Here is a 57,671-nt window from a genome sequence, read left to right as displayed (position 1 = left end):
AAGCGACAGACGAGGCCGGTGTGGCCGTCGCAGCGGTTCACGGGTCAACCGAGCGGGACCTGGCAGATTTCGACAATATTGCCTTCCGGGTCCATGAACTGTGCGAGCCGGCCGCGAGGCGGAACGCCCGGGTCCGAAACCGTTGGCCTGATGCCCGAGATGCATCGGGCGCCGCGGCTTTCGATCGCTGCAACCTCGGCCTCGATGTCATCGACATAAAACGAGATCAGCGTCTTGTTGCGATCCCAGCCGCGCTTGTCGTCCATCTGCGCAGCGTCGGGGCCGTTGTCGAGCTGACTCATCAGTTCCAGCGTGCAACTGCCGGTGTCGAAAATCGTCTTCAGGTGGCTTGATCGCTTCACGCGCAGTCCGAGGACGGTCTCATAGAAGTGCCGCGTCTTTGCGACGTCGGTCACATAGATCAGAACCCAGCCCAAAGGCCCCAACATGATTTCAACTCCTCTTGTTGCCGTGCGCGCCGCGACAAACCGGCGCGCGAAGGCGCGCGTTGGCGACCGTGGAACGATTTCAGTTGCGTATTGTAACAAAAACGATACGATTTCCAATATTAGGATGAAGCGAACGATGGGAGTAACGGCATAAGCCTTGCATATCGCGGAAATCGAACTCCGGACGTTCAAAGAGGGGTGTGCATCTTTTTGAACAGAAGGAGGCAAGACGGCCGGTTCAACTCCGTTTGGTTCGGCGGCGAGACGCGGGCGAGATGCCGATGGTTACGGAATTCGTCGATCAGCCGCACGCAACGATGATCGACCGTACTGCAGGTCCATATCGAACGATTCACGAGGGGTTTCATGCGTCGCAATCCAACGTTTAAGAGCCGCATCACGATGCGGTCATTTGTCTCGCTGGCCGGTGCGCTTGCTGTCGCGCTGTTATCGGGCAATGCGGCCGTCGCTCAGGAGAAGCTTTCGGTCCGGCTCGACTTCCTGCCCTACGGTGCGCATGCGCCGTTCTACCTTGCGCAGGAGAAGGGCTGGTTCAAGGAAAACGGCGTTGAACCGACGATCGAGGACGGCACCGGTACGACAACGACGGTGCAACTGGTTGGCGCCGGCAAGTACGACCTCGGCTATGCCGGTTTCGTGTCTGCCGTGGTGGCACGCGAGAAAGGCGTTCCGGTCAAGGCTGTCGCCGGCGTGTTGCGCAAGAGCGACCTTGGCATCGTGGTTGACGAGAAGGGTTCGATCTTCAAGCCCAAGGATCTCGAGGGCAAGAAGATCTATTTCTCGCCTGCTTCTGTCGAGACGCTGTTCATGGACAGCTACTTCAAGGCGGCTGGCGTGGACAAGTCGAAGGTCGATCTGACCAGCATCGATATCTCGGCCAAGGTGTCGACTTATCTTGGCGGCGGTGGCGACGGCATGTTCGTGCCGGTGCCGATCTATACGATCCGCAAGAATATTCCCCGTCTGTCGCGGGGACTGCTGTTCACCGATGTGGGTCTGCCCTTGCCGGGTGTCGGTCTGATCGCCAACGAGACAGTCATCAAGGAAAAGCCGAAGGCGATTGCCGGCTTCGTCGCTGCGCTGCAGAAGGCCTGGGCAGGTGTCCAGGACGGCTCGATGACCGAAGAGGCGGTCCAGGCGTTGTTGAAGAACCGTCCCAAGGCCAAGCTCGATCCTGAATATGTGCGACAGCAGCTTCAGGCGATGGTCCCCTATCTCGACACCGATGCGACCAAGGGCAAGCCGCTGTTCTGGCAGTCCCCGGAAGACTGGGCGGCGGCCATCAAGTTTTCGGAGCAGTCCGGCGTCATCAAGGCGGGAACCAAGGCCGACGATTACTTCACCAACGATTTCGTGCCCAAGGCGAAGTAATGGAGGCTGCGCTGTCGAACGCCGCCGCGAGCGCGCAACAGGGTGCTATCGGAACGGCGCATGTCACCCTTCGGGGTGTCTGCAAGTCGTTCAATTCCAAGCGTGGAAACATCCGCGCGCTCGCAAATGTCGATCTCGATATCCGGGCAGGCGAATTCCTGAGCCTGCTCGGACCGAGCGGATGCGGCAAGAGCACCTTGCTGAGGTGCCTCGCCGGGCTCGACCAGATCACGAGCGGCGAAGTGCGGATGCACGACAAGCCGCTCGATGGACCGCCCGACGATATGGGAATCGTGTTTCAACGCGACATGCTGCTCGACTGGCGTACGGTTCTCGACAACGTGTTTCTTCCGCTCGAATTTCGGCGAAAGCCGACAAAGCCGTATACCGAGGCCGCGCTCACCCTGCTCGAAACATTCGGCTTGCGGCGCTCAGCCAATCGCTATCCGTGGGAGTTGTCGGGCGGCATGCGGCAGCGCGCGGCGATCTGCCGCGCATTGCTGGACGATCCGGCTTTGCTGCTGATGGATGAGCCGTTCGGTGCGCTCGACGCTATCACCAGAGACCAGCTCAATATCGAGTTGCAGAGAATCTGGTCGCAGACCGGCAAGACGATCCTGTTCATTACGCACAGCATCAATGAAGCCATCCTGCTTTCGGACCGGGTGGCGATCATGGCCCGCGATCCGGGGCGTATCGAGGAGGTCATCGAGATCGATCTGCCTCGTCCGCGGACGCTGGCGACGCGGGAGACGACGGAATTCGTGCGCTACAGCGCGCATGTGCGCTCCGTATTCGAAAGAATGGGCGCATTCTCGGGTTAACCTGTACGGGCCGATTTGCATTGACGATGACGACTGCCTTGACTGAACCGACAACGCGGCGATCCGGCCGGCGTCCATTGTTGCGCGCAGCCGCAAAGGTGGCGCGGGTCATGGCGGCCGTACTGATATTGTGCGCAATCTGGGAGGCGATATGCCGTCTCACGGGTGTGCGTCCTTATATCTTCCCGTCACCTCTGAACGTGCTGCATGAGCTGGTGACGGAGCCGCTCTATCTTCTCGAGAATTCGGCGTACACGATCGGCGCCTCGCTTCTCGGCTTCGCGCTGTCGGTGGTGATCGGCCTCGCGATGGCGGTGGGCATTGTCTATTCGAAATTCCTCGACAAGACGTTGCTCACGACCCTCGTCGCCAGCAATGCCGTGCCGAAGGTTGCGATCGCGCCGCTTTTCATTCTTTGGGTCGGCACCGGGATCGAATCCAAGGTGCTGATGGCGTTCCTGGTTTCAATCTTCCCGATGGTGGTCGACAGCGTCGTCGGCCTGCGCTCCGTCGACCCCGGAATGCTGGAATTGGCCCGCACCTACAAGGGGTCGAAACTCCAGATGTTCTGGAAGATTCGTTTTCCTAATGCGCTGCCGAGCATATTTGCCGGAATGAAGGTTGCGATCTCGCTGGCGCTGATCGGGACGATCGTCGGCGAATTTGTCGGCGCCAATCGCGGGCTCGGCTATGTCATCCTGCAATCGCAAGGGACCTACAACACGCCTCGTGTGTTCGCAGCGATCCTGCTGCTGACGGTGATCGGCATCGTGTTCTATCAGATCGTCGATCTGATCGAGCGCAAGGCCATGCCCTGGCATGTGTCGCATCGTCATCTGGAGGACGAGGACTGATCGCCGGACGGGACGCGCAGGCGTGCGGCGCTGGCAAGCCGCACGACCGTCTTCAGCTCCGAACGTATCAGAAAAACCGATCGTAACGGATTCGATCCGAGCTTACGTTTCTTTCGCGCAAGGCGGCGGTGACGGCCTCGATCATTTTCGGCGGGCCGGCGCAGTAGAAGTCGAACGTCTGCAGGGCGTTGTGGAAGTGATCCAGCAGAAGCTCATGGATGAGCTTTTGCGGAATGCCTTCGGACAATTCGGGATCATGCGCCGACACCGCGCAATGGAAGGATATCCGTTCTCCAAAAGCGGATAGTTTCTGCAGCTGAGGCAGCCCGCAGATGTCGGCTGTCGTGCGGCCTCCGAACAGAAACTGCAGATGAGCACCCGCATAAGCCGGACTGGCGTCGAATGCGCGGGCAATCGACAGCATCGGTGCAAGACCAGAGCCTCCCGCGATACAGCATACGTTGCGATCTGATGTGTCACGCAGGAAGGCATGTCCGTATGGCGCGTCCAGTGAAACGCGATCTCCGGCCTGCGCCTTGAACAGGTGATCCGTTCCCGCACCGTCCGTGACCTTGCGGACGATAAAGTGCCAGTCGCCGTCCTCGTTCGGCAGGTTGGACATTGAATAGGCGCGGCTACCGGATACGCCCGGCATGTCCAGCAGAGCATATTGACCGGGGAGGAAGCGCGCCGGCCCGCTGGTGCGGAACCTGAACTCGCGCATGTCATGGGTCAGGTCGCGATGGGATATCAACTCGGCTTGGCTACGTCGGGGGGCGGTCACCGCGACACTGCTCTCCGGCCTGGATCCGAGGAACCGCACGCGACAATTCGATAAGGGGAGCGACTGGCAGGCCAGACGCCGGCCCCGTTCGGCGTCGCGCGGTGAGAGGACAGATGCGGCGGCTTGCAGCGACACAACGTCGCCCTCAATCATTTGAATCTTGCAGGAGCCGCACTGGCCGACATTGCACTCATAGGGGAGGTTGAGCCCGGCTCGCAGCCCGGCGCGCAGCAGGGTGTCATCGCCGTTGCAGGGGTAAGACTGCGACGTTCTGTCGATGGAAATCTCGAATGCGGTGAATTCCGGAGCGGCGAGCTTCTGCATGCCCAAGGCTCATATCAACTGGCGTACTAAAATCAACACAAAGCCCCCAATGCGCCTATTGATATCGGCCTTAACGTGTTGAAACACGATGATATTTCCGCGTAACATTTTTTGAACAAAGCAATTGACAACGCTTGCAAGGTGGCATGAAATTGGCCTGAATTTGGTGCGCCCCGAATGCTCTGCCGGAAGCAGTCGGGTTCAGGAGATCGTTCAGGATGGACAATCCGACCCGCTTTGACGTTCCGAAAGCTCTGTCGGCTGCTGACATGCCCGACCTGAAGTGGCCCGAGGACCGCGCTGAAATCCCGGACTGGGTTTACACGGATCGTCGCGTCTTCGACCTTGAAGTCCAGAAAGTCTTCATGGGCCGCAACTGGAATTACGTCGCGCTCGAGGCCGAGATCGCCGAGCCGGGCAGCTTCATGCGCTCCTATATCGGGAATATTCCGATTATCGTGGCGCGGGACGAAGCCGGCCAAGTCCGCGCGTTCGAGAACCGTTGCGCTCATCGCGGCGTCGAATTCTGCAAATCCTATCGCGGCACCACCAAGCAATTCGTCTGCCCCTACCATCAATGGACCTACAATCTCTCCGGCTCGCTCGTGTCCGTGCCGTTCCGTCGCGGCGTCAAGGGCAAGGGCGGGATGCCGGCGGACTTCAAGCTTGACGAGCATAATCTGCGCTCGCTGAACGTGGCAGTCCGGCACGGGGTGGTGTTCGCCTCGTTCGTGGAGGATATGGAATCGATCGAAGAGTTTCTCGGCGCTGACATGCTCGAGCAGTTCGATTCGATCTTCGACGGCCGTCCGCTGAAACTGCTGGGCGTCCACCGCAATACGCTTCCGGGCAACTGGAAGCTCTATCAGGAAAACCTGAAGGACCCGTACCACGCGACGCTGCTGCATACCTACCTGACAACGTTCGGACTGTTCGTCGCCGGCAACAAGACGATGATCCTGACCGATCCCAAGGGGCGTCACTCCACGCTCTGCAACGCGCGCCCGGTCGGCCGTCCCGAGAACGACGAGAGCAAGTCGGACATCAAGTCGTTTCATGCGGCGATGCAACTTGCCGATCCGCGGGTGATCGAGCTGATCCCGGAAAAGGAATCGGTCTGGACCAGCAACGCCATCACCATCTGGCCGAACCTGATCCTGTTGCGGCAAACCAATATTCTTGGCGCGCGCCAGATCGTCCCGCTGAGTCCGAACGAGTTCATGCTGATCTGGACGACGTTCGGATACGCCGACGATACCCGCGAAATGGAAGAGCACCGGCTCCGGCAGAACAACATCTTTGGTCCCGGCGGATTTCTCGGCATCGATGACCACGAGGCCCTGAAATTCGTTCAGGACGGCCTCGACAGGTCGGTGCCGCGTCATGGCGTTGCGCCGCTCGGCAAGGATGAAGAGTCCAGTGATACCGTGATCACCGATCGGGCGATCCGTGCGATGTATCATCACTACAAGGAAGAGATGGGCTTCTGATGGAAACGCTCGAATCTCCGCCGACGCAATCCGTCGATATCGGCCTGTTGAAGGAATTGCGTTGGCTCGTCGAAGAGTTCAACTACGAATATGCGGCGGTGCTAGATCGTTGCGAGATCGGCAAGTGGCCGTCGTTTTTCACGCAGGACGGCGTTTATCGTCTGGTCGCACGCGACAACGCGGAGTCCAATCTTCCGTTGTCGCTGATGTCCTGCGAGGGCATGGGAATGCTGAAGGATCGCGCCTATGCGATCGAGAATACCGAGATGTTCGCCCCGCGCTACATCCATCACCAGATCACCCAGATTCGTGTCACGGGAATTGACGCCGGCATCGTGAACGCGGAGGCGGCCTATACCGTTCTCGAAACGCTGATCGACGAGCCGACGCGCATCCTTCAATGCGGCCGTTACTACGACAAGTTCGTGCGGCACGGCGACGGTCTGCTGCTGAAGGAGCGGCGCTGCATCTATGACACGCTGATCGTTCCGACCTGCGTCGTCTATCCGGTATGAACCATGCACGCGCCGGCGGCGCGTGTCTGGACGTTCGCGAAATCCTGTCCGCAATCAACGGAGACAAGTAATGGCGTTGGAGCCGCTGTCGACGAAGGGCAATGTCCTTCACATCTACGAATTCCGGGTCAAGAAAGAGTCGGCCGACGAGTTCATGAAGTTGTTCGAGGAGTTCGACTATTCTCCCGAAAACCCCATGCATAAGTCCGAGTCGCAGGTGAAGGACGGTGTGCTTTGCCGCGATCCGCAGGATCCGGAGCGCTTCTTTCTGATCGGCGAGTGGAAGAGCATCGAGGCGCATCAGCGCGTACTCAAGGATGTGGCGGCGCTCCGCCCTAAATTCGTCAGCCTGATCGAAGGTGGCCCGGCGGCATTCAAGCCGCTCTATGTCGACGTCGTCATGAGCACGCCGCTGGAATATCTCCAGGGCTGATCGTCAGACTGTGTCTGCAAGCCGCGCACGGGCTGCGCGCGGCTTGCTATTTCTGCCGTGGCCTCTGCCAGTAGGCCGTTACGGTCCATTCAGGACACCATCCTCTGGCACCGTATCAAGAGCCATTGAGGCGCCGCCCGTCATGAATCTCGCGTCCGCGGCAAGCCCTGCACGCTATCCCGTCCTCGCTGACAACATCGTTGCAACGTCTCATCCGCTCGCGGCGCAGGCGGGCTTGCGCATGTTCGAACTGGGCGGAAATGCCGTCGATGCGGCGCTGGCTTCGGCGATCGCGCTTGTCGTGCTCGAACCGGTGTCGACCGGGCTTGGGAGCGACAGCTTTGCGATGCTGTGGGACGGTGAAAAGGTCCACGGCCTGAACGGATCCGGGGGGGCGCCACGCGCCTGGAGCGCAGATGTCCTGGATCGCTGGAAGGCTATTCCCGGCGCTGGTTGGAACAGCGTGACCGTGCCGGGCGCCGTCGCGAGCTGGAACGATCTGTCCCAGCGCTTCGGCGCGTTGCCATTCGCGCGATTGTTCGAGCCTGCGATCTCCTGGGCCGAATCCGGCTTTCCGGTATCGCCCGGCGTTGCCGAACGGTGGGCGGTTCAGGTCGGGCGGTTGAAAGACCAGCCCGGTTTTGCGGAAACATTCCTGCCGTCCGGGCGTGCGCCTCTGGCCGGCGAGCGATTCCGCAATCCTGCGCTTGCGCGGAGCTTGCAGGCGATCGCCGAAACACGCGGTGAGGCGTTCTATCGCGGCGCGCTGGCCGACGCCATGATCGCGCATTCGCAGGCGAATGACGGCATGATGTCGCATGAAGACCTGTCCGCGCATCGAAGCGAGTGGGTCGCGCCGCTGGAACACGATTGTTTTGGTTGCACGTGGCATCAGATGCCGCCCAATGCCAACGGCATCGTGCTGCTGATGGCGCTCGGCATCCTTGCCGAAACCGGCTTTGCTGGAGATTGCGCATCGCCCGAGCATGAGCACCTGCAGCTTGAGGCCTACAAGCTCGCGGCTGCGGAAACGGAGCGCCTTATTGCGGATGGAACGGCGCCGTCAGCGGCGCTGGCGCTGCTCGATCCGGATTATCTGCGATCGCGGGCGCGGATGATCGGAACGCAAGCACAGAATTTCGAGCCGGGCCTTCGTCAGCAGGGCGGGACGGTTTTCGTGACCGCCGGCGACAGTGCCGGGCGGCTGATCTCCTTTATTCAGTCGAACTATGTCGGTTTCGGCTCGGGTGTGGTCGTGCCAGGCACCGGAATAAGTCTGCACAACCGCGCGGCCGGCTTCACCCTGCAGAAGGGTCACCCCAACCATCCGGCGCCGGGCAAGCGTCCGGCGCACACCATTCTGCCGGCGCTGATCAGCCGAGACGGTGCGCCGCTCATGAGCCTTGGCGTCACCGGCGGCAACATGCAGCCGCAGGGGCAACTCCAGATCGCACTGCGCATCATTCTGGACGGCCACAATCCGCAATCCGCAATCGATGCGCCGCGTTTCCGGCACATGGCGGGACTGGATATCAATCTCGAGGATGCGATGCCGGAGAGAACGAAAGAGTTTTTGGCCGAGCGCGGGCATCGCGTCCTTCCGTTGCCGGAAGGATATATGGATTTCGGGTCGGCGCAGGCGTTGTGCCGCCACGGCGATTGCTGGGTTGCTGGAACGGATGGTCGCAAGGACGGCGCAGCGGTCGGTATCTGACCAGCGTTGGCGGTCCGCGAAAGAGTTGATGGAGACTGCAATGGCATGGCATGGCTCGATAAAGGCGAGTGAGGTTGCGGAGGGCGAAGTCTGCGGGATCACGATCGGTGACACCCAGATCGCTCTTTACCGGATCGGTGGGACGATCTTTGCGACGTCCAATATCTGCACGCACGAATACGCTCTTCTCTCCGATGGCTATGTCGATGGAGATTGCGTCGAATGCCCGCTCCACGCCGCGGTGTTCCACGTCCCGACCGGAGAGGTCCGCGGCGGGCCGACCGACTGCGCTCTCAAGACGTATCCCGTGAAGCTGGAGGATGATGTCGTGATGATTGACATCGCCTGAGAATGTGCCGGTTCGAGAGCGAGGAATGGACGATTTCTCGCCTTATCGAGCGCGTGAATCGCGGCCGCGCGCTGGCCAGCGTGCGCCTCAAAGTTCGATTGTGGCATAGGCGAAGCCGCAATCGTCGAATGCGTAACGGCGCTGGTTCGACACTCAGCGAAAGGCTTACTTGGGAGGGTTTCTCCAAGCGAGCAGCCGATATTCTGCACTGGAAAGCAGCATATTGCTCAGGTAGCCGATGAGTCCCAGAAGCACGACACCCGCATAGAGGTCAGCCGACTGGAAAGAGCGTGCGGCGAGCAGGATCGCTTGCCCGAGACCTGGCCGGCTGGCCAGCATCTCGCCGACCACAGCCAGGATCAGCGCGATGGTCAGCCCGATGCGCATGCCGGCCATGATATCGGGCAGGGCGCTGGGCAGAGCGATCTTCCAGATTACGGCGAGACGGGACATGCCAAGCGCGCGGCTGACTTGATAGAGCCGCGGCTCGACGGCGGCGAAGCCATGCACGGTCGCCAGCAACATCGGCCACAACGCCCCGAACGCGATGACGGCGAGCACCATTGAATCGGATAGGCCGAGCAACACGATCGCGACCGGCATCATCGCCGAAGCCGGGAGAGGGCGCAGGAATTCCAGGGTCGGCTCGAAATAGGCGCGGGCCGTCTCGGAAATACCGATCATGGCGCCGAGGAGAATCCCGATCAGGGATGCCAGCAGCCAGCCATAGATCATGCGCTCGACGGTGCGCAGGGTCTTGGCCGCGAGGTCGCCTTCGGTGAGGCCGTAGACCAAGGCGTCCCAGACCCGCTCCGGGCCCGGCAGAAACACCGGCGACACCAGCCGCGCCTGCGCCACGAAATGCCAGAGTAGCACGAACAAAAAACCGACGCCGATGCTCGCCAGCAGCCAGCCTATGCGCGAGGGGGAAGGCCACTGCATCATCGTTCGATCCGGATTGCTGCAGCGGGACCGAAAAACCGGAACTGGGACCACAGGAGGAGCCGGTTGAGCCCCCATCCCAGGATTCCGAGCCACACCAGCAATGCCAGCATGAGCTCGGGACGCAGTGTTTGTTGCGCGAGGATCATGTTGTAGCCGAGACCGAGCGGGTTGGCGGCGATCTCGACCGTGACCGCCACGATTAGCGCGATGCCGGCGGCGAGACGGAAAGCAACGAAGATCCGGGGCAGGGCCGCCGGCAGCACGATCTTCCAAATGCGCGACGCGACACCAAATCCGAGTGCGTGCGCCACCTGAAGGAGCCTCGGTTCAACGCCACCGACCGCGGCGCGAGTCAGAACCAGGATTGGCCAGAATGCGGCGAAGGCGACGATCGCGATCTCCATGCGATAGCCGAACCCGAACACCAGCAGCGCGATCGGAATCAGCGCGACTGCGGGAATTGGACGGAAGGCCTCGATGGAGAATTCCATGAGCCGCTCCGCGGTGGGAACAAGGCCGAGCAGGATACCGGCAACAAGGCCGAGCAGGGTGCCGAGCGCGAGGCCGGCAAGCGTCGTTGCGAGCGTGGCGAAGGTTGCTTGCAGGAGCGTGCCGTCCAGCAAAGCAGTCCAGAAGGCAGCGACGATCGCCGAAGGCGGGGCAAGCAGCGAGTCGTCAAAACGCGTGACGCGCGAGGCGATCTCCGCCGCGACGACGAAGCCCACCGGGATGACGAGCCCGCGCCAGTCAAACCCTCGTTTGGCCTCGCTCAATGTTCGACCTCCTTGATCACGTCGAACAATGCGCGGCGAAGCCGAAGAAATTCCGGCAGTTCGCGGGTGGTGAGCTGATCGCGCGGACGTGGCAGGTCGATCGTGAAGGAGACCTCGAAGGTCCCGGGATTGGGCCGCATGGCGATCACGCGGTCGCCGAGATAGATCGCTTCTTCCAGATCGTGGGTGATGAACAAAACGGTCGCGCCGGTGCGCGCGGCGATCGAGAGTACCTCGTCCTGCAGCGCCTGCCGCGTCATCGCGTCGAGCGCGCCGAACGGCTCGTCCATCAGCAACACTTTCGGATTTTGCGCGAGGCAGCGCGCGATCTGCAAGCGTTGCTGCATTCCGCCCGAGAGCTGGTTCGGGAATTTCGCGGCGTGCTCGGACAGTCCGATCAGGTCGAGCAATTCCGCGATGCGTGCTTCGCGTTCCGCCTTCGGCAGCCGAATGGCCTCGAGCGCCAGCGCGATATTTCCCGACGCCGTGCGCCAGGGAAGGAGTGCCTTGCCATAGTCCTGAAACACGATCGCGATTTCCTGGCGTGGACCCGCGACCGCCTTCCCGTCATAAGTGACGTGCCCTGCGGTCGGCATCAGCAGGCCGGCAGCAAGATTGAGCAAGGACGTCTTGCCGCAGCCGGAGGGGCCGACGATGGACAGGAACTCGCCCTTTCGCACGGCGACGTCGATCCCCGCCAGGATCGGACGTCCGCCGAGCGACAGGTCGACATTGTCGAAAGCGATCAGCACGTCGCCGCCGCTCGGATTTAGTATGCCCAAGGCGGCCTCAATTCGGGTTGCGGGACGCACCGGCATAGGTGTCGAGAATCGTATGCACCAGATCCGGCTTGCGGGCGCGTGCGATGCCGCACTCGGTCGCGATGCCGAATTTCGGCACGAAAGCGCGTGCGGTGTCGATGCGCTTGACCACGCCGTCGACGCCATCGGCCGCGTGCACGAGCCCGAGATAGATCTCGGTTTCGGGCTTCAGCTTGAGGCCGGTGAAGGGTGCGAAATAGCCGGCATCCCTGCGCTCGATCGGCACCGGGAAGTGCATGTAGTCGATCCGGCGCGTCACTGCGCCGGCCATGTCGTTTGCGACATCGGTCATGCGGCCGGCGTCCTTCGGCTCGATCATGTGCTTGGCGCCGAAGTCGCCGTAGCAGAAGTGTATGCCGAGCTCGACGTCCTGAGATACGGCAGCGGAGATTCGTTTCATCCGCTCCATGATCTCAGCTTGCGAGGCGCCTTGCGGCGGGAACCAGTCCTGCGGCTGGCCGTCGAGCACGATCATCTCGTGGCAGAAATCCCACTGGATACAGAGATGCTCATGCGGGATCGCGTCGCAGATCGCTTTTACTTCCGCGATCATCGCGCGCTCATAGGCTCTTTCGACCTCCTGCACGTCGCGCGGTACGACGAAGGCGTAGATCACGCCGAACGGCGTCGGCAGGCAGACCTGAAGCCGGACATGCTCGGGGAAATCACCACGCTTCTTGGCGGCCTGCAGGTCGAGATAGGAGGCGCGCGCCTCGCGGGCATAGCCGAGCTCGCCGAACGAAATCTCGTCCGCCGTTACGCCCTCGGCGAGAGCCAGCATCGGAAATTTCGAGGTCGCACGCACGGTGCCGCCGGGATCGGGCCGCAGGAACGGGGTCGATCGCAACAGGGGATATTGGAAGCTCGCCCAAAGTCGGCGCGGACCGATCTCGCCGTCTGGAACGCGCTTCAATCTTCGGCCGATCTTGCCGCCGACAGTGCGGAAGATTTCGTCGACATTGTCGAGGCCGATAGAACCGACCAGGTAAACCTGGTCGGGCAGTGTCATGGTGGTGGCCATGTTCGGTCCTCGAATCAGGGAGCGATGACGTTCTTGAGATTGACGTCGCCGCGGATCATGCCTTGCGACTTCATGATCGAGATCCACGGTGCGAGGTTTTTGTCGCTGAGCTTGGAATCGAATTTCGGGATCGCCACCGACGCCACCGCAGGTGGCGGCAGTTTCAGGAAAGCTGCAACGGTCGCGCGCGCTTCGTCCGGGTTCGCATGCGCGTAGGCAGCGCCTTCGTCAAAGCCGGCGCGAAATGCCTTGATCGAATCCTGGTTCTTGTCGGCCCACCCCTTCTTGCTCGCAAACACCGTGATGCTCATGCCGGCTGGCATATCGCGAATGAAGTTAGCGAGCAACTCGCCGGTCTTGGTTCCGATGATGCGCGACATGAAGGGCTGGATCGCGACGACGGCATCCACAGAACCCGACTTCAGAATACCTTCCATCTGCGGAAACTGCGCCTCGACGAACTCGACTTTCTTCCAGTCCACGCCCTTCATCGTCAGCCATTCGCGGAACATCACATGCAGAAATGCATTCAGGCCTGGTACGCCGACCTTCTTGCCGATGAAATCCGAGGGCTGCTTGATGTTGGCTTCCGGCCGCACCACGATGCCGAAATTGCTGTCGTCCTTGACGGTTTCCGTATAGCCGGAGACGGCAACGGTATCGAGCCCGCCATTGATCGCCTGCAGCAGAACGGATGCAGTCGGCATCGCAATATCGACTTCGCCCGCTTCGAGCGCCGCAGGGTTCTGCGAGTTGAGCGGGATCGGTTTCAGTGCGACTTCGAGGCCGTGTTTTGCGAAGAAGCCCTTTTGCTGGGCGAGCAGGATAGGTGCGAGATCGAAGATCTGCTGATGCCCGAAGGTGACTTTCTTCTGGGCGCTTGCCTGTCCTGCCAGTGCCAGCATGAAGGCGCCCGCAAGCGCAATTGCCAGATATTTCCTCATCCTATCCTCCCGTTTGATGTCTTGCGCGGGCTTGTCCCGCGTCATGTTGGTCCACTGTTAGACTGGATTATGCGCGCAGGACCTTTCGCGCTGGTGCGGCGGCCTGCGCCGCGGCAAGCCCCTCAAAGGCTCCGGTCAAAAATGGCAGCGCGAAGTCGTAGGCGCGCTTGAGATCGCGGCTGTCATAGGCCCGCTTCGAGATCACGGCCAACAGATCGTTAGCGGCAAAAATCCCGAACATGATCGAAACGAGATGCACATATCCGCGCGCCGCGGCCTCCGGTGTGAGACGCGGCTCTGCCTCGATCAGCGCATTCAGAATGATGTCTTGCGTCTCCTTGAAGTGCCGCGTGATCAGCCGGGTCCAGCGATTGGCCTGACCCGTCTGTGCGAGCAGACGTCCATAGGCGCGCCAACCCGGTCCGCCTTCCAGCATCAGGTCGAGATACGGACGCAGGAATATATCGACCACCTGTCGCAAATCGGGCTTTCCCTGTAGCGCTGCGAACGCATCGCGACGGCGGACATTCAGTTCGTCGGATCGCCGGGCGATGATCGCCTCGAACAGCTTTTCTTTGCTCTCGAAGTGATAGTTGATCAGGCCGAGCGGCACTTTGGCTCTTGCCGCCACATCGCGCATCGAAACGATATCGAAGCTTGCCGCGGCAAAGAGATATTCCGCCGCGTCGAGAATGGCGGTTCTCGTCTGGTCGCCGTTACGTTTGGTCTTGCCGGCCATCGCAAACCCATTGACAGATCACTTGTACAGTTGTTCAACTCTAGTGCAATTGCGCGGTCGATGCGAGCAAAAAGTTTGCAGGCATTGTCGCGCCTTCGGGAAAACGACAATTGTGGCACCGCAACAAAATGTGCGGGCACGGGGAGAGAGCGTTGCGTTTCTTCATCGGCACGGATGTGGGCGGTACCTTCACGGACATTTGGGTGTCTGCCGGCGATGGACAGACGCGCGTATTCAAATCGCCGACCACGGCCGACGTGTTGAGCGGCGTGATCGACGGGTTGCAGCTGGCGGCGGACGCGTACGGTCTCGGCTTTGAGGCGTTCTGTTCCCAGATCGAACGCTTCGGGCACGGTACGACGGTCGGACTCAATGCTCTGCTCACCGGAAATGCCGCGCGCACCGCGGTGATCACCACAAGGGGCTTCGGCGATACGCTCGAGATCGGGCGCCTGAAGCGCCAGACGTCCGGCATGAACGAGATGGAGCGTACCGACGCCTATCTGCGAAACCGCATCCCGCCGCTGGTACCGCGCGACATGATCATCGAGGTCGACGAGCGCATCGACGTGAAAGGCAATGTGGTCAAGCCGCTGGACGAGGCAGGCGCACGCGCGGAAATTCGCAAGCTGAAGGATCGCAACATCGAGGCGGTGGCGATCTGCACGTTGTGGTCCACCCACAATCCTTCGCACGAGCGCTGGTTGCGCGATCTGGTGCTGGAAGAATTGCCGGGCGTGTTCGTGAGTTGCTCGCACGAGATTTCGCCGGGCGTCGGCGAATACGCGCGCATGTCCACCACAGCAGGCAATGCTGCGCTCGGCCCGCTCGCGGGACGTTATCTATCGAGCCTTGAAGCAAAGTTGCAAACGGCCGGCATGAAAGTCCCGGTGCTGATGATGACCTGTGCCGGCGGCGTGCTGCCGACTGCTGTCCTCAATGATCGCCCGGCTTTCGCATTGTTTTCAGGGCCTGCCGGCGGCGTAATGGGCTCGCGTGCGACTGGCGCGCAAGCCGGTTTTGACAACATCGTCACCATGGATATCGGCGGCACCAGTTTCGACGTCGGCGTGATCGTGTCGGGCAAGCCGATCATGCGGACGGAGATTGCTGTGGCCGGGGCGGATATCCGCGTTCATTCGATCGATGTGGAATCCATCGGCGCCGGTGGCGGCTCGATTGCCTATGTGGAATTCGGAGAGTTGCGTGTTGGTCCGCGCAGTGCGGGCGCCAACCCCGGGCCGGCTTGCTATGGACGCGGCGGGACACGGCCGACCGCGACCGATGCCGATCTGGTGCTGGGTGTGCTCGATCCCGACAATTTTATCGGCGGCCGCATGAAGCTCGATGTCGAGGCGGCGCGGCGTGCGATCGACGACCATGTCGCCAAGCCGCTCGGCATGAGCGTGATCGAGGCAGCCTGGAGCATCCGGCAGATCCTCGACAGCAAGATGGCGGACCTTCTTCGCCGCATGACCATCGAGCGCGGCTACGATCCGCGCGATTTCACGTTGCTGGCCAATGGTGGTGCGGGCCCGTCGCATGCTTGGGTGCTTGGCGAGGAGCTTGGCCTGAACAGCTTCGTCGTGCCAGCCGCGGCGACCGCAGAATCTGCTTACGGCACCGGCAATTCCGATCTCGGCTTCACCGCGGAGCGCCCGGCCTATGCCCGCATTTCGCCGGGCGCAACACCAACGCCGGAGCAGCTTGCCCACGTCTCGAATGCTGTCAAAGCCGCAACCGAGGAAGTCCGCAACAATCTGGCACTTGCCGGACCGAAAAGCGGGATCAAGGTCGAGCGTTTCGTCGCGATCAAGTTCCGGGGCCAGACGAACCATCTCGATATTCCGTTTGAGGGTGACAACTTCACGCTCGATACCTTCAAGGCGGTCACCGGCGCCTTCGAGAAGCAATACGAGTTGCTGTTCGGGCGAGGCGCGGCCTTCTCGAATGCCGGTTACGAACTGATTTCCGTCCGCGTCATGGGCACCGGCGCGCTGCCGCCGCCGGCGCTCGCGACCAAGGGCGAGCGCTTCGAGCCGCGGGGTAAACGCAGCGTGGTGTTCCGCGACGCCAAGACATCGGTCGAGACCGTCATTTATCGCACGTCCTTCCCGAAAGACGGCGAGACCGCGCACGGGCCGGCCATCATCGAATTCCCTGGCCAGAGCGTCGTAGTGCCGCCAGGCGCCAGCGCGAAGGCTGATTCCTTTGGCAACATTCATGTGAGGCTCGCATCATGAGCGAGATCAACGCCGTTACTTTCGAGGTCATCCGTAACCGGCTGGTCGCGATCTCCGACGAGATGCGGATCGCCCTGCAGGCGGTCTCAGGCTCCCCGACCGTCACCGAAGCCTCGGACTTCTTCACCGGCATCTTTCTTCCCGATGGCGCGGTCGTGTCGATGGGTTTCCAGGTGTCGTTCCAGGCTCCGGTCTGCGGCGAGGTCATCCGCCACATCAATGGCAAGCCGCAGCTCAAGGTGAAGGATGGCGACATCTTCATCGGCAACGACCCTTACATCGGCGCGCTGCACCAGAATGACGTGCAGATGATCGGCCCGATCTATGCGGGTGACGAAATCATAGCCTGGGCCGGCGTCGAAGCGCACGAGACCGATGTCGGCGGCATGGATTTCGCGAGTTGGTGTCCCAAGGCCAAGGAAGTCTGGCAGGAGGGCATCCGGATCCCTTGCGTGAAGCTCGTCGATCAGGGCGAGATGCGCGAGGACGTCCTTGAGATGATCGTGACGGCCTCTCGTTTGCCGGATCAGCTCGGCCTCGATATCCGCGCTTTCATCGCCACCGTGAACGTCGCGCGCCGCCGGGTCACGGAGCTCGTCTCACGCTATGGCGCAAAGGTCGTGACCGAGGTGATGAAGCGGATGATCGCCTCATCCGAGGCGCGCCTGCGCGCGCGGCTCCGGGAATTGCCGGATGGCGTCACGCATGCCGCGGATTTCATCGAGCATGACGGCCACAGCAACGTGCTTTACAAGATCGACTGCAAGGCGATCAAAAAGGGCGACAGCCTCACGCTCGATTTCTCCGGGTCCAGCAAGCAGGCTCCGGGCTTCATCAATGCGACGCGTTCGGGGCTGACGGGCGGATGCGCCGGAGGCGTGCTGACCACGCTCGGCTTCGACATTCAGTGGAATCAGGGCCTGCTGGCGCCGGTGAAGATCGTGGCGCCGGACGGCCTCATTTGCACGGCGCAGTTCCCGGCGCCGGTCGGGTCGGCGACCGTCGAGACGATCTGGTCGGTCAGCAACGCTTCGATGGCCGCGCTCAACAAGCTGCTCGCGACGTCGCCGAAATACCGGTATCGCGCGCAATGCATCAGCGACGGCTGCATGGCGACCTTCAATCTCGGCGGGATCAACCAGTATGGCGAGCCGTTCGGCCTCCATTTGATGGATCCGCTCGCCGCGGGATCGGGCGCCTTCGCGACCAAGGACGGCATCGATGCCGGCGGCCCGATCACATCGCCGGTCTCCTGCATCGCCGATGTCGAGCGCAACGAGCAGGCGGTGCCGCTGTTCTATCTGCATCGGCGGCTGGTGTCGGATACCGGCGGCGCGGGCAAGCATCGCGGCGGCCTGAGCGCGGAAGTGGCGCTGACACTCGGCGGCATCGAAAAGGCGATGGCGCTGGTCATGACGCACGGCGCCGAATCCCCGAACACCGCGGGCCTCGCTGGCGGCTGGCCTGGTTCGACCGTCGTTCAGTCGATGGGATGGGGATCGATCGAGAATGGCCGGCCGAATGAGAGCGGCAAGTGGGAGCGCTTCGGTCCGAAGCCCGGCCTGATGCCGATGACAAACCGCGATATCTATTCGGTGATCTGGCAGGGCGGCGGCGGTTGGGGGGACCCGCTGGAGCGCGAACCCGACGCGGTGATACGCGACGTGAAATCCGGTGCGGTGACCCAGGAAACCGCGCGTGAAATTTATGGCGTGGTGGTCAACGGTTCCGGCGTGGACGATGCCGCGACCGAGCGCCAGCGCGAAGCGATTCGTAAATCCCGCGTCGGTCATTTTGACACCGATCCGGCACGGCGTTGCGCGTCGCAGCCGATCGGCTCGCTGAGCGAAAACCTGCTTGTCGCGCAGGATGATCGTGGGACTCATGTCGTGTCGCGCGCAGGCTATATTCTGTCGACGGGCAGCACGAATTGGCGGAAAGGCGCGAAGTCGGTCACCTTCGACAAGCTGCCCGAGCGCTACCGCATCGATCTGCATGCCGATCTGCGTTGCACGGTGCATTACTGCCCGGCCAGCGGCGCGCTTCTGGCCGTCGACTTCCACCGCAAGGACGAGGCGCCTTCCGACGATCTCGTGCTTGATCTCACGACCTTGCCAAGGCTCGCCGCATGAGCAGGATCGCGACCTCCTATTTGACGTCGACGGGAGACGAGTTTCCGACGCAATACGATCGTGCACCGGAATACGAGGGCTTCATCGAGGAGCGCGACATCCAGGTCCGCATGCGCGACGGCGTGCATATCTCCGTCGATGTGTTCCGCCCCGACACCAAGCAGAAGTTGCCGGCGCTTCTGGCTTTCGCGATCTACAACAAGGACCTGCAGGCGCCGGATATCGCCGACGCCCTGACACCGCAGCCGTCCTGGGCCTCGATGTGGACCGGTTGGCTTGAGGCCGGCGATACCCGCTTTCTCACCTCGCGCGGATATATTCATGTCATCGGCGCGCCGCGCGGGATCGGCAAGGCCGAGGGCGGCGGCTCGCGCGAATTCGACAGCTACGATCTGATAGAGTGGATAGCCAGCCAGCCCTGGTGTGACGGCCAGGTCGGCATGATCGGGATTTCCGGATTCGGCGCCGAGCAGTTCAATGCGGCCAAGCAGCAGCCGCCGTCACTGAAGGCGATCTTCCCGTTCGATCCGCGCGGCGCCTATGGCACGCTCGGCAGTTTCCGCGAGGAATATCACGGCGGCGTGCTGCACCTGTTCCGCTATCTGCTGTCGATCAATCTGGTCGCGCATCAGAACAAGGGCCAGCCGGGCGATCTGCCGCCGGAACGCGAGGCGCTGTGGCGCGAGGCCATGGCCAATCCGGATTTCAAGATCTACCCGCATGTCTACAACATCCTGACCCAGAAGGGGCAGCACCTGCCGGCGATCTTCGATTTCCTGATTCATCCCTACGACAAGGAAGAGATCGTCGAGAAGGCCGAAGCCGATTTCGCGAAGATCAGCATCCCGGCCTATACCGGCTCCGGCTGGTATGCCTATGGCTACAAGACCCATCTCAACGGCGCGCAGAACTGGTTCCGCAATATCACCTCGCCGAAGAAGCTCGCCTTCGGCGGACCGTCGCATCTGGAACGGCCCTTCCATTCCTTCCATCGCGAGATCCTGCGCTGGTACGACTACTGGCTGAAGAAACTCGACACCGGCATCATGGACGAGCCGCCGGTGAAATACTGGGTGATGGGTGAGAATGCCTGGCGCAGCGGTGGCGACTGGCCGCTCCCGGAAACGCAATGGACCAAGCTCTATCTGACGAGCTGGGGCCGGCTGCGGCCGGAGCCCTTCCTGCCCTCGAGCAATGACGGACGGCTGGCGCCCGACGCCTTCGTGCAGATGCCGATCACCCAGACCAACGAGGTGCAACGCCTTCGCTATGTCAGCGAGCCGATGCCGAAGGACACGCTGGTGGCAGGCCCGATGGTGCTGAACCTGTTCGCCTCGATCGATCAGGAGGATACCAACTGGATTGTCGCGATCAGCGATCTCGGCCCCGACGTCTCGGTGCGGACCGCGCGCGACAACGAGCGCAACGTGCCGGGCAATCTCCCCGAACGCGAGGTCACGCGCGGCTGGCTGAAAGCGTCGATGCGTGAACTCGATCCGAAGCGCTCAAAATCCTGGAAGCCCTGGCACAAACTGACGCGTGCATCGAAAAAGCCGGTGAAACCCGGCGAGGTGGTCGAGTATTCGATCGAGATCATGGCGGCCGCGAACATGTTCAAGGCGGGCCACCGCATTTGCCTCGACATCGCCTGCATGGATGTGCCGACCGGCGTCGGGGGCGCGACCAATATCGAATATTTCCCCTATCACATCGGGTCGCATCGCACGGTTTTGCACAAAGTGCATCACGACGAGATACATCCGTCGCATCTTTTGCTGCCGGTCATCCCGGTGTCCGACTAGGGCGATTGGCGATCCATCGGGGTGACCGAACCGGCGTGATTGCTCAGATCGCATGATCGGCCGCCTACGCTCGGCGGATGCCGAGGACGATGCTGTTCCGACGTGCGGTCGCCCCTGCTGCCGCCCAATATTTAGTCGTCGCGCGGCGGCCGCAGCCGTCGGTCCGATGGAAGACGCACAGTCGAGCGCGCGGTGTCGGCGGGACTGGTGCGCGCCCGGTCCGGATAGGGCTTGCCCACGGGGCCGGTTGCTGCCCACTGCGGCCCGCGGTTCCGATCGTCCTGGAGACATTCCAGTCTGGACAAAATGTTGCAGACAGCGCCGTCACCTGTGGTAGCGGTGGCCGCCGGGTCCGGTTTGACAAGAACAATGGATGTGACGCACTGCCATGAAATTCTGCATGCACCTCAGCACTCGAATTCACGACAAGAAAGACGAACTTCCGCTTCTCAACTGCCTGACCGACCTCGCCCTCGACGCCGATGCAAGCGGCTTCAGCGCCATCTCCCTGACCGAGCATCATCTCCACGAGAACCAGGGCTATCAGAACTCGCTCCTGTTCGCCTCGGCGCTGGCGCCCCGGCTCAAGCAGGCCACGCTCATTCTCGCCACGGTGAACCCGGCGATCCATCATCCCTTGCGGCTGGTGGAATCCTGCAATTTGATCGACCAGCTCAACGCGGGACGCCTGGTCGTCGTGTTCGGATCGGGCTTCAAGGAGACCGACCTGGTCGCGTTCGGGCGCGACCTCACCCAGCGCAACGAATTGTACGAGCAGGGCATCCGAACGGTCCTCGACATCTGGGCCTTTGACGGCGCCAATGGACCGCTGGAATTCGCGGTCGGCTCGGATCGTGGGCGGCTTGATGTCGCGGTAAACCCGTCGTCGTTCCGCAAGCCGCGTCCCATCCTGGCACGCGCGACCGTGATGAATCCCGCGGCCATTGCCGACGCCGCGGCACGTGGATGGCCGCTCTTCACGGCGATCAAGGAACTCGATATCGCCAGCGCGCAGATGGCGAGCTATCACTCCGCACTGGAAGCCTCCGGCCACGATGCGGAGACGATCCGGCTGGCCAAGGAATGGACCGGCGTGGGCAAGGCGGTGCACGTGGCGGAGACCGACGATCAGGCGAAGCGCGAGGCCGACGCCTTTTTCGAAAAGAACCCGAGCGGGGCCATTGCCCGCAATCCCGACGACATGATCTTCGGCAGCCCGCAATCGGTCGCGCGCCAGATGCGCGATTTTGCCGATGCCGGCGTCGGGCTGATGATGTGCGGGTTCCTGATCGATCTCCAGAACATGCCGCAGCTTCGTCGCAGCGTGCGTCTGTTCAAGGAGGAGGTCATGCCGAAGGTGGAGACAAAGGTGGCGGCGTGAGCCGCCGCCTCGAACTTCCGTTAATGGGATAGAAACAGCGGGATCGGCGGCTGTCGCAACATGCTCTTGGTGGCGCCGCCCAGAACGAAGTCGCGGACGCGGGAGTGCCCATAAGCTCCCATCACCAGCAGGTCGACGGACTGAGTGCCATAGTCGCTGAACAGATCGCCGATCTCGCGGCCGTCCGCTTCGACAATGTCGAAGGTGATCGTGACGCCATGCATGTTCAGATGCGTGGCGAGCTGCTCCTTCGTGGCGACGGTTGCGATCGACTTCTCGTGTGTGACCGTCACGGCGCGCACCGTCTTCGCCCGCTGCAGAATGGGAAGCGCGTCGCCGACCGCGCGCGCGGCGGGTCGGCTGAAATCCCAGGCAATCGCAATGGTGTCGAGCGCCGGTTGCCGGTCGTAGCGGGTGGGATCGGGAAGGATCATGCAGGGGCGGCCGGACCCGAAGATAATCGACTCGGCGTAAGCGTGCTCGATACTGTCACCGTCGCGAAGCGGAATGATGGTGAGGTCGCGAAGGCGTGCATGATCGGTGAGCCGGTCCGGCACGAGTGTCATCAGGCAGCGGTCGAGAATCCGCTCGTGAAAGATGCCGCTTCGCTTTGCCGCGACCTCGAATGCGTCCAGCAATTCGCGTGCATTGGCGGCGGCCTTTTGCTTCTCGGCCGCGATCATGTTGGGCAGGTCCAGCAGCATATCGGCGAGGAAATTGCTGCCGCCAGGCACCCTGACGTCAATATCAAACGCGATGGCCGACAGCCGCGTGCCGAGTGCGGTACCCAGCGCGGTGGCCTGATCGATGCTGGCCGGCAAGGTTGCATCCGGATAGCTGGTCAGTACAAGTAAAGCATCCTTGAAGTTCATGCCTCATCTCCGAATGGCAACCGGATTTCACCGATCTCCCGAATGGATTGATCAGGCAGATGTCACAACGGCGCAAAATGCCGCGTGACAGATCGACTTCGCTTGATCCAGATCAAGCACATGCGGTGCGGTCGGATGATCGGCGAGATCGCAGCGCGAGGCTCGTGATCGTTGCGAGATACCAATCGACAGCCGCCACAACCGCGCCAAACGCCATCGCTCGTCTTATTGCCGGCGTCGCAGGTAAACAAACCAGTACACACCGCCGACCATCAGGCTGCCGCCGATCAGATTGCCGATGGTGGCGACGACGATATTGTGCAGGGATGCGCCGATGGTCAGCCCGGAAAATGCAGCCGGAGTCTGTCCGATCGAAGCCCAGAAGTCCGGTGCGGCCCAGGCCTTGATCGCAAGGGCGTAGGGCAGGAGATAAAGGTTCGCGATCGAGTGTTCGAATCCGGCCGCGACAAAAGCCGCAACCGGCGGGACGATCACCAGCATCTTGTCGGCGATGCTGCGGGCGCCGAAGGACATCCAGACCGCGAGACAGACCAGGACGTTGCAAAGCACCGCGAGGAAGAACAGTTGCACAGTCGGCAGGGCCGCCTTCGCTGCCGCGATCGTCAGCGCCGTGCTGCCGACAGCGCCGCCGTTGAATTCATGCTGCGCCGACAGAAACATCAGCACGGCGGTCCCGATCGCGCCGGCGATGTTGCCGAGATAGACCAGCGTCCAAGCGCGGAGCAGCGCGCCAAGGCCGATGCGCCGGCTGGCAAAGGCGACGATCATCAGCGAATCGCCGGTGAACAATTCCGCGCCGCCGACGATCACCAGGATCAGGCCGAGCGAAAACACCAGCCCGGCGAGCAGCCGCGCAACGCCCCAAGGCAGGTCGCCGGCCCCGGTCAGCACCACGGTCATGAAAACCGCACCGAGCGCGATAAAGGCGCCGGCCAACAGCCCCAACACGAGAAGCCCGATCGCATCCCGTCCGGCCTTGGCGACGCCCGTGGCTTCGCAGGCCAGCGCCGTCTCGGGCGGCAAGGGCACATTGAGATTGGTATGCGTCGGCGCCGTCTTGAGCGCGTCGGACATTGTAAGCCTCCCCCTCGCGGGATCGCCGCTGTGTCCGCAATAGCACTCGGTAGTTCGCTTCGAAAGGTTGGTCAGTCGTTGTGCCGTCAGCAGTCGAGCGTGGTGTCGCGCTCCCATTGCGTCAGGTGGCGGGCATAGTCGTTCCATTCGCCATGCTTGAGCGTGGCATAGGCCGGGACGAAGCTGCCGAGATAATCCTTCATTACCGGTGACGCCTCGAACGCGCGCAGCGCGTCGAGCAGGTTCAGCGGCAGGCGCTTGGCGTCCTTCACCGTATGCCCGTCGGTATACATGTTGATGTCGAGGCGCTTGCCGGGATCGCGCTGGTTCTTGATGCCGTCGAGACCCGCCGCAAGAATGCCGGCCTGCAGCAGATACGGATTGGCCGATCCGTCCGGCAGCCGCAGTTCGAAACGGCCGGGATCCGGCACGCGGATCATGTGGGTGCGGTTGTTGCCGGTATAGGTGACGGTGTTCGGCGACCAGGTCGCGCCCGACAATGTGCGCGGCGCGTTGATGCGTTTGTAGGAGTTCACGGTCGGATTGGTGAGCGCGCACAGCGCATCGGCCGAATGCATCAATCCGCCGATGAAGTTGTAGCCGAGTTTGGAGACGCCAAGCTCAGCCGCATCCTTCTCAAACAGGTTGGTCTCTCCGTCCCACAGCGAGATGTGGACGTGGCAGCCCGAGCCGGTCAGGTTCGGGAACGGCTTCGGCATGAAGGTTGCGCGATAGCCATGCTTCTCCGCGATCGACTTGGCCATGAACTTGAAGAAGGCATGGCGGTCGGCCGTGGTCAGCGCATCGGCGTAATCCCAGTTCATCTCGAACTGGCCGTTCGCATCCTCATGGTCGTTCTGATACGGATTCCAGCCGAGCGACAGCATCGCGTCGCATAATTCCTTGATGAAGTCGTAGCGCCGCATCAGCGCCGACTGGTCGTAGCAGGGCTTGCTCTGGCGATCGGCGTCGTCGGAGATCGCGTCGCCGCCGGGCGTCACCAGGAAGAATTCGCATTCGACGCCGCTCTTGAGTTGCATCTTCTGCTTGCCCGCGTCGGCGATCAGGCGCTTCAGCACGTTACGCGGGCTCTGCTCCACCAGCTTGCCGTCCATCCACAGGTCGGCGGCGAGCCAGCCGACCTCCGGCTTCCATGGCAACTGGATCAGACTGTCCGGATCGGGGATCGCGAACAGATCGGGGTCGGCCGGCGTCATGTCGAGCCAGGTGGCGAAGCCCGCAAAGCCGGCGCCGCTTTTTGCCATGCCCTTGATCGCGGCGGCCGGCACCAGCTTGGCGCGCTGGGTGCCGAACAGGTCGGTATAGGAGATCAGGAAATACTTGATCCCGCGCTCTTTCGCGGCTGCCGCAAGATCCGTCGCCATTGAAGTCCCCTCGATTTATTCCTTCGCAGCATGCCCGGCACGGGATGGATTGTCGGAACGAGTCGTGATCGTGTGCAGAGCCGTGTCCTGTCAGTATCGGGTCTTGCCCGGTATCCAGTCGGTCCCGGCGAGCGGGACCTGCGCCATGGCGGCCGCCTCGACCGTCAGCGCCACCAGATCTTCCGGCTCGAGATTGTGGACATGGCTTTTGCCGCAGGCGCGGGCGATGGTCTGCGCTTCCAGCGTCAGCACAGCGAGATAATTCGCCAACCTGCGTCCCGCGAGCACCGGGTCGAGCCGCGCAGCCAGCGCCTCGTCCTGCGTGGTGATGCCGGCGGGGTCGCGCCCTTCATGCCAGTCGTCATAGGCGCCGGCCGTGGTGCCGAGCTTGCGGTATTCGTCTTCCAGCCGCGGATCGTTGTCGCCGAGCGCGATCAGCGCGGCGCTGCCGATCGCCACTGCATCGGCGCCGAGCGCCAAAGCTTTCGCCACATCGGCGCCATTGCGGATGCCGCCCGACACGATCAACTGCACCTTGCGGTGCATGCCGAGATCCTGCAGCGCCTGCACCGCGGGACGGATCGCGGAGAGGATCGGCAGCCCGACATTCTCGATGAACACTTCCTGCGTCGCCGCGGTGCCGCCCTGCATGCCGTCCAGCACGATCACATCCGCGCCCGATTTCACCGACAAAGCCGTGTCGTAATAGGGCCGGCTGGCGCCGACCTTCACATAGATCGGCTTCTCCCAGTCGGTGATCTCGCGCAATTCCTCGATCTTGATTTCGAGATCGTCCGGTCCGGTCCAGTCCGGATGCCGGCAGGCCGAACGCTGGTCGATGCCGGGCGGAAGCGTCCGCATGCCGGCAACGCGTTCGGTGATCTTCTGGCCGAGCAGCATGCCGCCGCCGCCGGGCTTCGCGCCCTGGCCGACAACGACCTCGATCGCGTCGGCCTTGCGTAGATCGTCCGGGTTCATGCCGTAGCGGGACGGCAGCACCTGATACACGAGTTGCGAGGAGTGTTCGCGCTCTTCCGGCGTCATGCCGCCATCGCCGGTGGTTGTCGTGGTGCCCATTGCGGACGCGCCGCGGCCGAGCGCTTCCTTGGCTGGCCCTGACAGCGCGCCGAAACTCATGCCGGCAATGGTGACGGGGATCTTGATCTCGATCGGCTTCTTCGCGAAGCGCGAGCCGAGCACGACATTGGTGCCGCATTTCTCGCGATAGCCCTCGAGCGGGTAGCGCGAAATCGACGCGCCCAGAAACAACAGGTCGTCGAAATGGGGAAGCCTGCGCTTCGCGCCGCCGCCGCGGATGTCGTAGATGCCGGTCGCGGCCGCGCGCTGGATTTCCGAAATCGAATAGGGATCGAACGTCGACGATAGGCGAGGGGTGGTGCGGGGCGGTCCGGCAGGCGCGTTCATGGGCTGATCTGACTTCAGTACGAGGACACGTTAATAGGCGGACACGTTGTCGATGTGGAAGTTGTAGAGCTTGCGCGCCGAGCCGTAGAGCCGGAAGTCGTCGGGCGAGACATCCTCGCAACCCGCGCGCTTCAGCAGCGCAGCCAGCGTCTCGCGCTCCGCGGCGGTCGGCGTCTTCTCGATGCAATCGGCGCCAAGACTTTTCACGTCGCCGCGCACGAACAGCCGCGCCTCATAGATCGAATCGCCGAGCGCCTCGCCGGCATCGCCCAGCACAACGAGATTGCCGGCCTGCGCCATGAATGCGCTCATCGGCCCGATCGAACCCTTCACGACGATGTCGATGCCCTTCATCGAAATGCCGCACCGCGCCGAGGCATTGCCGTCGATCACCAGAAATCCGCCGCGCCCGGTCGCGCCGGCCGCCTGGCTGGCATCGCCCTTGATGTGGATTTCGCCGGACATCATGTTCTCGCCGACGCCAACTCCGGCATTGCCGGCGATCATGATTTTCGCCTGCTTGTTCATGCCGCCGCAATAATAGCCGACATGCCCGTCGATCTCGATCGTCACCGGCGCGTCGATGCCGACGGCAATCGCGTGCTTGCCGAGCGGATTGCGGACCTCCCAATGGGTGTCGTTGCTCTGTCCGTTGAGCGTATGAAGCGCCGCGTTCAGTTCGCGCAGCGGTGCTGTCGCAAGGTCGAAGGTCGACATCAGTGCCGCTCCCATACATAGACGCGGGCCGGCTCGGGCTCGAACACCCGCGCATGCTCCACGCCGGGCAGGCCGACCAGTGCGCGATATTCGGTGCCGAAGGCGACGTAATCGTCGGTCTCCGCCATCACCGCAGGCTTGCAGGCAATCGGGTCGCGCAGCACCGCAAAGCCCGACTCCGTTCCGACGACGAAGGTATAGAATCCGTCGAGATCGGACAGGGATGCTTCGAGTGCCGCGTTCAGGTCCATGCCCTGGCGCAGCCGCCATGTGAGATACGCGGCGGCGACTTCGGTATCGTTCTCGGTCTGGAAGGTGAGGCCGTCGCGCTGCAGATAGCGCCGCACGCCGTTGTGGTTCGACAGCGATCCGTTATGCACCAGACACTGGTCGATGCCGGTCGAGAACGGATGCGCGCCGGCGGTGGTCACCGCCGATTCCGTCGCCATGCGGGTGTGGCCGATGCCGTGGGTGCCGCTCATGGTGTCGAGCGCGAAGCGCTTCGCCACGTCGCGCGGCAGGCCGACTTCCTTGTACAGCTCCATGCGGCTGCCGGTGCCGACCACGCGCACGTCCGGCCGATGGGTGGCCAGCCAGTCGCGCACTTGCTGCTCATCGTGGTTCGGTATCGAGAGGACGAGATGGCTGCCCCGTTTCGAACTCGCCAGCGTCTGGCCGAGATGCTTCGACAAGTCCGCCGCGATCAGGTCGACGTCATCGCCCTTGTCCGCACGCAGCGTCAGCTTGACGTGGGAGGCGTCGCCCGCGCCGTAAACGGCGAAGCCGGCGCTGTCCGGCCCGCGGTCGGTCATGACGCCGAGCATCTGCGAGAGCATCGCGCCGAGCTGCGGCTCGAGCGCCTTGGACTTCAGGAAAAGCCCTACAATTCCGCACATTCTCGAAGGTCTCCGGTCCGGCGCGAATGGCGCGACCTTAGAGACGCGTTTTCCGCGCGTCAACCTGTGAGAATTAATTATTCCCCACAGGAAAATCGCGCTATACCAAATTCTACAGGATCCGGGTCAGACATGAGCGCACGGGAAAAGCAGGAGCGATCGGGAAAACGGCCGGCGGTCAAAGGCAGCGCCAGGGCCGTCGCGGCCGAACCGACCCTGCTGACCGGCTCGCTCGCACCGGCCGAGGACGCACCGCGATCGCTGGAGGTCGCGATCGGTGCGGAGGTCCGCCGCCTGCGCAAATCGCTTGATCTCACGGTCGCCGAACTTGGCGCCGCCGCCGGCGTCTCGGCCGGCATGATGTCCAAGATCGAGAACGGCACCATCTCCGCCTCGCTCGCCACGCTCAAGTCGCTCGCCGCCAGCCTGAATGTGCCGATCACGCGCCTGTTTTCGGAAAGCGAAGAGCGCCGGCATTGCTCCTTCGTGAAGGCGGGGCAGGGCGCGCGGATCGAGCGCCGCGGGACCAAGTCCGGTCATCGTTACGATCTGCTCGGCAATTCCATGAAGGGCGACGTGGTCGTCGAGCCGTATCTGATCACGCTGCGGGACGATGCGGTGCCGTACACGCAGTTTCGTCACGCCGGCGTGGAATTGATCTACATGCTCTCGGGCCGGGTGCGCTATCGCCATGGCGATGACAGCTATGTGCTGGAGCCCGGCGACACGCTGTGCTTCGATGCGGCGGCGCGACACGGCCCGGAAAAATTGCTGAACGCGCCGATGCAATATCTCTCGATCATCATGTATCAGCGGCAGGATTAGCGGAGAGCCGCCAGCGGCCGCGCCATCGTTCGCGCTAATGTTCGAAATCGTCCGCAGCCAGTTCGATCGGCTGCCCGTGCGGCGTTCTAAGGCAGGCATGCTCCCATGCGTGGCGATAGCGGTGCAACGTGTCGCCGTCGGCGATGCCCTTGCGCGCGAGCAGCGTTTCGAGCGCGGCCAGCCAATGCCGGTAATAGGTCTCGCCGGTGTCGGGATCGCCCGCAGCTTGGGCGCGCTTGATCTCGGCGGCCAGCGCATCGGCCCATTCCGGCCATGTGAACAGCCCGCGCTTGTAGAGCGCGAGCGTCATCGCAAAGGCTTGCGCTTCCCAGGGCTCGCGGAACACCGGCCCGTCACCGTCCCGCGGAATGGTCGGGATCGCCTCGGCCGCCGCCAGTGCCGCGGTCCGATCCAGCGCCGTCTGATCCGAAGTCATCTCAGGCAGGCTCCAGATACGGCTCGAAGGCGTCGACCGACACCTTCACCGTCGGGTCTGTGTCCGCCCCCCACAGGTCACGGCCGTCGAACACCACCGTGTAGAGCCATTGCGGATTGTCGCCATCGCCGATGGCGGCCGAGTCCGGAAACACGTGACACCCGTGAACGATCTCGACCACGCCGGTATGTCCGCGCACGTAGCGCGGCAGGCGGGTATGGGTCGGCGGGTTTATCGTCCTCGCGCGCACGCGATCGCCGGGCTGGAAGGCGGCGGGGGCAGGCGAGGGACGCTCGAATTGCCCGCGCGTCAACACGCGGGTCACGTCGTCGCGTGTGAACGGTCCGCGCGGAAGCGGTTGTCCGGGCCTCAGTGCGTGACCGGACGCGAGTTCGTCCGCGGCGATCAGCCCGCGTTCGAGCAGCAAATTCTCCATGCCGAGTTGCCAGATCCGGTAATAGGAGCTGGACAGATAGACCTCGGCCGGCAGCAATTCGCGGGCGAAGCGCTGCGTGTCGATGTTGAGGCCGCCATTGGCGCCCATCGCGCGGTTCATCGCCATGACACGGCCTTCCCATGGTGCGTGGAAGACCGGTTCGTTTGGCTCCGGCTCGACTTTGCTGAAGCCCGCGACGCCGCCCATATCATGAACGCCACTCAGGTCGTGGACGCCACTCGGGTTGTCGACGCGCGTCATCGTTTCGCCTCCGCTGGCGCAATCGCCAGTCCGGTGCCGATCATGGAATCGCGCGTCACGAGGTCGGCGAGTTGATCCTCGCTCCAGCCGTCGGTCCCTGCCGGACGCATCGGGATCACGAGGAACCGCGTTTCCGCGGTCGAATCCCAAACCCGGATTTCGGTGTCGTCGGCCAACGTGACGCCGAAATCGCCCAGCACCCCGCGCGGGTCCTTCACCGCACGCGAACGGTAGGGCGCGGACTTGTACCAGACCGGCGGAAGCCCGAGCATTTCCCACGGGTAGCAGGAGCACAGCGTGCAGACGACCATGTTGTGGCGAGCGGGCGTGTTCTCGACCGCGACCAGATGCGCGCCGACCGGGCTGACATTGCCGAGCGCATTCACCGCCGCCGTGGCATCGTCGCGCAGCGCCTGTCTGAAGGCGGGATCGGTCCACGCCTTGGCGACAACGCGTGCGCCGTTGCGCGGTCCGATTTTGGTCTGATAGGCCTCGACGATCGCATCGAGCGCGGCCTGTTCGACATAGCCCTTCTCGATCAGGATCGTCTCGAGCGCGCGCACGCGCACCTGCATCTCCGAGAGTTCGGAGTGATCGTGGTCATGGTCGTGATGGTGGTCGTGGTCGTGAGCCATGCAACCAATCCTTGCGCGGACAGGCCTCAATTGCTGACGCATTGTCGCCGGTGTTGCAAGCCCCTCGGCGCGCCGAGGCGGCACGCGGTGATTTGCGATCAACCAGGTGCAGGCGGGCTCGGGGATTGAGGGCAGGTATGAGCAGATAGCCGGTGATCCGATGCCGGCCGGGATGTTACTGAGGTGGACATTCAATTGGGACGGTCGACATGCAGGAAACCCGGTTCACTGCGCCCGCGGGCGCCTTCACGCGGACGGTCCAGATCCGCTTCTCGCACTGCGACCCCGCCGGCATCGTTTATTTTCCGCATTACTTCAATATGTTCAACGGGCTGATCGAGGATTGGTACACCGAAGAGCTGAAGGTCAATTACGCCAACCTGATCCTGCACGATCAGCATGGTTTTCCGTTCGTGCATATCGATACCGATTTCAAAATCCCGAGCCGCATGGGCGAGAAACTCGATCTGACATTGCTGATCGAGAAAATCGGACGCTCGTCGTTGACGCTGGTGATCGTCGGCCACAAGGACGGGATCGAGCGGCTGCGGGCGCGGACGGTGACCGCGATGATGTCGCTTGAGTCACGGCGATCGGTGGAAATGCCGGCGGCGCTGCGCGCCGCGTTCGAGGCTTATGCCGCGAAGACGCGGTGAGGGCACATGCGGCTCCGTATCAACGATCCGCGCCTCCCGCGTCAGTGAATGGCGGGCGCTGAATCGCGGAAATACGGGATTTGACAATATTCCTATTATGACTATAGTCCGCTCACCCTGCTCGGTGAGGGGCGCCGTCCGGAGGCGTTCTTGATGGCGGAGCAGGGTGCGGCGCCTGCGGGCAAGCTTCGCAAGCTTGCACTCGGGCGGCGCCGGGGCTCCGCCCGGGGTCACTACGGACCCCTGCCAGGAGCTGGCTGACGCCATGCGCAGTTCAAGGCGCATGGAGGCAAAGCGCGGCCCGGCGCCGGGATGAGAACGCCGCTTGACGGTGCGCCGAGAGGCGGCTGCGCGGTGAGAGCCTCGCAGCATTCAGGAACGGCCCTGCGTCTGTCGGCGCGCCGTCCGCCCCTCACGCGCAAATCGGATATGGCCGATTTGCGCCACGCGTGACTGTCACGCGCCGGATGCGGCAACGCATCGCGGCAACAATAAGCCGTGGCTGTTTGACATGACGAAACCGGACGAGAGGCGGCGTGCGCGGCTATTGTGCGCGCTTCACGACGCCCGCTTGGCCGCCATCGCGTTCTCGATCAGCGTCTTGCCGAGCGACCAGATCGCGCCGGGCACGCGATGGCTGTCGCCGATCACCTGGTCGAAGGCGTTTTCGATCCAGGTGCAGTCGTCATCCGTGATCACGTAGGGCGGCAGCATCTTGATGGTGTGACTGCCATGGCCCGCGACCTGGGTCAGGATCTTGTGGTCCTTGAACAGCGGAATGGTGATGAGCTGGCAGAACAAGCCTTTATTCGCGGCCTCGATCATCGACCAGGACGCGCGCAGCTTCAGCGAACTCGGTGCGCCGAACTCGATGCCGATCATCAGGCCGAGACCGCGCGCTTCGCGCAGCATTTCGTGACGGCCGGTCATGGCGCGGAAAGATGCGAGCAGGCGCTCGCCGGTGCGCGCGGCGTTTTCCACCATGTGTTCGGAATCGATGACCGACAGCGTGGCGATGCCGGCCGCCATGGCCAGATCGTTCTTGGCGAAGGTCGATCCGTGCACCACCGCGCGATCCATGCGGTTGAACAGGCGGTCGAAGATGTCCTTCCTGGTCAGCAGCGCGCCGACCGGCACGTGTCCGCCGGACAACGCCTTGGCCACCAGGATCATGTCCGGCTGCACGCCCCAATGCTCGACGGCGAAGAACTTGCCGGTGCGTCCGAGACCGCACTGGATTTCATCGGCGATGAACAGGGCGCCATAGCGCCGGCACAAATCGGCGGCCGATTGCAGATAGTCGGGCGACGGCATGTGGACGCCCTTGCCCTGGATCGGTTCGACGATGAAGGCCGCGACGTCCCGCCGCCGCAACGCGGTCTCGAGCGCGGTGAGGTCGTTGAAGGGAACGGTCGCACAATCGCCGAGCAGGGGCTCGAAGCCCTTCTTGAAGATGTCGTCGCCGTTGAGCGACAGGGCGCCGAAGGTGAGGCCGTGAAACGCGTGATCGCAGGACAGGATCTTCGAGCGCTTGGTCGCCGCGCGCGCGAACTTGATCGCAGCTTCGACCGTCTCGGCGCCCGAATTGGCGAAAAAGACCTTGTCCAGATAGGGCGCCTTCGCCAGCAGCCGCTCGGCCAGAACGCCGGCAAGCGCCGGAACGTCCATCTGCACCAGGTTGGGCAGGTCAGCATCCAGCACGCTTTCCAGCGCGGTCCGCAACGCCGGATGGTTCCGGCCGATGCCGAACACGCCGAAGCCGCTGAGCAGATCGAGATAGCGGGTATCGGTCCGGTCGTAGAGATACTGGCCGGTGCCGCGCCGGAACCCCACATCGTAGCCGATGGTCCGGAGTACCCGGACCATTTGCTCATTCAGGTGGCGGCCATGTAAATCGAAGCGGCCGGCTTCGCGCGCCTCAAAAATGGCCGCAATGTCGTAGTTTTTTGGTTCGAGCATAGATCGAGTTGCTATGGTCCGGTTGCGACGTTTCGAAGGCAGCAGGATTCGCACGTTTGCCGTCGAGGTGAGATAGCATGAAAAGAATGGCTTTGCTTGCGGTGCTGATGGGTCTGTCCGTCGCACCTGTTTCGGCCGCCGACCCCTCCGGGGACTGGCTGGTGGAGAATGGAGAAGCGCGCATCCGCGTTGCGTTTTGCAGCGGTTCGCTCTGGGGCGTCATTAGCTGGGAAAAGAACCCCGGCGGCAAGGACAGCTCAAATCCCGATCCCGCCAAGCGGTCCCGCGACACCCTCGGCCTGCCGATCCTGATCGACATGAAACCGGCGGGCGGCGACAAATGGGCCGGCCAGATCTACAACGCCCAAAACGGCAAGATGTATCAGGCCAGCGTCAGCCTCGAATCGGAGAACGCGCTGAAGGTCCGGGGCTGCGTCATGGGCGGCCTGTTCTGCGGCGGCGAAACCTGGGCGCGGTCGACGGAGCCGGTTCAGGAACCGGCCCCGGCCAAGGCCAAGCCGAAGAGCAAGGCGAAGGCCAAGGATCCGGCGGGCGCAGACTCAGGCCTTACCGCCAGCGTCTGTTCCCGGATCGACGGCGTCTCTGGGACGACCCATTAGGGCCGGCTGGAACAGCACCGCTGCGCACATCGTCGTCACCAGCGACAAGGCCAGCAGCTTGCCCAGGCTCGAGGTGCCCGGGTGGCTCGACATCCACAGGCTGCCGAACGCGGTCGCGGTGGTCAGCGAGCTGAAGATCACCGCACGGGTGAGACTGGACTGCAGCAGGTTCGTCTGCCCCTCGCGCCACGCCATGATGTAATAGATCTTGAACGCGACCCCCATGCCGAGCAGCAGCGGCAGGGCGATGATGTTCGCGAAGTTCAGCGGCAGGTCGATCAGGACGCATATCTCCATGGTGATCACGCCCGCAAGCAGCAGCGGGACGACCGTGAGCATCACGTCGTTGACGCGGCGAAGCGCGATCCAGAGCAGGAGGCAAATCGACACCAGGGCGAGCAGACCTGCCTGAATGAAGGCGACCACGATCGTGTCTCCGGATTTCAGGATCGAGATCGGACCGCCAATCGCATTCGGCTCGACCTCGAGGACCTTGCGGGCGAAGTTGCGCAAAGTTTCGTTGTCGTTCGGGTCGCCCTTGGGGAACACCTCGACCCGGTAGCGGCCGTCGGAGGCAATCCACCCGTCTTTCAGTTCCGCCGGCAGGTTCTCGACGGTAACGAGACTGGCCTGGAGGAACATCTTCATCTGCGCCAGCTTGAAATTCAGCGGCACAATGACGGCCTGTTCGGCCGCATTTCGCACCGCGTCCGGCGCGGCGGCCAGCTTGAGTAGCAATCCGGCGAGCCGCTTGGCGGCTGTTCCGCCGGCGCCCGGCTGCTGTGCTGCGGTGTCCAGCATGGCTACGGTCTGTCGCAGGATTTCCACGGCCTCGCGCGCATCCGGGGCCGGACCGGCCGCGGCGTCCAGCGCCGGAGACAGCCTTTCCGCGGCCTGCTTGATCAGTGCAAGCTTCGCCTCCTGATCGTCTGGAACGAAGCTTGCGATCGACATCACCCGCTCGACCTCGGGCAGCTTCGCCAGCTTTGACGCGGCGATCTCGGCGTCCTTTGCCGAACCGGTCAGGACGTTGATCGCGCTCGCGCCTGTGTTGGGGTCCTGGCGCAGGTCCAGATAGGTCGCGATCGATTCCACCGATGAACTGCGCAGATTGATCGGGTTGAAATCGAAGCGCAGGAAGTACAGCAGCGGCAGCCCGATGATGGCTATTCCGAGCGTCACCCCGACGACCCATTTGCGGTTTCGCTCGACGAAATTGTCCGCCACGGCGAAGCTCGCGAAACCAAGCGGCTCCTTCTCGCCGGGAGGGTCGAGCACCGCGAGCAATGCGGGCAGCACCGTGAGGCTCATGAAGAACGCGACGAACATTCCGACGCCGGCAATCAGCCCGAGCTCCGACACGCCCTGATAATTCGTCGGCAGGAAAGCCAGGAAGCCGGCCGCGGTTGCTGCCGCGGCGAGCGCGAGCGGCGCGCCGATATCGCGCCCGGCATCGACCAGAGCCGCGTTCAGTTCATCCTTGTGATAGCGCTCGTCGCGGTAGCGCACGCTGTATTGGATGCAGAAATCGACGCCGAGGCCGACGAACAGTACGAAGAACGCGACCGAAATCATGTTCAGCGAGCCCACCATCAGGAAGCCAAGGGCCGCCGTGATGGCGAGACCGCCCGCCAGCGAGAGGAAGACCGCAAGGATGATGCGGCCCGACTTGAGAGCGAGCCAGAGAATGAACATCACCACGACGACGGTACCTATGCCGTGAAGGACCATGCCCTCCTTGACGGTGGCGAACTCCTCGTCGGCGATCGGAACCGAGCCGGTCAGCCGAACGCGGGCCTGGTAATCCGCGCTCAGCTTGGCCTCGGCCGCGGCCTGACGGACCGCATCGGTGGCCTGTTTGCCGGGCTCGAGCGCGCTGTAGTCAAGCTTCGGGAGGATATCGACGAATTTGCGCAGATCGCCCGGTTTCGACTTTTCGTTGGTGAGCATCTCCTGCCAGGAGAATGTCGCCGGCCGCCCGGCAAGGGCGTCCTCGAAGGTTTGCGAAAACCGGTCGAAAATCGGGGCCAGCGAATCGAGGGGCAATCGGCCCCCTTGCACGCCGATCATCGCCGCCTGGGTCGCCTGCGACAATCCGCGCCAGTTTGGATCGCGGGCCAGCATCGACACGAACGGGGCGACTTGCTGTAGTTGCCCGAGCGTCTGTCCGAGCTGCTCGACCGGCAGGAAAAGAAGCGCATTTTTTTCGAAGAACGCGCCGCCATCGGGACGGCGGACCTCCGGGAAAAGGGCGGGATTGTCCTTCAACCGGTCGGTCAGCCGGTCGGCGGCAAGCGCGGCCAGCTCGGGGGTCGGCGCATTAACCACAGCCAGGATGGTATGAACCCGTGCAGGAAAGGCCTTTTCCAGCGCGATTTCGCGCTGTCGCCAGTCGATGTGAGGCGAGATCAGGTTGCTGATATCGGTGTTGATATTGAAATTTCGGGCCGTATAGACCGCTGATCCCAGCGTGAGTAACGCGAAGACAAGAATCGTGATCCAGGGCGCGCGGATGCTGATTGCGACTGACTTCATCGTCAATCGGGCCATCAGAGAGGGGGCTTTATTCCTATTCACAGTGTCTAATCAGCCATTTGCTAGGCAAAATGCTCAGAAAATAAAGCTTTAATGCCGGTTTGGGTTGCCAATGCCACAGTTTGGCTCCAAGTGATTGATGGGTATGCTTTTTGCTTTTGGTTCATCGGTGATTCACTGGTTTGTTCACCGAGTTGCAGCCAAGCGTCCTCTACTGCGTTATCCCCCCATGCAAGCGACCGAAGGTGTTCCAATAATGGCTTCTGCTTCTGCGACCCCACTGCTGGACGCATTCGCGACCCCTGACGATCTGCGGAAATTGCCCGACGACCAGCTGCGACAGGTTGCGGACGAGCTCCGGACCGAGACCATCAACGCCGTCGCGGTGACCGGCGGTCATCTTGGCGCCGGTTTGGGCGTCGTCGAACTGACCGTGGCGCTGCATGCGGTTTTCGACACCCCGCGCGACCGGTTGATCTGGGACGTCGGGCATCAGGCTTATCCTCACAAAATCCTCACCGGGCGGCGCGACCGAATTCGCACCTTGCGGCAGGGCGGCGGTCTTTCGGGTTTCACCAAACGCGCCGAGAGCGAATACGACTGTTTCGGCGCGGCGCATTCTTCTACTTCAATTTCCGCCGGGTTGGGAATGGCTGTGGCTCGCGATCTTGCGGGCTCGAAGCATAATGTTGTGGCGGTGATCGGCGACGGGGCGATGTCCGCCGGGATGGCTTATGAGGCCATGAACAATGCCGGCGCCATGGACTCGCGCCTCATCGTGATCCTGAACGACAACGAGATGTCGATCGCGCCGCCGGTCGGGGCGATGTCGGCTTATCTCGCCCGCCTGATCTCGGGCCGGACCTATCTGTCCCTGCGTGAAATCGGCAAGCAGTTTGCCCGGCATCTGCCGCGCTTCATGCACGATCAGGCGGCCCGTGCGGAGGAATATGCGCGGGGAATGGTGACGGGCGGGACGCTGTTCGAAGAACTCGGCTTCTACTATGTGGGGCCGATCGACGGGCACAATCTCGATCATCTCCTCCCGGTGCTGCGCAATGTGCGCGACGCCACGTTTGGGCCGATCCTTGTTCACGTGGTGACGCAGAAGGGCAAGGGCTACGCGCCCGCCGAAGCCGCTGCCGACAAATATCACGGCGTGGTCAAGTTCGATGTCGTGACCGGACGCCAGTCGAAGGCGAAGGCCAATGCGCCGTCGTATACGAAGGTGTTCGGCGAAAGCCTGGTCAAGGAAGCGACGAAAGACGACCGGGTCGTCGCCATTACAGCTGCCATGCCCTCGGGCACGGGCATCGACATATTCGAGAAGTCCTTCCCGAAGCGCACATTCGACGTCGGCATCGCCGAGCAGCACGGTGTCACCTTCGCGGCAGGGCTCGCTACCGAGGGGCTGAAGCCATTCGTCGCGATCTACTCGACCTTCCTGCAGCGCGCCTATGATCAGGTGGTGCACGATGTCGCGATCCAGAAATTGCCGGTCCGGTTTGTCATGGATCGCGCCGGCCTGGTCGGCGCTGACGGCCCCACTCATGCCGGCTCCTTCGACATCGCCTATCTCGGCTGTCTGCCGCATTTCGTCCTGATGGCGGCGGCCGATGAAGCTGAACTCGTCCACATGGTGGCGACGCAGGCGGCGCTGGACGATGCTCCCTCGGGGCTGCGCTACCCGCGCGGCGACGGTGTCGGCGTCGATCTGCCGGAGGTCGGAATCCCGCTGGAGATCGGCAAGGGCAGGGTGTTGCGAGAAGGCAGCACCATCGCGCTCCTCTCATACGGCACGCGGCTGGCCGAATGCATGAAGGCGGCCGAGGCGCTTGCGGCGCATGGACTGACCACAACGGTTGCTGATGCGCGGTTCGCCAAGCCGCTCGACACCGATCTTGTTTTGCGGCTCGCGAAGAATCACGAGGTGCTGATCACGATCGAGGAAGGCTCGATCGGCGGCTTTGGGTCGCTGGTGTTGCAGACCCTTGCGGAACACGGCGCTTTCGATGCCGGGCTCAAGGTGCGCAGCATGGTGCTTCCGGATATTTTCATCGATCACGACACGCCGGCCGCGATGTATGCACGAGCCGGACTGGATGCTAACGGCATTCTTGCAAAGGCCTTCGAGGCGCTGGGCAAGGATATCAGGCAGGACAAGGTGCAACTTGCGTAAGCCAGACGACACTCCCCGAACCCAACTGCGTCCGCTCAATGTGGTGCTGGCCCAGCCGCGCGGTTTCTGCGCCGGCGTGGTGCGGGCAATCGACATTGTCGAGCGCGCGCTGAAGAAATATGGCCCGCCGGTCTACGTGCGCCATGAGATCGTTCACAACAAATATGTGGTCGAATCCCTGAAGGCGAAGGGCGCGCGGTTCGTCGAAAACGTCGCCGAGATCCCTGACGGCGCAGTCGCGATCTTCAGCGCGCACGGCGTGTCGAAGGACGTCGAGCGCGAGGCGTCCGACCGCAGCCTGCCGGTGATCGACGCCACCTGTCCGCTGGTGACCAAGGTTCACAACCAGGGCAAGCGTTATGTCGGCCAGGGCCGGACCGTGATCCTGATCGGGCATGCGGGACATCCCGAGGTCGAAGGCACGATGGGTCAGATTCCGGGGACGGTAGTGCTGGTGCAGACCGTGGCCGATGTCGACAAGCTCGAACTGCCGACCGACGCGCCGGTCGCCTATGTGACTCAAACGACGCTCAGCGTCGACGACACCCGCGATATCATCGCGGCTTTGACCAAGCGGTTCAGCGATATCCAGGGTCCGGATACGCGCGACATCTGTTATGCGACGCAGAACAGGCAAAGCGCGGTGCGCGATCTGTGCAAGCATGCCGATCTTCTGCTGGTGGTCGGGGCGACAAATTCTTCCAATTCCAATCGGCTCCGGGAAATCGGCGCCGAGGTCGGCATCCCGAGCTACCTGATCGCCGATGGCGGCGAACTCGATCCGGCTTGGCTGGAAGGAGTCGAAACTGTCGGCATCACCGCTGGCGCGTCGGCTCCCGAGGTGCTGGTCAACGACGTTATCGGTGCGCTAAAACGCCTTCGTATCGTAGATGTGACGACGCTGCCCGGCCGGGAGGAGAACATCACCTTCCGTCTCCCCGCCGAGGTTGCATCGGTTTAACCCCGCTTCCATTAGGCTTTCCCTTCCATGGCCATACCGTTCCACAAGGAAATCCGCATCGGCGGGTACCTCCTCAAGCAGAAGCTGCTCGGGCGAAAGCGTTATCCGCTCGTGCTGATGCTCGAGCCGCTGTTCCGCTGCAATCTTGCCTGCGTCGGCTGCGGCAAGATCGACTATCCGGATGCGATCCTCAACCGCCGCATGAGCGCGCAGGAATGCTGGGACGCGGCCGACGAATGCGGCGCGCCGATGGTTGCCATTCCGGGCGGCGAGCCGCTGATCCACAAGGAGATCGGCGAGATCGTCGCGGGCCTGGTCGCGCGCAAGAAATTCGTGTCGCTGTGCACCAACGCGCTGCTGCTGGAAAAGAAGCTGCATCTGTTCAAGCCATCGCCCTACCTGTTCTTCTCCGTGCATCTCGACGGCCTGCGCGACCACCACGACAAGGCGGTGTCGCAGAAGGGCGTGTTCGACAAGGCAGTGAAGGCGATCAAGGCGGCGCAGGACGCGGGCTTCGCCGTCAACGTCAATGCCACGATTTTCGACGGCCATTCGGCCGAGGATATTGCGGCGTTCCTCGACTACGCCAAGGAGATGAATGTCGGCGTCTCGATCTCGCCGGGCTATGCCTACGAGCGCGCGCCGGATCAGGCGCACTTCCTCAACCGCAAGAAGACCAAGGAGTTGTTCCGCAAGGTGTTTGCCCTGGGCAAGGGCAAAGGCTGGAAGTTCATGCACTCCACCTCATTCCTGGATTTCCTCGCCGGCAACCAGGAATACGAATGCACGCCCTGGGGCATGCCCGCCCGTAATATTTTCGGCTGGCAGAAGCCCTGCTATCTGCTTGGCGAAGGCTACACCAAGACCTTCAAGGAACTGATGGAAACCACCGACTGGGATTCCTACGGCACCGGCAAGTACGAAAAGTGCGCGGACTGCATGGCGCATTGCGGCTACGAGCCGACCGCGGCTCATGCCGCGATCAGCAATCCGCTGAAGGCGCTGTGGGTGTCGTTGCGCGGCATTCGCACCTCCGGACCGATGGCGCCGGAGATCGCGATGGATAAGCAGCGTCCTGCGGAATACGTGTTCTCGTCGCAGGTCCAGATGAAGCTATCGGAAATCCGCGCCGCGGAAGCCGAAGAGCGGGCCAAGAAGACCGCGAACGCGGCGTAAGGCCGAAAAGGCGCGGCCGGAATCCCGGCCCGCCGCGATCAGCGCCGGCAGTTGGCCTGGCTGGCGCAACAAGCCTCCAATCACCCTTGCGAGCGCGACGTCGCCGTCGGGCGTCAAAGCGCTGGATGCGATGTCCGGCAGGCTGCGAGTCGCAGGGTCGCTGACCGCGCGAATGACCGCGAAGGGCAGGTTGTGCTCACGCGCATATTCTGCCGCGATGTGGGATTCCATATCGACGGCGAGCGCTGTGGTCCCGGAATGCAACGCCGTCTTGGCGGCGGACGTCGTCACCACACTATCGCTTCCGGCGATTGCGCCGCGATGAACGCGCATCGCATGTCCGAGCGCGGAGGCGGCGGCCCGATGCCAGTCTTCATGCACGTCGTGGCGAACGTCGTCCGTCAGCACATGCGAAGCAATAACGATATCGCCCGGACGCAGATGCGGCGCGAGGCCACCGGCAAGACCGAAACTGAGGATGGCGCCAATCTCTCCTTGGCGGGGACGAACGGAGAAGATGCTCGAAAGCCTGTCCCGCAGCAGGTCCGACCGCCCACCGCTGCACAGCGTCAGCACGCCTTCTCCGGCTGCGATCTGCGCCTCGCGTCGAAGCCCGGTCACGACGAGCAGGGCGGGCTTCATGGCGGTCATTGCAGCCGCATCACATGCCGAAGGCGACGCGGCGGTCGTTGGCGGCGGTCAGGTTGCGATAGCGCGCCACCGCCCAGAGCGGGAAGAATTTCCGGTAGCCGTGATAGCGCAGGTAGAACACCCGCGGAAATCCGGTCGCGGTAAAGCGCTCCTCATCCCACAAGCCTTCACCGTTCTGATGATCGAGCAAATAGCGGACGCCGCGCTGGACCTGCGGATGCTCGACCTTGCCGGCCGCCATCAGAGCGAGCAGCGCCCAGGCCGTCTGCGAGGCCGTGCTCGGCGCCGGCTCATAGCCTTGGTAGTCGAGCTTGTAGCTCGCGCCATCCTCGCCCCAGCCGCCATCGGCATTCTGGATGCGGAGCAGCCAGTCGGCGGCCCGCGCGACCATCTCGTCGTTGGCATCGAGACCGGCGGCATTCAGTGCGCAGAGGCATGACCACGTGCCATAGATGTAGTTCAGCCCCCACCGGCCGTACCAGGAGCCGTCCGTGAGCTGTGTGGTTCGCAGATAGGCAATGCCATCGGCAATCGCGCGCCGGCCCTCGTCGTCGGGTGGAAGCTGCGCTAGCATCGAGATGCAGCGCGCGGTGACATCTTCGGTCGGCGGATCGAGCAGGGCGCCGTGATCCGAGAACGGGATATTGTTGAGGTAGCTGTAATTGTTGTCGGCGTCGAAAGCGCCCCAGCCGCCATTCTTGCTCTGCAGACCGAGCAGCCATTCGCGTGCGCGCGCAATGGCCGGATCGTAAGTCCGGTTGCTGGCGCTGGCCTCGGCGCGGTCCATCGCCATGACGACGACCGCGGTATCGTCGAGGTCGGGATAATAGGCGTTGTTATATTGGAACGCCCAGCCGCCCGGCCGCACATTCGGCCGCGCCTCGGCCCAGTCGCCCTTCACGTCGAGCACCTGCAAGGGCTTCAGCCAGTCGAGGCCGGCTTTCGCCGCTGCCTTGGCGGACTCGCTGCCGGATTCCAGCATCGCATGCGCGGTGAGCGCGGTATCCCAGACGGGGGAGACGCAGGGCTGGCAATAGGCCTCGTCGTCCTTGACCACCAGCAGCTTGTCGATCGATAGCCGCGCGACCGCGCGGTCGGGGTGGTCCTCGGGATAGCCGAGCACGTCATACATCATCACGCTGTTGGCCATCGCCGGGTAGATCGCGCCGAGCCCGTCCTCGCCATTCAGGCGCTCCTTGACGAAGGCGACGGCGGCGTCGATGGCGCGCTTGCGGGTCGATTTCGGAAACAGCGGCTCGGTTGCGCGCAACATCACATCGACGCCGCGGAAGAACAGGAACCACGACCATTTCTGGTGTGGCGCCTTCTTCACGCCACCGACCGATCGTGGCGACTCCAGAAACAGTTCGTCGATGCCGACGCCCTTCGGATTGCGGGCCAGTGGCTTCAGCGCGCCAAGCACCAGGAGCGGCACGATGACCGTGCGCGCCCAATACGACACCTTGGTCAGATGAAACGGAAACCAGCGCGGCAGCAGCATGATCTCGACCGGCATCACCGGTACCGCGCGCCATGTCACCACGCCGTAAAGCGCGAGCAGCGCGCGGGTGAAGACATTGCTGCGCGATGCGCCGCCGCGCGCGATGATCGCCTCGCGGGCGCGCCGCATATGGTCGGCATCGGGAGAATCGCCGATCATCTTGAGCGCGAAATAGGCCTTCACGCTCGCGCTCATGTCGAAGTCGCCCTCGTGGAAGAGCGGCCAACCGTCATGCTGCCCCTGGATGCGGCGAAGGTAGACCGCGATCTTGCGTTCGAGTTCGGTGTCTACCGGTTCGCCGAGATAATGGCGCAGCAACACATATTCGGCCGGGATGGTGGCATCCGCCTCGAGCTCGAACACCCAGTGGCCGTCGGGCCGCTGTGTCCTCAGCAGCGCATCGGTCGCCTGCGAAACGGAATGCTCAAGCAGGTCGCGGGCGAGGGGGGGTGGGGTGTCGTCAGTCGCAAGCATCATCGGTTGGACAGGACTTCGGCGGCGCGTTGACCGGACCGGATGGCGCCTTCGATTGTCGCCGGCAGTCCGGTATCGGTCCAGTCTCCCGCAAGGATCAGGTTGCTCCATCGCGTGGTCGCGGCGGGGCGGCGCGCGTTCTGCTCGGGCGTAGCGGCAAAGGTCGCGCGGCGTTCGCGGACCAGTTGCCACTTCGGAAGCGATGCGTCCATCCCCAGGATATGGGCGATTTCCTGCCATGCGGTTTCGGCAAGCTCCTGCCGAGGCTGCGTCAGCAGGCGGTCGGCATGGCTGATGGTCGCCGAAACGCGCTGTTTGAAGGCGAAAATCCACTCCACCGTGCGGTTGATAACGCCCGTCATGAACGGTGAACCGGCCGGCGGTGCAATATCGTAATGAATGTTGATGATGGCGCGGAACTGGTCCGGCGCCTCGAGGCCCGGGACGAGCTTGGTGGCCGCATAGGCCGGGACCGCGAGGACAAGGGACTCATCGGGACCGAGCGGCAGCTCGCCGTCGCCGAACCGGATCGCGCCGACCCTGTCGCCGGTTATCGACGCGCCTTCCATCTCGTGCTCGAAATGAATGGCCACTCCCTTGCCCTTCAGGAAAGCCAAGGCGGGCTCGACGAAAGCGGTGCTGAGGCCGCGTTCGAACACCAGCGGACGGCAGGCCTGTCCGCCGCGCATGAGCGTCTCGCGCGCGATCTTTGCCGCGAGCCGTGACGATCCGCTCGGCGTGTCGATATTGAGGGCGGCCACCATCAGCGGATCGAGCAGGCGGCGGTAGAGTTCGCTGTCACGGTCCAGCACCTCCCGCAAGGGCCGGTCGGTGCCACCGGCTATCAGCGGCAGGAGCTTCAGATAGTCGAGCACGGACGTCTTTGGCACGCGGCTGCCGGCGTCGAAAATCCAGGTCGGAAGACTGCCGTCGCCAAGCCGCAGGATCCAGCTTTCGCCGGACGCGCCGTCGACAAAGCGGAAACTGGCGGGCGCAAAATCCGGCGTGACGCCGATCGTCTTCAGATAATCGACGGCCGCATGGTTGCCCGAAAGAAGCAGGTGGGTGCCGTTGTCGATATGCATGCCGGTGGCGGCATCGTCGTAGGAACGGCAACGGCCGCCGGCCTGCCGGGTGGCTTCATGCAGGGTGACGGCGACACCAGCCAATGTCAGCCGCACAGCCGCGGAAAGGCCGGCGAGCCCGGCGCCGACAACGTGAACGTGTTTGATCATCAGACAATGCCGTAGCGGACGACCGCCCAGATCAGGCGGATGCGATCGACCCGGACCCGCGTGCGCGGCGGCGCGAAGCCGCGCTCCTGCAGGCGGTCCAGCATCGGCGCATAGGCTTCGGCCATGATGCGCGGCGCCTTCACGCTGGCGCGCGGTTGCCGCTCCATGATTGCACGCGCCTTCGCGAAGTGTTCGCGCGCGCGGCCGATCAGCGGCGTACAGGCCTGTCCGAGATTGGGATGCGCGATCACCGCGTGCGGATCGTCGCCCTGGATGCCGGCCGCCGTCAGACATTCTCGCGGCAAATAGAGGCGGCCGATATCGGCGTCTTCATCGACGTCGCGCAGGATGTTGGTGAGTTGCAACGCGCGGCCGAGATGATGCGACAGGTCGATCCCCGCGTCGTTGGGCACGCCGAATATCCGCACCGACAGACGGCCGACCGCGCTCGCGACCCGGTCACAATAGAGATCGAGGGTGGCGAGGTCGGGCGCGCGGATGTCGGACACAACATCCATTTCCATGCCATCGATGATGGCGAGGAAATCCTCGCGCCGCAGGCCAAAGTCGCGGACCGGCCCGAGGAAGCCGCCCATGCGTTCGGACGGTTTGCCGGCGTAGAGAGAGGCGACATCCTCGCGATAGCGGTTCAGTTCGGCGAGCCTGGCATCGCGCGGCCCGTGGGAGTCGGCGACGTCATCGACCTTGCGGCAGAACTTGTAGACTTCGAACATCGCCTCGCGCTTGGCGCGCGGCAAGATTCGCATCGCCAGATAGAACGAGGAGCCGCCGGCATGCTGTTCGGCGTCGGCTGAGACGGATGGGGTTGTCACGGGCGGAGATCCTGCGCGCGCCTGACCGGGGTGCTGCGCGGCAGCAGCCGGCGCGCCACGGTTTTGGCGACGGAGCCGGCCATGACGCCGACAAGCGTTGCACGTGAGAGATGAACCTTGTCGGCGAGGGGATCGGCGTTCTGCAACAGGCCGAGGATACGTTGCGCGAGCGCCGAGATGGCGGCGACCTCGCAGGCGAGGCGGGTGTCCCTGATCTCGTCGGTCAGCGGGGGCTGGGTCTGGAAATAGGCGACGGTGCGGCGCGCGAGATCGTGCAGGCAGGCAAGCAGCGCCGGCGACGATTTCGGTGCCGCCAACATTTCGGTAGTGGCGCCATGGCTGCGCAGGATGTCCTGCGGGAGATAGACGCGGTCGAGCGCCCGGTAGTCCTTGCCGCAATCCTGCAGGTGATTGACGATCTGCAGCACCGCGCAGAGCACATCCGAGGACGCCCAGGTCGCGCGGTCCTCGCCATGGACGTCCAGAACGAAGCGACCGACTGGCATCGCCGAATAGGTGCAATAGCCGATGAGGTCGTCCCAGTCGGCGTAGCGGTTCTTGGTCACGTCCTGGCGGAAGGCTTTCAGCAGGTCGAGTCCGTGCTGAGGCGAAAGCCTGCGCTCGGCGATCTGCTCGCGCAGCCGCACCGACAGGACATCGTCCGAATTCGCACCGGTCAGCGTTTGCTCCATCCGGTCCAGCCCCCGGAGCTTGTCGGCGGCGGGAAGCGTCGGGTGGTCCGCAATATCGTCGGCCGCGCGTGCAAAGTCGTAGAAGGCCATAATGGCGGGGCGATGCCGCGCGCTCACGAGCCGGGAGGCAACCGGGAAATTCTCGTCGCGGTGGTCTTTGCCGGACCGGAAATCTGCCGATTGAGCCATCATGCCTTTCTTCAGGCTTTTCTCGCCTGGTAACGCCCCTTCCAGTGTCCGCCCTTGCCGAGCATATGCTGGAGCGCGGAACTGAAGGTAAATGCCATGTAGCCGGTCGCAATGGCCGGGAGGGCGGGTGCCCAGAGCGGGGTTAGACCATAAAAGCGCAACATTGGCCAAAAGGAGACTGCCATGAGCGCCCAGGCCGCGAGCCCCAGCGCCCGTGCGGTTCCATGGCCGAACAGAGTGAGGAGCGGGGGCGCCCAATAGGTCACGGCCATGCCCGCCAGGGTCAGGCCCAGCAGCACCGGCGAATAGCGGAGCTGGGCGTAGGCCGAGCGCGACACCATGGCGTGGATATCGGCCAGTGCCCCGGAGGCGCGGATACTGCGGACACGATCGGTCAGGCCGAGCCAGATCGGGCCCTGCTGCTTCATCACCGCAGCCAGCGAGCAATCGTCGATCAGGGCATCGCGGATGACTGCGATCCCGCCCGCCCGCTCCAGTGCATCGGCGCGGATCAGCATGCAGCCGCCGGCGGCTGCGGCCATCGGGTTCTTCGGGTCGTTCATCCAGGAAAACGGATAGAGCATCTGGAAGAAATAGACGAAGGCCGGAATGAAAGCGCGCTCCGCCAGGCTCTCGCAGCGCAGCTTCGCCATCAGTGAGGTCAGCACGTAGCCGCCTGTTTCGGCGCGCTCCGCCAGTGTCCGCACCATGTCCGGCGCATAGACGATGTCGGCGTCGGTGAGCAGCAGAAGGTCCGGACGGCCCCGGGTCGCCGCCGCGATCCCCTGCTGCACGGCCCACAATTTACCGGTCCAGCCCTCCGGCAGCGGCTCGCCGCGCAGGATCGTCAGCGCGACCTGCGAGCCGGTCTGCTCGGGAAGACACGCCGCAATCGACGCGGTCGCGTCCTCACTGTTGTCGTCCACTAGGATGACGGAGAACCGGCCCGGATAATCCTGCAGCAGCAGGGACGTCACGCTGGCCGCGATCGATTCCTGTTCGTTGCGCGCCGGAATGACCGCGACGATGTGCGGCCATGCCGCGGGCGCTGCGGAGGGCTTGTCGCCCTTAACATCGGCGCGCCAATAGCCGCCGCGGAGGAAGACGCAATAGAGCCATATCATGAGCGATATGGCGGCGATCGAAACGGTCATTCTGGCTGGATGGGTTCGTGATCGGAGCGGGGCCTCCTCTTACGCAAGAAACGCCGCAAAATGAAGCGTCCGGACCATGAAGCGTCCAGGCCCTGCCGCCGAGGCACTCCTCTTAGGAAGCGCCCGCCCGCACCCGCGCGGCATCGGGCAACGCCCTTTCGGGCCGGCCGGGACGCTAGCGCCTATTTCTCCCGGAAGGCGCGATTGAAATGGTCCGACAGCGGCTTGGCCAGGTAGGACAGCACGGTCCGTTCGCCGGTCTGGATGAACGCCTCGACCGGCATGCCCGGGACCAGCTTCACGTCGCCCAGCCGCGCCACCTGCTCCGGCGGCAAGGCGATGCGGATGGTGTAATAGCCGACGCCGGTGCGCTGATCGGTGGTGATGTCGGCGGAGATCCGCGACACCGTGCCGTCGATTTCCGGCGTGGTCTGCTGGTTGAAGGCGGTAAAGCGCAAAATCGCCTTCTGCCCGATCTGCAGCTGGTTGATGTCCTGCGGGTTCACCTTGGCTTCGACGGTGAGATTGTCGGCCGCGGGCACGATCAGCATGATCGCATCGCCCGCCGAAATCACGCCGCCGATCGTGTGCACGGCCGACTGGAACACGGTGCCGCTCTGCGGCGAACGGATATCGATGCGGCGCAATTGATCCTCGGCCGTGACCTTGCGCTCGACGAATTCGCCGATTTTGGCGTCGACATCGCGCATCTCCTTCGCCACCTCGCTCGACAATTCCTGGTCGATCTGGATGATCTGCAATTCCAGCTCGGAGATCTTGCCCTTGGCCTGGGCGGTGGTCGCGATCAGCAGCCCGCGCTCGCCCTCGAGGCGCGTGGCCTCGCGCTCGAGCTGGGTCAGCCGGTTCAGCTGGATCAGGTTCTTGCTGTAGAGGTCGCGGACGCCGGCGAGTTCGCGGTTGATCAGCTCGACCTCTTTGGCCTTGGCATTGCGCTGCGCGGTGTGACCGAGGATTTCCTCGTCGAGCTGGCCGATGCGCTGCTTCAGCTGCGACTTCTGGCCGGCGCGGGAGGTGTGGCGCAGTTCGAACAGCTTGCGCTCCGCGTCCATGATGTTGCGGACTTCCGGGTCGGCGGAGGCGGTCAGCATTTTCGGAAACACAAGTTCGGTCTGGCCGTCGCGTTCCGCCTCGAGCCGCGCCTTGCGGGCGGTGAGTTCGTTCAGGCCGCGGGTGACGATGGCGAGATTGGCGCGGGTGACGGTATCGTCGAGGCGCACGACGATGTCGCCTTCCTTCACCGAATCGCCGTCGCGCACCCGCACTTCGCCGACGATCCCGCCGGTCGGGTGCTGCACTTTCTTGACGTTGGAATCGACCACGATCTGGCCCGGCGCGATCAGCGCGCCGGACAATTGCGCCGTGGCCGCCCAGCCGCCGAAGCCGAACACCAGGATGGCCACGACGACGGATCCGGCGACCATGTGCCGGCGGATCGACGGTTGCGCTGCGGATCGCTGGGTCATGGGACTCGTCCGGGTACGACTTGCAGGGGTTGCGGGGCGGGCGAGGGCGGCGCCGGTGGTTGCCCGGGCCGCTGCAGCACCTTCGCGAGAACCTGGTCCTTCGGCCCGACCGGGTGCTGCATGCGGCCGCCACCCATGACCAGGATGAGGTCGACCGCTTCCAGCGCGCTAGGCCGGTGCGCGACGATCACGGCAATGCCGCCGCGCTTGCGCACGCTCATGATGGCGCGCGCCAGAGCCTCGTCGCCTTCGAAATCGAGATTGGAATTAGGCTCGTCCAGCACCACCAGGAACGGATCGCCGTACAATGCGCGGGCGAGCGCAATCCGCTGGCCCTGTCCGGCGGACAGCGCGCTGCCTTGCTCTCCGACCTGGGTCTCATAGCCTTCCGGCAGCTTGACGATCAGGTCGTGGACGCCTGCGGTCTTGGCGGCGCTGATGATCGCCTCGGGGCTCGGCTCGCGCTCGAAGCGGGAGATGTTCTGCGCCACCGTGCCGGCGAGCAATTCGACATTCTGGGGCAGGTAGCCGACATGCTTGCCCAGCGCATCCGGCATCCACTGGTCCAGCGCTGCGCCGTCGAGGCGTACGTTGCCGCGCACCGGCTGCCACAACCCGACGATCAGCCGCGCAAGCGAGGACTTGCCCGATGCGCTCGGACCGATGATGCCGAGACCGTTGCCGGCCCGCAGTACGAAACTGACATCCTGGACGATGACCTTCTGCACGCCCGGAGGCGCGGCGGCGACATTCTCGACCGCGAGGCTCGCCTTCGGCGCCTGCAGCGGCAGCACGTCCTGTTGCGGCGGGAACATCGCGAGCAGCCGGTTCAGGCGTCCCCAGCTCTGGCGCGCCGCCTGGAAGCCTTTCCAGTTGGCGATAGTGAGGTCGACCGGCGCCAGCGCGCGCGCCGACAGGATCGAGCCCGCGATGATGATGCCGGCGGACGCCTCCTGATGGATCACCAGCCAGGCGCCGACCGCGAGCACGCCGGACTGGATCATCATGCGCAAGGATTTCGACAGCGCGCCGAGGCCGCCGGCGACATCGCTCGACTTGCGATGGCTCGACATGTAGCGCCGGTTCGCCTCCGCCCAGCGCGCGGAGATGCGGCCGAGCATGCCCATGGCGGAAATGGCTTCGGCATTGCGGATCGAGATTTCCGCCAGCCCGTTGCGGGCGAGCGCAGCCTGTGAGGCATCGTTCATCGGCTTCTTGGTCCACATTTCGGTCAGGACCGTCAGCGTCACCAGCAGCACGGCGCCGAACAGCGCGGCCATGCCGATCCAGAAGTGGAAGAACACGAAGCAGATCGCGATATAGATAGGCAGCCAGGGCAGGTCGAAAAAGGCGATCGGCCCGGACCCGGACAGGAACGAGCGGACATTGTCGAGGTCGCGCAGCGGCTGTAGCCCGTCGCTGCGATTGCCCGCCCGCAGCGGCACCTTGACCAGCGTCTCGTAGACGCGCCCGCTCAGCGCCTCATCGAGGCTCGCCCCGATCCGGACCATGATGCGCGAGCGGATGATGTCGATGATCGCCAGCATGCCGAACAGGAAGGCGGCGATCACGCACAGCCCGATCAGCGTCGGCACCGAGCGGCTGGGCAGCACCCGGTCATAGACCTCCAGCATGAAGATCGAGCCGGTCAGCATCAGCACGTTGCTGACCGCCGAGAACAGCGCGATCGCGATCAGCGCGCCGCGGCAGGCGGACAGGGCCGCCGAAAGCTCGGATTGCGGGGTGGCAGGGGAGGCGGGGCGTTGCATATGGTGTTCTTGCCAGGGCGGCGCGTCGATTGGCCGACGACGCGCTCTACTACCATCATGGCAGTTTTACGAGAAAATGTCGCAGGGGAAGTGGGGCCGGAGGCTCAGGTCAGAAGGGCTCTAAAGGGGACTAGACACCACGTTCAGCCGTCGGCGGCCTTCAGTCAAACACGTTCGAAGGATGGAAGATGAAGTCGCTTGAGGCGAGCGCGATAACACCACTCAAAGTGATGGTGTTACCGTCGCCAAAACCGATCTGGGTATTCTGGCCGTCGTCTACGAACTCGATCGTGAGATCGCACATGTCTGCATATCCGTAGAGCGCAATGCGGTCTTCACCCTGCGTGAAGTCAGTGATTGTGTCTTGACCGCTCATGTACCCACCTTCGTTGCCGAACACGAACGTATCGCTGCCACCGCCGCCGGTGAAGGTGTCGTTCAGTAAGGTTGAATAGAGGGTGTCATTCTGCGTAGTTCCAACGAAACTAGGATTCGCGATATAAAGACTTGATGGCAACGCGCCGTCGCCGACATCCACGACGCCAGCGCCGATTCTGTAGAAGCCGTCCTGTTGGGCGACAAACGAACTGGTTCCCCAATCTGAAATACCGTAGTTGCCTACTTGCTCAACGTTCGAAATCAATTGTGTCTGCTTGAGCGGAGATATCGAAACAAAGGCAAAGTCGTTGTACGGCAGATAGTCGTTTGCGTCGAAACGCCAGCTAACGCTCACCGTCTGACCAGCACCCAAGAAAATGTTAAATGCAATGGCGGAGCCGACTGTTGCTCCAGGGTTTATCGCATCCAATGCATTGCTTGCTAGGCCAAGAAACTCCTCGATGTTGTCTTCGGGCGTGGCGCCCGAATTCAGTTGAGCAGACCTTCGTCCATCAAATGTGGTTATTGCAACGCTGCCGATCGAGCTTGTGGCTCCTTGTGCAGAATTTTCAGGAGGGCTGATTGTAATATCGGTATCGATATAAACCGTGACCGTTTGTCCCGCATAATGAAGACCGTAGACGTCAAAACTGACGCCGGTCGTAAGCGAGTCGCCGGTGTAAGCAACTCCGCTCTGCAGCTTTTGCCAGTAGCCGCCGAACTCTCCACCAAATATTTTTATTGTGTCGTCATTCCCACCGACCACTCTGAGTGTCCCACCTGAGCTCGTTGACAAGATGTCTTCGAAACGAACCTCTAGGGTGTTGGGGTCAGAGGAATTGAGATCAATAATTTCGATGTTCGTTAGAGAGGGGCCGTCAAGTTCGTCAGCTTGCAGGAAGTTAAGGTCTCCAAAAATTGAAACTCTGTCGATTCCTGCGCCGCCATCGATAATCCACGACGCCTTGTCATGCAGCACGAATAAATCGTTACCGCCGCTGCCGATGATCTTCTCGACACGCACGAACACGTCAGTCCCGGTGCCCAAGCTCGACGCGGTGCTCGACTTGACGATGTTTTCTCCGCCGAGGTTGAACGTGCCGTTGTTGAGATTGAACACAACACCGTTGGCGCTCTCGTACTTAATGGTGTCGCCGTTAATGTGGGTGCCGCCATCGTAGAAATCGTTGCCGCCGCCGGATGCCGCCACGATGATGTCATCGCCGTCGCCTGCAAAGACAAAATCGTTGCCGGCCAGAGCGTCGACGACGTCATCTCCCTGCGACCCGGTGATCTGATCATTGCCGGGAGTTCCGGTGATCGTGCCACTTCCGTTGATGATGTTCAGTGTAGGGACTATCGGAACGTTCGGCGTCTGAGGCGGCGAGCCAACCGCCGGCGTCGGCAGTTCCGGCGTCGTGTCGGTATTTGTGTTGCCGACCGGCGTGACGGTGACCGTAACATTGGTCGGCGTCGGATTGTCCGGCGTCGTAATCGGCACGTTGACAGTAAGCACACTGCCCGATCCGCCGCCGCCCTGCGCGGTCTGCGGGTTGGTGTCGTTCGGGTTGTCGCCGCGGTCCTGCGTCGGGACGAACGGGTTCTGCTGGTTGTTGTTGAAGATCGTGAAGATCTGCTGGACGATGCCGAGTTCCTGCGCGAGTTCGCCCGGCGTCTTCTGCACCTGTTGCGCCACCACCTGCAGCGGGCCCGCGGGCGTCACCACCCAGCCGACCTGGGAATTGCTGACGGTGCCGATCAGGGCGCCGGTGGTCTTGTTGTAGAGATTGAAGGCGCCGGTGGTGCCGTCCGGCTCGACCATCACCGAGAAGCGGGTCTGGCCGTCATTCGCCGAAATCTCGACCAGCACCGCGGTGCCGCGGATGCCCATGGTGGCGACCGGCGTTTCCACCTTCATGTCGCCGGTCTTCGCCACCTGTCCGGCAACGAAGCTGAAGGTGCCCTGCACCAGGCTGATCAATGCGGAATTGCCGGTGCCGCCTGCGGCATAGACGAATTCGTCCAGCACCATGCGGGCATTGGCATTCAGGCTGAAGGTGGAGCCGTCGGTGAAGACGATGGCGACAGACGAGCCGCCGGAGGTCTGGACCACGTCGCCCTTGCGCACGGTATCGCCGACATTGAGCGAGACGGTGACGCCGTTACGGACCACCGTCGCGGAGCCGGACAACGCGTCGACGCGGCCGATCACCGGCTGGGTGGAGGCGGGCTGTCCGCCGGCCTGCGCGTGCTGTCCGGGGGCGAGGGGGCCGGCGAGCGCTTCGACCACGCTGGCGCTCAGGGTCGCGCCCTGCGGCGACATCAGGTGCGCGCGGGTCTCAGAGGCGAAATAGTCCTGGATGAAGAACGACTGGCCGTCCTCGCCAACGATCTTCAGATCATTGCTGCCGACGCGCTGGAATTGGCCGTTGAAGAGGAGATGGGCGTCCGGAACGGTGACGTGGTCGTCATAGATACGCGGCGCCTCTCCCGGAATCGGGGAATCGAACACTTTCGTGTCCAGATCGTTTAACGCCAGCACCGCGTTCAGCATCGTCGGCGCGTCCCAGAAAAAGAAAGCGTTCCTGCCGTGTCGGACAGCACGAAACGGCAAATTTCGGCAGCAACCCCCGCCGGTTACCGCCGCGCCTCTTCATTTGCGGGACCATTCTAAAGTTCGGCCGCAACAGGGTCAACGAAGGCCTAACGAAAGACAGGGATTTCGTTGAGGAGTGGTTACCGGACGCGGGACCATTTTACCAATCACGAGCGCGAGACGGCGCAAAGTATTGAAGTACCGGTGGGCGCATCGCTGGACCGCTTTTCTAAAGAACTGATTTTTTGTGTGAAATCAGTGTCTGCCCGGAAGCCGAATCGAATCGCGGCCCGCTGCGTCACCCGCCGCCCGGCTTGGCGCTCGTCTCTCCCTTTCCGGTGAAAAACCGGTTTTCCGGCCGCGGCAAGCCCAGATGCTCGCGCAGGGTGCTGCCCTCGTACTCGGACCGGAAAATGCCGCGGCGCTGCAGTTCCGGCACCAGCTTCTCGCAGACCGCGTCGAGCCCGCCGGGCAGATAGGGGAAGTTCACCGTGAAACCATCGCTGCCGCGCTGCTCCAGCCAGTCCTGCATCTCGTCCGCGACAGTCTGCGGCGTGCCGACGAAAGCAAGCCCGGAATAGCCGCCCAGCCGCTGCGCCAGCTGGCGCACCGTCATCCCCGTGCTGCGGGCGAGGTCGATCACATTCTGGCGCGCGGTCTTGCTGGCGTTGCTCTCGGGGATGTCCGGGAGCGGCCCGTCGGGATCGAATTGCGACGCGTCGTGGCCGAGCGCGATCGAGAGCGAGGCGATGCCGCTGTCGTAATGGACGAGACTGTCCAGTTTGGCGCGTATGTCCTGCGCCTCCTGCACGCTGTCGCCGACGATGACCAGGGCGGCGGGCAGGATTTTCAGATGGTCCGGATTGCGGCCGGCCTTCTCGGTGCGGCCCTTCACGTCGGCATAGAACCTGCGCCCGGCCTCGAGATTGGGCTGCGCGGTGAACACCGCCTCGGCGGTTTCCGCCGCGATCTGCCGGCCGGCATCCGATGCGCCAGCCTGCACGATCACCGGCCAGCCCTGCACCGGCCGTGCGATGTTGAGCGGTCCGCGCACCGACAGATACTCGCTCTTGTGATTGAGCACATGCATCTTGTCCGGGTCGAAATAGATGCCGTTCTCGACATCGCGGATAAAGGCATCGTCGGCCCAGCTGTCCCACAGCCCGGTCACCACATCGAAGAATTCGCGTGCGCGCTTGTAGCGCTCGCCATGCTCCATGTGGTCGTCCATGCCGAAATTCAATGCAGCATCGGGATTGGATGTGGTGACGAGATTCCAGCCGGCGCGGCCGCCGCTGATGTGATCGAGCGAGGCGAATTTGCGGGCGACATGATAGGGCTGGTCGAACGTAGTCGATGCGGTCGCGACCAGCCCGATCTTCTCGGTGACGGCGGCGAGCGCGGGCAGCAGCGTCAGCGGGTCGAACGACGTCACCGTATGGCTGCGCTTGAGGCTGTCGATTGGCATGTTCAGCACGGCCAGATGATCGGCCATGAAGAACGCATCGAACTTGGCGCGTTCCAGCGTCTGCGCGAAACGCTTCAGATGCGAGAAATTGAAATTGGCGTCGGGCCAGGCACCGGGATAACGCCACGCGCCGGTGTGCAGACTGACCGGGCGCATGAAGGCGCCGAGATGAAGCTTGCGTGTCGCCAGCATGCGGTCTCTCTCCTGGGAGGCCGAAATTTGGTCGGGCGGCCGCAAAAGCGCAAGCGTGGAGGCTGGAGATCAGGCATGTCATGACATGTGATCATGCCGTGAGCATGCGGACCGGGTTGCGGACGTGCGCCGCTGCTCTCGCGTCAGACCGCCGCGGAATGCCGCGTCCGGTTCGCCGGCAGATAGGCGTCGAAGGCCGCAGCGATCAGGCGTGCGAAACTTCGTCCGGGCGTCGGGATGGTTATGCGGCCACCGTCGATCCGCACAAGACCGGCATCGACGAAAGGCGTGAGCGCCGCGATCTCGTCGTTGAAGGCGTGCGGTGAGGCCACCGCGTCTAGGTCGATCGCGAAGTCGCACAGCAGACGCTCGATGATATGTGCCCGCAGTTTGTCATCGGACGTCAGTTCGATGTCCTTGACGATCGGTAATCGCCCGGCTTCGACGGCGCGGGTGTAACCGGCGATATCCGGCGCATTCTGGGCATATCCCGATGGCGTCCGGCTGATCGCCGATGCGCCGAAGCCGACCAGCGCATCGGCCTGGTCGGTGGTGTAGCCCTGGAAATTGCGGCGCAGGCGGCCTTCGCTGGCGGCGATGGCAAGTTCATCGCGCGGGTCGGCGAAGTGGTCAAAGCCGATGGCACGAAAGCCATGTCCGGTCAGGACATTGGCTGCCACGCGTGCTTGCGCGAGGCGTTCCTGGTGGCCGGGCAGGAGGCTCGCATCGATCAGCCGCTGGTTCTTCTTCATCCATGGGACGTGGGCGTAGCCGAACAGGGCAATCCGTCCGGGCTGCAGCGACGCGGCGAGGTCGGCGTTGCGCGCGACACCGGCCAGGCTCTGGCGCGGAAGGCCGTACATCAGATCGATGTTGAGCCCATCAATGCCGGCCTCGCGAAACATTTCCGCGGCGCGTTTGACGAGGTCGAATGGCTGCACCCGGCCGATGGCCTGCTGAACGTCACTGGCAAAATCCTGAGCACCGAGACTGATGCGGTTCACGCCGATACCCGCCAGCGTTGCCGCGAGCGACGCATTGGCATGACGCGGATCAATCTCGATTGCATGTTCATGTATGGTGGAGAGATCGAACGCACCGGCCAGTCGCTCCATCACCTGACGCAATCCGGCGTCGCCCAGCGTCGAGGGCGTGCCGCCACCCCAATGCAGATGCTTCACCTTGCGCGGACCGAGATGCGAGGCCGCGATAGCGATCTCGTCGATTAGCGTCCGTAGATACCGGTCGACGGGCTCGCGGCGGCGAACCACTTTCGTGTTGCAGCCGCAATACAGGCAGAGTTCGGCGCAAAATGGCACATGGATGTAGAGCGACAAGGTCGACTCGGCCGGCAAAGCCGAAAGCCAGTGCACATAGCGCGCGGGAGTGGTCGCTGTCGTGAAATTCGGAGCGGTCGGATAGGACGTATAGCGTGGGACATTCACCGCTGCGAAGGTCGAGACTGCTGATTGCGGATCGCTCTTCATATCGGCCGCCTCTTGCAAGAGCTCTAGTGCGACATCAGGGTTGGCAGTGTCATGCTGGACAGGATCTGGCGCGTGGCGCCTCCCAGAAAGAATTCGCGCCAGCGCGAGTGGCCGTAGCCGCCCATCACCAGGAAATCTGCATCCCGGTCGGCCACGTAGGACAGAATTGCATTGCCAACATCAATGTCGCCTGACGAAATTCTTTGCAAAGACACGTTCAGCTTGTGACGGGCAAGATGGGTCGCCATGTCGGCTCCGACCTCCTCATTTGTCTTCTCGCGGCCGTTCGTAACGATCAGAAGCTCGACTGTTTTTGCCCTGGCGAGGAGTGGTGCTGCATCGCCGATCGCTCTTGCGGCCGTCGCGCTGCCGTCCCAGCAGCAAACAATGTGATCCAGCTTGGCCGGCTCCTTCTGGATATAGGGCACGGCCACAACCGGGCGGCCTGACCCGAACAATACGGCTTCAAGGAACAGGTCATTGGCTGAGGTGCTATCCGGGTCCGGCTGCAACACCACCGACATATCGAAGTGGCGTGCCATCTGGCCGAAGCGGCTGACTGCATCGGAG

At 63.1% G+C, this 57,671-nt stretch carries 49 protein-coding genes (1 of these 49 running past the window's edge); 18 read left to right on the top strand and 31 right to left on the bottom strand.

The window, feature by feature from the left end; translation table 11 throughout:
- Positions 1–44: 44 nt before the first annotated feature.
- On the bottom strand, positions 45–449 hold the full coding sequence (locus AC5I5I_RS06360) for a VOC family protein (protein ID WP_495971018.1): 405 nt from the start codon (positions 447–449) through the stop codon (positions 45–47).
- 366 nt (positions 450–815) lie between these two features.
- Between AC5I5I_RS06360 and AC5I5I_RS06355 the strand changes: the two genes are divergently transcribed.
- The 3 genes from AC5I5I_RS06355 (at position 816) to AC5I5I_RS06345 (ending at position 3,519) form a co-directional block, all read left to right on the top strand.
- Positions 816–1,841: an ABC transporter substrate-binding protein gene (locus tag AC5I5I_RS06355; RefSeq protein WP_495971016.1), complete on the top strand. Its 1,026-nt coding sequence runs from the start codon at positions 816–818 to the stop codon at positions 1,839–1,841.
- A complete protein-coding gene (locus tag AC5I5I_RS06350) occupies positions 1,841–2,665 on the top strand; it encodes an ABC transporter ATP-binding protein (protein WP_495971014.1) in 825 nt (274 codons plus the stop codon). The genes AC5I5I_RS06355 and AC5I5I_RS06350 overlap by 1 nt, the downstream gene beginning before the upstream one ends.
- 110 nt (positions 2,666–2,775) lie before the next feature.
- Entirely contained in the window at positions 2,776–3,519 is a 744-nt protein-coding gene (locus AC5I5I_RS06345) for an ABC transporter permease (protein ID WP_495971012.1), read from the top strand.
- 67 nt (positions 3,520–3,586) lie between these two features.
- Here the strand turns inward: AC5I5I_RS06345 and AC5I5I_RS06340 are convergent, their stop codons facing one another.
- Complete coding sequence (locus tag AC5I5I_RS06340; protein WP_495971010.1) at positions 3,587–4,627, bottom strand: 2Fe-2S iron-sulfur cluster-binding protein; 1,041 nt, start codon at positions 4,625–4,627, stop codon at positions 3,587–3,589.
- A 218-nt stretch (positions 4,628–4,845) separates the two neighbouring features.
- Between AC5I5I_RS06340 and AC5I5I_RS06335 the strand changes: the two genes are divergently transcribed.
- From AC5I5I_RS06335 to AC5I5I_RS06315, 5 genes are all read left to right on the top strand, one after another.
- The gene (locus AC5I5I_RS06335) at positions 4,846–6,117 is read left to right on the top strand and encodes an aromatic ring-hydroxylating oxygenase subunit alpha (RefSeq protein ID WP_495971008.1); all 1,272 of its coding nucleotides are present in this window, start codon (positions 4,846–4,848) and stop codon (positions 6,115–6,117) included.
- The gene (locus AC5I5I_RS06330) at positions 6,117–6,632 is read left to right on the top strand and encodes an aromatic-ring-hydroxylating dioxygenase subunit beta (RefSeq protein WP_495971006.1); all 516 of its coding nucleotides are present in this window, start codon (positions 6,117–6,119) and stop codon (positions 6,630–6,632) included. Before AC5I5I_RS06335 ends, AC5I5I_RS06330 begins: the two co-directional genes overlap by 1 nt.
- Before the next feature lie 70 nt (positions 6,633–6,702).
- Positions 6,703–7,065, top strand: a complete 363-nt coding sequence (locus AC5I5I_RS06325) for a putative quinol monooxygenase (protein ID WP_495971004.1) — start codon at positions 6,703–6,705, stop codon at positions 7,063–7,065.
- Positions 7,066–7,207: 142 nt separating this feature from the next.
- Positions 7,208–8,779, top strand: coding sequence for a gamma-glutamyltransferase family protein (locus AC5I5I_RS06320; protein WP_495971002.1), 1,572 nt, complete (start codon positions 7,208–7,210; stop codon positions 8,777–8,779).
- Between the two features lie 40 nt (positions 8,780–8,819).
- A complete protein-coding gene (locus tag AC5I5I_RS06315; RefSeq protein WP_495971000.1) occupies positions 8,820–9,128 on the top strand; it encodes a non-heme iron oxygenase ferredoxin subunit in 309 nt (102 codons plus the stop codon).
- A 165-nt stretch (positions 9,129–9,293) separates the two neighbouring features.
- On the opposite strand, the gene AC5I5I_RS06310 is transcribed toward AC5I5I_RS06315, so the two are convergent.
- The 6 genes from AC5I5I_RS06310 to AC5I5I_RS06285 form a co-directional block, all read right to left on the bottom strand.
- Positions 9,294–10,070 (bottom strand): ABC transporter permease, encoded by a 777-nt coding sequence (locus AC5I5I_RS06310; protein ID WP_495970998.1) that lies wholly within the window; start codon positions 10,068–10,070, stop codon positions 9,294–9,296.
- Positions 10,070–10,846, bottom strand: coding sequence for an ABC transporter permease (locus tag AC5I5I_RS06305; RefSeq protein WP_495970996.1), 777 nt, complete (start codon positions 10,844–10,846; stop codon positions 10,070–10,072). Before AC5I5I_RS06305 ends, AC5I5I_RS06310 begins: the two co-directional genes overlap by 1 nt.
- A complete protein-coding gene (locus tag AC5I5I_RS06300; protein WP_495970994.1) occupies positions 10,843–11,664 on the bottom strand; it encodes an ABC transporter ATP-binding protein in 822 nt (273 codons plus the stop codon). Before AC5I5I_RS06300 ends, AC5I5I_RS06305 begins: the two co-directional genes overlap by 4 nt.
- The gene (locus tag AC5I5I_RS06295; protein ID WP_495970992.1) at positions 11,636–12,688 is read right to left on the bottom strand and encodes a hypothetical protein; all 1,053 of its coding nucleotides are present in this window, start codon (positions 12,686–12,688) and stop codon (positions 11,636–11,638) included. The genes AC5I5I_RS06300 and AC5I5I_RS06295 overlap by 29 nt, the downstream gene beginning before the upstream one ends.
- A gap of 14 nt (positions 12,689–12,702) precedes the next feature.
- Complete coding sequence (locus tag AC5I5I_RS06290; protein ID WP_495970990.1) at positions 12,703–13,632, bottom strand: ABC transporter substrate-binding protein; 930 nt, start codon at positions 13,630–13,632, stop codon at positions 12,703–12,705.
- A gap of 67 nt (positions 13,633–13,699) precedes the next feature.
- Positions 13,700–14,371 carry a TetR/AcrR family transcriptional regulator gene (locus AC5I5I_RS06285; protein WP_495970988.1) on the bottom strand — a complete coding sequence of 224 codons (672 nt, stop codon included), beginning with the start codon at positions 14,369–14,371 and terminating at the stop codon, positions 13,700–13,702.
- 152 nt (positions 14,372–14,523) lie between these two features.
- Between AC5I5I_RS06285 and AC5I5I_RS06280 the strand changes: the two genes are divergently transcribed.
- The 4 genes from AC5I5I_RS06280 (at position 14,524) to AC5I5I_RS06265 (ending at position 21,929) form a co-directional block, all read left to right on the top strand.
- Positions 14,524–16,614 (top strand): hydantoinase/oxoprolinase family protein, encoded by a 2,091-nt coding sequence (locus tag AC5I5I_RS06280; RefSeq protein WP_495970986.1) that lies wholly within the window; start codon positions 14,524–14,526, stop codon positions 16,612–16,614.
- Positions 16,611–18,746: a hydantoinase B/oxoprolinase family protein gene (locus AC5I5I_RS06275; protein WP_495970984.1), complete on the top strand. Its 2,136-nt coding sequence runs from the start codon at positions 16,611–16,613 to the stop codon at positions 18,744–18,746. The genes AC5I5I_RS06280 and AC5I5I_RS06275 overlap by 4 nt, the downstream gene beginning before the upstream one ends.
- The gene (locus tag AC5I5I_RS06270; protein ID WP_495970982.1) at positions 18,743–20,548 is read left to right on the top strand and encodes a CocE/NonD family hydrolase; all 1,806 of its coding nucleotides are present in this window, start codon (positions 18,743–18,745) and stop codon (positions 20,546–20,548) included. The genes AC5I5I_RS06275 and AC5I5I_RS06270 overlap by 4 nt, the downstream gene beginning before the upstream one ends.
- 400 nt (positions 20,549–20,948) lie before the next feature.
- A complete protein-coding gene (locus AC5I5I_RS06265; protein WP_495970980.1) occupies positions 20,949–21,929 on the top strand; it encodes an LLM class flavin-dependent oxidoreductase in 981 nt (326 codons plus the stop codon).
- A gap of 20 nt (positions 21,930–21,949) precedes the next feature.
- Here the strand turns inward: AC5I5I_RS06265 and AC5I5I_RS06260 are convergent, their stop codons facing one another.
- From AC5I5I_RS06260 to AC5I5I_RS06235, 6 genes are all read right to left on the bottom strand, one after another.
- Positions 21,950–22,801: a universal stress protein gene (locus AC5I5I_RS06260; protein ID WP_495970978.1), complete on the bottom strand. Its 852-nt coding sequence runs from the start codon at positions 22,799–22,801 to the stop codon at positions 21,950–21,952.
- A 225-nt stretch (positions 22,802–23,026) separates the two neighbouring features.
- Entirely contained in the window at positions 23,027–23,896 is an 870-nt protein-coding gene (locus AC5I5I_RS06255) for a formate/nitrite transporter family protein (protein ID WP_495970976.1), read from the bottom strand.
- Between the two features lie 86 nt (positions 23,897–23,982).
- Positions 23,983–25,281 carry a type III glutamate--ammonia ligase gene (gene glnT, locus AC5I5I_RS06250; protein WP_495970974.1) on the bottom strand — a complete coding sequence of 433 codons (1,299 nt, stop codon included), beginning with the start codon at positions 25,279–25,281 and terminating at the stop codon, positions 23,983–23,985.
- Between the two features lie 90 nt (positions 25,282–25,371).
- Positions 25,372–26,706, bottom strand: coding sequence for an FMN-binding glutamate synthase family protein (locus tag AC5I5I_RS06245; protein WP_495970972.1), 1,335 nt, complete (start codon positions 26,704–26,706; stop codon positions 25,372–25,374).
- A 30-nt stretch (positions 26,707–26,736) separates the two neighbouring features.
- A complete protein-coding gene (locus tag AC5I5I_RS06240; protein WP_495970970.1) occupies positions 26,737–27,423 on the bottom strand; it encodes a protein glxC in 687 nt (228 codons plus the stop codon).
- Complete coding sequence (locus tag AC5I5I_RS06235) at positions 27,423–28,319, bottom strand: class II glutamine amidotransferase (protein WP_495970968.1); 897 nt, start codon at positions 28,317–28,319, stop codon at positions 27,423–27,425. The genes AC5I5I_RS06240 and AC5I5I_RS06235 overlap by 1 nt, the downstream gene beginning before the upstream one ends.
- Before the next feature lie 132 nt (positions 28,320–28,451).
- Between AC5I5I_RS06235 and AC5I5I_RS06230 the strand changes: the two genes are divergently transcribed.
- The gene (locus AC5I5I_RS06230) at positions 28,452–29,144 is read left to right on the top strand and encodes a helix-turn-helix domain-containing protein (RefSeq protein WP_495970966.1); all 693 of its coding nucleotides are present in this window, start codon (positions 28,452–28,454) and stop codon (positions 29,142–29,144) included.
- Between the two features lie 34 nt (positions 29,145–29,178).
- Here AC5I5I_RS06230 and AC5I5I_RS06225 read toward each other — a convergent pair whose 3' ends face one another.
- From AC5I5I_RS06225 to nthA, 3 genes are read right to left on the bottom strand one after another with little or no spacing between them, the layout of a single operon-like run.
- Positions 29,179–29,580: a nitrile hydratase accessory protein gene (locus AC5I5I_RS06225; protein ID WP_495970964.1), complete on the bottom strand. Its 402-nt coding sequence runs from the start codon at positions 29,578–29,580 to the stop codon at positions 29,179–29,181.
- Position 29,581: 1 nt separating this feature from the next.
- The gene (nthB, locus tag AC5I5I_RS06220) at positions 29,582–30,241 is read right to left on the bottom strand and encodes a nitrile hydratase subunit beta (RefSeq protein WP_495971146.1); all 660 of its coding nucleotides are present in this window, start codon (positions 30,239–30,241) and stop codon (positions 29,582–29,584) included.
- Positions 30,242–30,273: 32 nt separating this feature from the next.
- Complete coding sequence (gene nthA / locus AC5I5I_RS06215; RefSeq protein ID WP_495970962.1) at positions 30,274–30,912, bottom strand: nitrile hydratase subunit alpha; 639 nt, start codon at positions 30,910–30,912, stop codon at positions 30,274–30,276.
- Positions 30,913–31,121: 209 nt separating this feature from the next.
- Here nthA and AC5I5I_RS06210 point away from each other — a divergent pair, with 209 nt between their 5' ends.
- Positions 31,122–31,568, top strand: a complete 447-nt coding sequence (locus tag AC5I5I_RS06210; RefSeq protein ID WP_495970960.1) for an acyl-CoA thioesterase — start codon at positions 31,122–31,124, stop codon at positions 31,566–31,568.
- A gap of 558 nt (positions 31,569–32,126) precedes the next feature.
- On the opposite strand, the gene AC5I5I_RS06205 is transcribed toward AC5I5I_RS06210, so the two are convergent.
- On the bottom strand, positions 32,127–33,527 hold the full coding sequence (locus AC5I5I_RS06205) for an aspartate aminotransferase family protein (protein WP_495970958.1): 1,401 nt from the start codon (positions 33,525–33,527) through the stop codon (positions 32,127–32,129).
- Between the two features lie 77 nt (positions 33,528–33,604).
- Here AC5I5I_RS06205 and AC5I5I_RS06200 point away from each other — a divergent pair, with 77 nt between their 5' ends.
- Positions 33,605–34,147, top strand: coding sequence for a DUF2147 domain-containing protein (locus AC5I5I_RS06200; RefSeq protein WP_495970956.1), 543 nt, complete (start codon positions 33,605–33,607; stop codon positions 34,145–34,147).
- Here the strand turns inward: AC5I5I_RS06200 and hpnN are convergent.
- The gene (hpnN, locus tag AC5I5I_RS06195) at positions 34,088–36,682 is read right to left on the bottom strand and encodes a hopanoid transporter HpnN (protein WP_495970954.1); all 2,595 of its coding nucleotides are present in this window, start codon (positions 36,680–36,682) and stop codon (positions 34,088–34,090) included. The two genes, AC5I5I_RS06200 and hpnN, sit on opposite strands and share 60 nt — an antisense overlap.
- Positions 36,683–36,938: 256 nt before the next feature.
- Between hpnN and dxs the strand changes: the two genes are divergently transcribed.
- The 3 genes from dxs to hpnH are packed head-to-tail and all read left to right on the top strand — an operon-like array spanning position 36,939 to position 40,998.
- On the top strand, positions 36,939–38,861 hold the full coding sequence (dxs, locus tag AC5I5I_RS06190; RefSeq protein WP_495970952.1) for a 1-deoxy-D-xylulose-5-phosphate synthase: 1,923 nt from the start codon (positions 36,939–36,941) through the stop codon (positions 38,859–38,861).
- Complete coding sequence (gene ispH, locus AC5I5I_RS06185; protein WP_495970950.1) at positions 38,854–39,822, top strand: 4-hydroxy-3-methylbut-2-enyl diphosphate reductase; 969 nt, start codon at positions 38,854–38,856, stop codon at positions 39,820–39,822. Before dxs ends, ispH begins: the two co-directional genes overlap by 8 nt.
- Before the next feature lie 27 nt (positions 39,823–39,849).
- Entirely contained in the window at positions 39,850–40,998 is a 1,149-nt protein-coding gene (gene hpnH, locus AC5I5I_RS06180) for an adenosyl-hopene transferase HpnH (RefSeq protein ID WP_495970948.1), read from the top strand.
- On the opposite strand, the gene AC5I5I_RS06175 is transcribed toward hpnH, so the two are convergent.
- From AC5I5I_RS06175 to AC5I5I_RS06120, 12 genes are all read right to left on the bottom strand, one after another.
- Positions 40,936–41,649, bottom strand: a complete 714-nt coding sequence (locus tag AC5I5I_RS06175) for a phosphorylase (protein ID WP_495970946.1) — start codon at positions 41,647–41,649, stop codon at positions 40,936–40,938. The two genes, hpnH and AC5I5I_RS06175, sit on opposite strands and share 63 nt — an antisense overlap.
- A 10-nt stretch (positions 41,650–41,659) precedes the next feature.
- Complete coding sequence (gene shc, locus AC5I5I_RS06170) at positions 41,660–43,627, bottom strand: squalene--hopene cyclase (protein WP_495970944.1); 1,968 nt, start codon at positions 43,625–43,627, stop codon at positions 41,660–41,662.
- Positions 43,624–44,859, bottom strand: coding sequence for a hydroxysqualene dehydroxylase HpnE (hpnE, locus tag AC5I5I_RS06165; RefSeq protein WP_495970942.1), 1,236 nt, complete (start codon positions 44,857–44,859; stop codon positions 43,624–43,626). The genes shc and hpnE overlap by 4 nt, the downstream gene beginning before the upstream one ends.
- On the bottom strand, positions 44,859–45,692 hold the full coding sequence (gene hpnD / locus AC5I5I_RS06160) for a presqualene diphosphate synthase HpnD (protein WP_495970940.1): 834 nt from the start codon (positions 45,690–45,692) through the stop codon (positions 44,859–44,861). Before hpnD ends, hpnE begins: the two co-directional genes overlap by 1 nt.
- The gene (gene hpnC / locus AC5I5I_RS06155; protein ID WP_495970938.1) at positions 45,689–46,573 is read right to left on the bottom strand and encodes a squalene synthase HpnC; all 885 of its coding nucleotides are present in this window, start codon (positions 46,571–46,573) and stop codon (positions 45,689–45,691) included. The genes hpnD and hpnC overlap by 4 nt, the downstream gene beginning before the upstream one ends.
- Positions 46,574–46,584: 11 nt before the next feature.
- On the bottom strand, positions 46,585–47,727 hold the full coding sequence (locus AC5I5I_RS06150) for a glycosyltransferase (protein WP_495970936.1): 1,143 nt from the start codon (positions 47,725–47,727) through the stop codon (positions 46,585–46,587).
- A gap of 182 nt (positions 47,728–47,909) precedes the next feature.
- Entirely contained in the window at positions 47,910–49,211 is a 1,302-nt protein-coding gene (locus AC5I5I_RS06145; RefSeq protein ID WP_495970934.1) for an HlyD family type I secretion periplasmic adaptor subunit, read from the bottom strand.
- Entirely contained in the window at positions 49,208–50,980 is a 1,773-nt protein-coding gene (locus AC5I5I_RS06140; RefSeq protein WP_495970932.1) for a type I secretion system permease/ATPase, read from the bottom strand. Before AC5I5I_RS06140 ends, AC5I5I_RS06145 begins: the two co-directional genes overlap by 4 nt.
- 160 nt (positions 50,981–51,140) lie before the next feature.
- Positions 51,141–53,912: a FecR domain-containing protein gene (locus AC5I5I_RS06135; RefSeq protein WP_495970930.1), complete on the bottom strand. Its 2,772-nt coding sequence runs from the start codon at positions 53,910–53,912 to the stop codon at positions 51,141–51,143.
- 340 nt (positions 53,913–54,252) lie between these two features.
- Complete coding sequence (locus AC5I5I_RS06130; protein ID WP_495970928.1) at positions 54,253–55,614, bottom strand: LLM class flavin-dependent oxidoreductase; 1,362 nt, start codon at positions 55,612–55,614, stop codon at positions 54,253–54,255.
- Between the two features lie 143 nt (positions 55,615–55,757).
- Positions 55,758–57,101 (bottom strand): oxygen-independent coproporphyrinogen III oxidase, encoded by a 1,344-nt coding sequence (gene hemN / locus AC5I5I_RS06125; protein WP_495970926.1) that lies wholly within the window; start codon positions 57,099–57,101, stop codon positions 55,758–55,760.
- A gap of 23 nt (positions 57,102–57,124) precedes the next feature.
- A protein-coding gene (locus AC5I5I_RS06120) for a universal stress protein (RefSeq protein WP_495970924.1) crosses the window boundary here: on the bottom strand, positions 57,125–57,671 show its 3' portion. It continues 284 nt past the right edge of the window; the window shows 547 of its 831 coding nt (coding positions 285–831); its start codon lies off the right edge, out of view; the stop codon is at positions 57,125–57,127.

This window comes from Pseudorhodoplanes sp., assembly GCF_059499825.1.
Note: the sequence above shows the minus strand (reverse complement) of the source record. Positions and strands in the feature narration are given on the sequence as shown.

Excerpts from the sequence above, each read along its gene's own strand:
- AC5I5I_RS06295 (WP_495970992.1), bottom strand. The coding sequence starts at position 12,688 with ATGGCCACCACCATGACACTGCCCGACCAGGTTTACCTGGTCGGTTCT.
- glnT (WP_495970974.1), bottom strand. The coding sequence starts at position 25,281 with ATGGCGACGGATCTTGCGGCAGCCGCGAAAGAGCGCGGGATCAAGTAT.
- AC5I5I_RS06275 (WP_495970984.1), top strand. The coding sequence starts at position 16,611 with ATGAGCGAGATCAACGCCGTTACTTTCGAGGTCATCCGTAACCGGCTG.
- AC5I5I_RS06225 (WP_495970964.1), bottom strand. The coding sequence starts at position 29,580 with ATGACTTCGGATCAGACGGCGCTGGATCGGACCGCGGCACTGGCGGCG.
- AC5I5I_RS06205 (WP_495970958.1), bottom strand. The coding sequence starts at position 33,527 with ATGCTCGAACCAAAAAACTACGACATTGCGGCCATTTTTGAGGCGCGC.
- AC5I5I_RS06355 (WP_495971016.1), top strand. The coding sequence starts at position 816 with ATGCGTCGCAATCCAACGTTTAAGAGCCGCATCACGATGCGGTCATTT.
- AC5I5I_RS06360 (WP_495971018.1), bottom strand. The coding sequence starts at position 449 with ATGTTGGGGCCTTTGGGCTGGGTTCTGATCTATGTGACCGACGTCGCA.
- AC5I5I_RS06240 (WP_495970970.1), bottom strand. The coding sequence starts at position 27,423 with ATGTCGACCTTCGACCTTGCGACAGCACCGCTGCGCGAACTGAACGCG.
- AC5I5I_RS06320 (WP_495971002.1), top strand. The coding sequence starts at position 7,208 with ATGAATCTCGCGTCCGCGGCAAGCCCTGCACGCTATCCCGTCCTCGCT.
- AC5I5I_RS06135 (WP_495970930.1), bottom strand. The coding sequence starts at position 53,912 with ATGCTGAACGCGGTGCTGGCGTTAAACGATCTGGACACGAAAGTGTTC.
- AC5I5I_RS06340 (WP_495971010.1), bottom strand. The coding sequence starts at position 4,627 with ATGCAGAAGCTCGCCGCTCCGGAATTCACCGCATTCGAGATTTCCATC.
- AC5I5I_RS06255 (WP_495970976.1), bottom strand. The coding sequence starts at position 23,896 with ATGTCCGACGCGCTCAAGACGGCGCCGACGCATACCAATCTCAATGTG.
- AC5I5I_RS06310 (WP_495970998.1), bottom strand. The coding sequence starts at position 10,070 with ATGCAGTGGCCTTCCCCCTCGCGCATAGGCTGGCTGCTGGCGAGCATC.
- AC5I5I_RS06200 (WP_495970956.1), top strand. The coding sequence starts at position 33,605 with ATGAAAAGAATGGCTTTGCTTGCGGTGCTGATGGGTCTGTCCGTCGCA.
- AC5I5I_RS06325 (WP_495971004.1), top strand. The coding sequence starts at position 6,703 with ATGGCGTTGGAGCCGCTGTCGACGAAGGGCAATGTCCTTCACATCTAC.
- AC5I5I_RS06145 (WP_495970934.1), bottom strand. The coding sequence starts at position 49,211 with ATGACCCAGCGATCCGCAGCGCAACCGTCGATCCGCCGGCACATGGTC.
- AC5I5I_RS06140 (WP_495970932.1), bottom strand. The coding sequence starts at position 50,980 with ATGCAACGCCCCGCCTCCCCTGCCACCCCGCAATCCGAGCTTTCGGCG.
- AC5I5I_RS06245 (WP_495970972.1), bottom strand. The coding sequence starts at position 26,706 with ATGAACGCGCCTGCCGGACCGCCCCGCACCACCCCTCGCCTATCGTCG.
- AC5I5I_RS06175 (WP_495970946.1), bottom strand. The coding sequence starts at position 41,649 with ATGACCGCCATGAAGCCCGCCCTGCTCGTCGTGACCGGGCTTCGACGC.
- AC5I5I_RS06330 (WP_495971006.1), top strand. The coding sequence starts at position 6,117 with ATGGAAACGCTCGAATCTCCGCCGACGCAATCCGTCGATATCGGCCTG.
- AC5I5I_RS06285 (WP_495970988.1), bottom strand. The coding sequence starts at position 14,371 with ATGGCCGGCAAGACCAAACGTAACGGCGACCAGACGAGAACCGCCATT.
- AC5I5I_RS06260 (WP_495970978.1), bottom strand. The coding sequence starts at position 22,801 with ATGAACTTCAAGGATGCTTTACTTGTACTGACCAGCTATCCGGATGCA.
- hemN (WP_495970926.1), bottom strand. The coding sequence starts at position 57,101 with ATGAAGAGCGATCCGCAATCAGCAGTCTCGACCTTCGCAGCGGTGAAT.
- AC5I5I_RS06290 (WP_495970990.1), bottom strand. The coding sequence starts at position 13,632 with ATGAGGAAATATCTGGCAATTGCGCTTGCGGGCGCCTTCATGCTGGCA.
- AC5I5I_RS06130 (WP_495970928.1), bottom strand. The coding sequence starts at position 55,614 with ATGCTGGCGACACGCAAGCTTCATCTCGGCGCCTTCATGCGCCCGGTC.
- AC5I5I_RS06335 (WP_495971008.1), top strand. The coding sequence starts at position 4,846 with ATGGACAATCCGACCCGCTTTGACGTTCCGAAAGCTCTGTCGGCTGCT.
- AC5I5I_RS06315 (WP_495971000.1), top strand. The coding sequence starts at position 8,820 with ATGGCATGGCATGGCTCGATAAAGGCGAGTGAGGTTGCGGAGGGCGAA.
- hpnN (WP_495970954.1), bottom strand. The coding sequence starts at position 36,682 with ATGAAGTCAGTCGCAATCAGCATCCGCGCGCCCTGGATCACGATTCTT.
- AC5I5I_RS06235 (WP_495970968.1), bottom strand. The coding sequence starts at position 28,319 with ATGTGCGGAATTGTAGGGCTTTTCCTGAAGTCCAAGGCGCTCGAGCCG.
- hpnE (WP_495970942.1), bottom strand. The coding sequence starts at position 44,859 with ATGATCAAACACGTTCACGTTGTCGGCGCCGGGCTCGCCGGCCTTTCC.
- AC5I5I_RS06300 (WP_495970994.1), bottom strand. The coding sequence starts at position 11,664 with ATGCCGGTGCGTCCCGCAACCCGAATTGAGGCCGCCTTGGGCATACTA.
- AC5I5I_RS06265 (WP_495970980.1), top strand. The coding sequence starts at position 20,949 with ATGCACCTCAGCACTCGAATTCACGACAAGAAAGACGAACTTCCGCTT.
- shc (WP_495970944.1), bottom strand. The coding sequence starts at position 43,627 with ATGATGCTTGCGACTGACGACACCCCACCCCCCCTCGCCCGCGACCTG.
- dxs (WP_495970952.1), top strand. The coding sequence starts at position 36,939 with ATGGCTTCTGCTTCTGCGACCCCACTGCTGGACGCATTCGCGACCCCT.
- AC5I5I_RS06150 (WP_495970936.1), bottom strand. The coding sequence starts at position 47,727 with ATGACCGTTTCGATCGCCGCCATATCGCTCATGATATGGCTCTATTGC.
- AC5I5I_RS06210 (WP_495970960.1), top strand. The coding sequence starts at position 31,122 with ATGCAGGAAACCCGGTTCACTGCGCCCGCGGGCGCCTTCACGCGGACG.
- AC5I5I_RS06270 (WP_495970982.1), top strand. The coding sequence starts at position 18,743 with ATGAGCAGGATCGCGACCTCCTATTTGACGTCGACGGGAGACGAGTTT.
- AC5I5I_RS06345 (WP_495971012.1), top strand. The coding sequence starts at position 2,776 with ATGGCGGCCGTACTGATATTGTGCGCAATCTGGGAGGCGATATGCCGT.
- hpnC (WP_495970938.1), bottom strand. The coding sequence starts at position 46,573 with ATGGCTCAATCGGCAGATTTCCGGTCCGGCAAAGACCACCGCGACGAG.
- hpnH (WP_495970948.1), top strand. The coding sequence starts at position 39,850 with ATGGCCATACCGTTCCACAAGGAAATCCGCATCGGCGGGTACCTCCTC.
- AC5I5I_RS06230 (WP_495970966.1), top strand. The coding sequence starts at position 28,452 with ATGAGCGCACGGGAAAAGCAGGAGCGATCGGGAAAACGGCCGGCGGTC.
- nthA (WP_495970962.1), bottom strand. The coding sequence starts at position 30,912 with ATGGCTCACGACCACGACCACCATCACGACCATGACCACGATCACTCC.
- AC5I5I_RS06350 (WP_495971014.1), top strand. The coding sequence starts at position 1,841 with ATGGAGGCTGCGCTGTCGAACGCCGCCGCGAGCGCGCAACAGGGTGCT.